General features: G+C 64.5%; 54 protein-coding genes and 1 tRNA gene (2 of these 55 cut by a window edge). 21 read left to right on the top strand and 34 right to left on the bottom strand.

Going from position 1 to position 56522, the window contains the following annotated elements; all coding sequences use genetic code 11:
• The 8 genes from ftsH to tolQ form a co-directional block, all read right to left on the bottom strand.
• Positions 1-521: the 5' end (the start) of an ATP-dependent zinc metalloprotease FtsH gene (ftsH, locus tag ACP15W_RS14720; protein ID WP_424933665.1), read on the bottom strand. Its footprint begins 1402 nt before the window's first position; 521 of the gene's 1923 nt are visible here — the first part of the coding sequence; it begins with the start codon at positions 519-521; its stop codon lies beyond the left edge, outside the window.
• Positions 522-601: 80 nt separating this feature from the next.
• Positions 602-1840, bottom strand: coding sequence for a tRNA lysidine(34) synthetase TilS (gene tilS, locus ACP15W_RS14725; protein ID WP_424933666.1), 1239 nt, complete (start codon positions 1838-1840; stop codon positions 602-604).
• A 41-nt stretch (positions 1841-1881) separates the two neighbouring features.
• Complete coding sequence (locus ACP15W_RS14730; RefSeq protein ID WP_424933667.1) at positions 1882-2727, bottom strand: tetratricopeptide repeat protein; 846 nt, start codon at positions 2725-2727, stop codon at positions 1882-1884.
• A 130-nt stretch (positions 2728-2857) separates the two neighbouring features.
• Entirely contained in the window at positions 2858-3382 is a 525-nt protein-coding gene (gene pal, locus ACP15W_RS14735; RefSeq protein ID WP_424933668.1) for a peptidoglycan-associated lipoprotein Pal, read from the bottom strand.
• A 50-nt stretch (positions 3383-3432) separates the two neighbouring features.
• Positions 3433-4761, bottom strand: coding sequence for a Tol-Pal system beta propeller repeat protein TolB (gene tolB, locus ACP15W_RS14740; RefSeq protein WP_424933669.1), 1329 nt, complete (start codon positions 4759-4761; stop codon positions 3433-3435).
• Positions 4755-5942 (bottom strand): hypothetical protein, encoded by a 1188-nt coding sequence (locus ACP15W_RS14745; protein WP_424933670.1) that lies wholly within the window; start codon positions 5940-5942, stop codon positions 4755-4757. The genes tolB and ACP15W_RS14745 overlap by 7 nt, the downstream gene beginning before the upstream one ends.
• The gene (gene tolR, locus ACP15W_RS14750) at positions 5943-6422 is read right to left on the bottom strand and encodes a protein TolR (RefSeq protein WP_424933671.1); all 480 of its coding nucleotides are present in this window, start codon (positions 6420-6422) and stop codon (positions 5943-5945) included.
• 1 nt (position 6423) lies between these two features.
• Positions 6424-7101, bottom strand: coding sequence for a protein TolQ (gene tolQ, locus ACP15W_RS14755; RefSeq protein WP_424933672.1), 678 nt, complete (start codon positions 7099-7101; stop codon positions 6424-6426).
• A gap of 320 nt (positions 7102-7421) precedes the next feature.
• Here tolQ and cynS point away from each other — a divergent pair, with 320 nt between their 5' ends.
• A complete protein-coding gene (gene cynS / locus ACP15W_RS14760) occupies positions 7422-7874 on the top strand; it encodes a cyanase (protein ID WP_424933673.1) in 453 nt (150 codons plus the stop codon).
• A gap of 13 nt (positions 7875-7887) precedes the next feature.
• Positions 7888-8448, top strand: coding sequence for a GrpB family protein (locus ACP15W_RS14765; protein ID WP_424933674.1), 561 nt, complete (start codon positions 7888-7890; stop codon positions 8446-8448).
• A gap of 67 nt (positions 8449-8515) precedes the next feature.
• Here the strand turns inward: ACP15W_RS14765 and ACP15W_RS14770 are convergent, their stop codons facing one another.
• A complete protein-coding gene (locus tag ACP15W_RS14770; RefSeq protein ID WP_424933675.1) occupies positions 8516-9091 on the bottom strand; it encodes a cytochrome b in 576 nt (191 codons plus the stop codon).
• A 73-nt stretch (positions 9092-9164) separates the two neighbouring features.
• On the opposite strand from ACP15W_RS14770, the gene ACP15W_RS14775 reads away from it, so the two are divergent.
• Positions 9165-9674, top strand: coding sequence for a MarR family winged helix-turn-helix transcriptional regulator (locus ACP15W_RS14775; RefSeq protein WP_424933676.1), 510 nt, complete (start codon positions 9165-9167; stop codon positions 9672-9674).
• A 31-nt stretch (positions 9675-9705) separates the two neighbouring features.
• Here ACP15W_RS14775 and ilvD read toward each other — a convergent pair whose 3' ends face one another.
• Complete coding sequence (gene ilvD / locus ACP15W_RS14780; protein ID WP_424933677.1) at positions 9706-11565, bottom strand: dihydroxy-acid dehydratase; 1860 nt, start codon at positions 11563-11565, stop codon at positions 9706-9708.
• A gap of 291 nt (positions 11566-11856) precedes the next feature.
• Between ilvD and ACP15W_RS14785 the strand changes: the two genes are divergently transcribed.
• On the top strand, positions 11857-14082 hold the full coding sequence (locus ACP15W_RS14785) for a hypothetical protein (RefSeq protein ID WP_424933678.1): 2226 nt from the start codon (positions 11857-11859) through the stop codon (positions 14080-14082).
• Between the two features lie 132 nt (positions 14083-14214).
• On the opposite strand, the gene ACP15W_RS14790 is transcribed toward ACP15W_RS14785, so the two are convergent.
• Positions 14215-15033: a methyltransferase domain-containing protein gene (locus ACP15W_RS14790; RefSeq protein WP_424933679.1), complete on the bottom strand. Its 819-nt coding sequence runs from the start codon at positions 15031-15033 to the stop codon at positions 14215-14217.
• A gap of 120 nt (positions 15034-15153) precedes the next feature.
• Here ACP15W_RS14790 and ACP15W_RS14795 point away from each other — a divergent pair, with 120 nt between their 5' ends.
• Positions 15154-15843, top strand: a complete 690-nt coding sequence (locus ACP15W_RS14795) for a winged helix-turn-helix transcriptional regulator (RefSeq protein ID WP_424933680.1) — start codon at positions 15154-15156, stop codon at positions 15841-15843.
• A 2-nt stretch (positions 15844-15845) separates the two neighbouring features.
• Here the strand turns inward: ACP15W_RS14795 and ACP15W_RS14800 are convergent, their stop codons facing one another.
• The 8 genes from ACP15W_RS14800 to ACP15W_RS14835 form a co-directional block, all read right to left on the bottom strand.
• Complete coding sequence (locus tag ACP15W_RS14800; protein ID WP_424933681.1) at positions 15846-16970, bottom strand: 2'-deoxycytidine 5'-triphosphate deaminase; 1125 nt, start codon at positions 16968-16970, stop codon at positions 15846-15848.
• Positions 16943-17019: transfer RNA gene (locus ACP15W_RS14805), tRNA-Pro, on the bottom strand. The genes ACP15W_RS14800 and ACP15W_RS14805 overlap by 28 nt, the downstream gene beginning before the upstream one ends.
• A gap of 130 nt (positions 17020-17149) precedes the next feature.
• Complete coding sequence (locus ACP15W_RS14810) at positions 17150-17887, bottom strand: MerR family transcriptional regulator (RefSeq protein ID WP_424933682.1); 738 nt, start codon at positions 17885-17887, stop codon at positions 17150-17152.
• Between the two features lie 133 nt (positions 17888-18020).
• Complete coding sequence (gene ihfA / locus ACP15W_RS14815) at positions 18021-18323, bottom strand: integration host factor subunit alpha (RefSeq protein WP_424933683.1); 303 nt, start codon at positions 18321-18323, stop codon at positions 18021-18023.
• 93 nt (positions 18324-18416) lie between these two features.
• Positions 18417-19394: a beta-ketoacyl-ACP synthase III gene (locus ACP15W_RS14820; RefSeq protein WP_424933684.1), complete on the bottom strand. Its 978-nt coding sequence runs from the start codon at positions 19392-19394 to the stop codon at positions 18417-18419.
• Positions 19391-20524 (bottom strand): phosphate acyltransferase PlsX, encoded by a 1134-nt coding sequence (gene plsX, locus ACP15W_RS14825; protein ID WP_424933685.1) that lies wholly within the window; start codon positions 20522-20524, stop codon positions 19391-19393. The genes ACP15W_RS14820 and plsX overlap by 4 nt, the downstream gene beginning before the upstream one ends.
• A gap of 27 nt (positions 20525-20551) precedes the next feature.
• Positions 20552-20758 (bottom strand): 50S ribosomal protein L32, encoded by a 207-nt coding sequence (rpmF, locus tag ACP15W_RS14830; protein ID WP_424933686.1) that lies wholly within the window; start codon positions 20756-20758, stop codon positions 20552-20554.
• A gap of 260 nt (positions 20759-21018) precedes the next feature.
• Positions 21019-21591 carry a YceD family protein gene (locus tag ACP15W_RS14835; protein ID WP_424933687.1) on the bottom strand — a complete coding sequence of 191 codons (573 nt, stop codon included), beginning with the start codon at positions 21589-21591 and terminating at the stop codon, positions 21019-21021.
• Between the two features lie 165 nt (positions 21592-21756).
• Here ACP15W_RS14835 and ACP15W_RS14840 point away from each other — a divergent pair, with 165 nt between their 5' ends.
• Both ACP15W_RS14840 and ybgC read left to right on the top strand, forming a co-directional pair.
• Positions 21757-22212: an outer membrane protein assembly factor BamE gene (locus tag ACP15W_RS14840; protein ID WP_424933688.1), complete on the top strand. Its 456-nt coding sequence runs from the start codon at positions 21757-21759 to the stop codon at positions 22210-22212.
• 22 nt (positions 22213-22234) lie between these two features.
• The gene (gene ybgC, locus ACP15W_RS14845; protein WP_424933689.1) at positions 22235-22645 is read left to right on the top strand and encodes a tol-pal system-associated acyl-CoA thioesterase; all 411 of its coding nucleotides are present in this window, start codon (positions 22235-22237) and stop codon (positions 22643-22645) included.
• Positions 22646-22671: 26 nt separating this feature from the next.
• Here ybgC and ACP15W_RS14850 read toward each other — a convergent pair whose 3' ends face one another.
• Positions 22672-23721, bottom strand: a complete 1050-nt coding sequence (locus ACP15W_RS14850) for a zinc-dependent alcohol dehydrogenase family protein (protein ID WP_424933690.1) — start codon at positions 23719-23721, stop codon at positions 22672-22674.
• A gap of 143 nt (positions 23722-23864) precedes the next feature.
• On the opposite strand from ACP15W_RS14850, the gene ACP15W_RS14855 reads away from it, so the two are divergent.
• Positions 23865-24341 (top strand): Lrp/AsnC family transcriptional regulator, encoded by a 477-nt coding sequence (locus tag ACP15W_RS14855; protein WP_424933691.1) that lies wholly within the window; start codon positions 23865-23867, stop codon positions 24339-24341.
• Positions 24342-24361: 20 nt separating this feature from the next.
• Here the strand turns inward: ACP15W_RS14855 and scpB are convergent, their stop codons facing one another.
• The 5 genes from scpB to argS form a co-directional block, all read right to left on the bottom strand.
• Positions 24362-24946: an SMC-Scp complex subunit ScpB gene (gene scpB, locus ACP15W_RS14860; RefSeq protein WP_424933755.1), complete on the bottom strand. Its 585-nt coding sequence runs from the start codon at positions 24944-24946 to the stop codon at positions 24362-24364.
• A gap of 68 nt (positions 24947-25014) precedes the next feature.
• The gene (locus ACP15W_RS14865; RefSeq protein WP_424933692.1) at positions 25015-25809 is read right to left on the bottom strand and encodes a segregation and condensation protein A; all 795 of its coding nucleotides are present in this window, start codon (positions 25807-25809) and stop codon (positions 25015-25017) included.
• Positions 25802-26812 (bottom strand): beta-N-acetylhexosaminidase, encoded by a 1011-nt coding sequence (nagZ, locus tag ACP15W_RS14870; protein ID WP_424933693.1) that lies wholly within the window; start codon positions 26810-26812, stop codon positions 25802-25804. Before nagZ ends, ACP15W_RS14865 begins: the two co-directional genes overlap by 8 nt.
• A complete protein-coding gene (locus ACP15W_RS14875) occupies positions 26813-27763 on the bottom strand; it encodes an SPOR domain-containing protein (protein WP_424933694.1) in 951 nt (316 codons plus the stop codon).
• Positions 27764-27838: 75 nt separating this feature from the next.
• On the bottom strand, positions 27839-29584 hold the full coding sequence (gene argS / locus ACP15W_RS14880; RefSeq protein ID WP_424933695.1) for an arginine--tRNA ligase: 1746 nt from the start codon (positions 29582-29584) through the stop codon (positions 27839-27841).
• Positions 29585-29933: 349 nt separating this feature from the next.
• Between argS and ACP15W_RS14885 the strand changes: the two genes are divergently transcribed.
• The 3 genes from ACP15W_RS14885 (at position 29934) to ACP15W_RS14895 (ending at position 32114) form a co-directional block, all read left to right on the top strand.
• Positions 29934-30443: a ribosome modulation factor gene (locus tag ACP15W_RS14885; RefSeq protein ID WP_424933696.1), complete on the top strand. Its 510-nt coding sequence runs from the start codon at positions 29934-29936 to the stop codon at positions 30441-30443.
• Positions 30444-30562: 119 nt separating this feature from the next.
• Complete coding sequence (locus tag ACP15W_RS14890; protein WP_424933697.1) at positions 30563-30910, top strand: hypothetical protein; 348 nt, start codon at positions 30563-30565, stop codon at positions 30908-30910.
• Positions 30903-32114 (top strand): HlyD family secretion protein, encoded by a 1212-nt coding sequence (locus tag ACP15W_RS14895; protein ID WP_424933698.1) that lies wholly within the window; start codon positions 30903-30905, stop codon positions 32112-32114. Before ACP15W_RS14890 ends, ACP15W_RS14895 begins: the two co-directional genes overlap by 8 nt.
• A 30-nt stretch (positions 32115-32144) precedes the next feature.
• On the opposite strand, the gene gltX is transcribed toward ACP15W_RS14895, so the two are convergent.
• On the bottom strand, positions 32145-33464 hold the full coding sequence (gene gltX, locus ACP15W_RS14900) for a glutamate--tRNA ligase (RefSeq protein ID WP_424933699.1): 1320 nt from the start codon (positions 33462-33464) through the stop codon (positions 32145-32147).
• A gap of 121 nt (positions 33465-33585) precedes the next feature.
• Between gltX and ACP15W_RS14905 the strand changes: the two genes are divergently transcribed.
• Entirely contained in the window at positions 33586-33996 is a 411-nt protein-coding gene (locus ACP15W_RS14905; RefSeq protein WP_424933700.1) for a metallopeptidase family protein, read from the top strand.
• Positions 33993-34418, top strand: coding sequence for a hypothetical protein (locus ACP15W_RS14910; RefSeq protein ID WP_424933701.1), 426 nt, complete (start codon positions 33993-33995; stop codon positions 34416-34418). The genes ACP15W_RS14905 and ACP15W_RS14910 overlap by 4 nt, the downstream gene beginning before the upstream one ends.
• Positions 34419-34679: 261 nt before the next feature.
• Here ACP15W_RS14910 and xseA read toward each other — a convergent pair whose 3' ends face one another.
• Entirely contained in the window at positions 34680-36179 is a 1500-nt protein-coding gene (gene xseA / locus ACP15W_RS14915; RefSeq protein ID WP_424933702.1) for an exodeoxyribonuclease VII large subunit, read from the bottom strand.
• Between the two features lie 234 nt (positions 36180-36413).
• Between xseA and ACP15W_RS14920 the strand changes: the two genes are divergently transcribed.
• Positions 36414-36845 carry an FKBP-type peptidyl-prolyl cis-trans isomerase gene (locus ACP15W_RS14920; protein ID WP_424933703.1) on the top strand — a complete coding sequence of 144 codons (432 nt, stop codon included), beginning with the start codon at positions 36414-36416 and terminating at the stop codon, positions 36843-36845.
• Positions 36846-36956: 111 nt separating this feature from the next.
• The gene (gene purD / locus ACP15W_RS14925) at positions 36957-38204 is read left to right on the top strand and encodes a phosphoribosylamine--glycine ligase (protein ID WP_424933704.1); all 1248 of its coding nucleotides are present in this window, start codon (positions 36957-36959) and stop codon (positions 38202-38204) included.
• A gap of 18 nt (positions 38205-38222) precedes the next feature.
• On the opposite strand, the gene ACP15W_RS14930 is transcribed toward purD, so the two are convergent.
• A complete protein-coding gene (locus tag ACP15W_RS14930) occupies positions 38223-38999 on the bottom strand; it encodes an SDR family NAD(P)-dependent oxidoreductase (RefSeq protein WP_424933705.1) in 777 nt (258 codons plus the stop codon).
• Between the two features lie 64 nt (positions 39000-39063).
• Entirely contained in the window at positions 39064-40893 is a 1830-nt protein-coding gene (locus tag ACP15W_RS14935) for a caspase family protein (RefSeq protein WP_424933706.1), read from the bottom strand.
• Positions 40894-41166: 273 nt separating this feature from the next.
• On the opposite strand from ACP15W_RS14935, the gene ACP15W_RS14940 reads away from it, so the two are divergent.
• Positions 41167-42279: an OmpA family protein gene (locus tag ACP15W_RS14940; RefSeq protein ID WP_424933707.1), complete on the top strand. Its 1113-nt coding sequence runs from the start codon at positions 41167-41169 to the stop codon at positions 42277-42279.
• A 96-nt stretch (positions 42280-42375) separates the two neighbouring features.
• On the opposite strand, the gene ACP15W_RS14945 is transcribed toward ACP15W_RS14940, so the two are convergent.
• A complete protein-coding gene (locus ACP15W_RS14945; protein ID WP_424933708.1) occupies positions 42376-44712 on the bottom strand; it encodes a methyl-accepting chemotaxis protein in 2337 nt (778 codons plus the stop codon).
• Positions 44713-44961: 249 nt separating this feature from the next.
• Complete coding sequence (locus ACP15W_RS14950) at positions 44962-45285, bottom strand: 2Fe-2S iron-sulfur cluster-binding protein (RefSeq protein ID WP_424933709.1); 324 nt, start codon at positions 45283-45285, stop codon at positions 44962-44964.
• A gap of 509 nt (positions 45286-45794) precedes the next feature.
• On the opposite strand from ACP15W_RS14950, the gene rlmJ reads away from it, so the two are divergent.
• Positions 45795-46568 (top strand): 23S rRNA (adenine(2030)-N(6))-methyltransferase RlmJ, encoded by a 774-nt coding sequence (rlmJ, locus tag ACP15W_RS14955; protein ID WP_424933710.1) that lies wholly within the window; start codon positions 45795-45797, stop codon positions 46566-46568.
• A 79-nt stretch (positions 46569-46647) separates the two neighbouring features.
• Here rlmJ and ACP15W_RS14960 read toward each other — a convergent pair whose 3' ends face one another.
• Positions 46648-47214 carry a type 1 glutamine amidotransferase domain-containing protein gene (locus ACP15W_RS14960; RefSeq protein WP_424933711.1) on the bottom strand — a complete coding sequence of 189 codons (567 nt, stop codon included), beginning with the start codon at positions 47212-47214 and terminating at the stop codon, positions 46648-46650.
• A gap of 260 nt (positions 47215-47474) precedes the next feature.
• Here ACP15W_RS14960 and ACP15W_RS14965 point away from each other — a divergent pair, with 260 nt between their 5' ends.
• Genes ACP15W_RS14965 through ggt form a run of 4 tightly spaced genes read left to right on the top strand, consistent with a single transcriptional unit; the run spans position 47475 to position 55876 of the window.
• Positions 47475-50831 (top strand): DUF2126 domain-containing protein, encoded by a 3357-nt coding sequence (locus ACP15W_RS14965; RefSeq protein WP_424933712.1) that lies wholly within the window; start codon positions 47475-47477, stop codon positions 50829-50831.
• A gap of 3 nt (positions 50832-50834) precedes the next feature.
• Positions 50835-53243 carry a circularly permuted type 2 ATP-grasp protein gene (locus ACP15W_RS14970; RefSeq protein WP_424933713.1) on the top strand — a complete coding sequence of 803 codons (2409 nt, stop codon included), beginning with the start codon at positions 50835-50837 and terminating at the stop codon, positions 53241-53243.
• Between the two features lie 6 nt (positions 53244-53249).
• Positions 53250-54140 (top strand): transglutaminase family protein, encoded by an 891-nt coding sequence (locus ACP15W_RS14975; protein WP_424933714.1) that lies wholly within the window; start codon positions 53250-53252, stop codon positions 54138-54140.
• A complete protein-coding gene (gene ggt, locus ACP15W_RS14980) occupies positions 54137-55876 on the top strand; it encodes a gamma-glutamyltransferase (RefSeq protein WP_424933715.1) in 1740 nt (579 codons plus the stop codon). The genes ACP15W_RS14975 and ggt overlap by 4 nt, the downstream gene beginning before the upstream one ends.
• Before the next feature lie 9 nt (positions 55877-55885).
• Here ggt and ACP15W_RS14985 read toward each other — a convergent pair whose 3' ends face one another.
• Entirely contained in the window at positions 55886-56293 is a 408-nt protein-coding gene (locus ACP15W_RS14985) for a ketosteroid isomerase-related protein (RefSeq protein ID WP_424933716.1), read from the bottom strand.
• Between the two features lie 155 nt (positions 56294-56448).
• On the bottom strand, positions 56449-56522 hold the end of the coding sequence (gene rplQ / locus ACP15W_RS14990) for a 50S ribosomal protein L17 (RefSeq protein ID WP_424933717.1). Its footprint extends 349 nt past the window's final position; the window shows 74 of its 423 coding nt (coding positions 350-423); the start codon falls outside the window, past its right edge — the gene reads right to left on this strand; its stop codon occupies positions 56449-56451.

Here is a 56522-nt window from a genome sequence, read left to right on the forward strand (position 1 = left end):
CGCAGAAATTCGACGATCTCTTCGAGTTCTTCCTTCGCCTCGTCGATACCGGCCACATCGTTGAACGTGACCTTACCCGACTTCTCAGTCAGCAACTTGGCCTTGGACTTCCCGAAGCCCATGGCTCCACCGCGTCCACCGCCCTGCATCCGGTTCATGAAGAAGATCCAGACGCCGATGAGCAGCAGGAAGGGCAACCAGAGCCCTAGCGCCGACATGAACCCGGACTGCTCCTGCGGTGCAGCCTGGATCTCCACGCCGTTTTCCCGAAGCTCCGGAATGATGTCGCTGTCACGCGGTTGGACAGTCTGAAGATCCACGCCGTCGGAGCCGGTGATGTAGATCCGCTCCCCGTCGAGCCTGACGGAGGATACCTGCCCGTCGTCAACCCGGTTCAGAAAGTCGGAATAACTGATCTCCCGGCCCATGCTCGTCCGGCTGCCATTGGAGAAAACGTTGAACAACGCAACCATAAGCAGAAAGAGAATGATCCAGAAGGCGATGTTCTTCGTGTTGCCCAAGTCGAGCTCTCCCAATGATACCGGCACCGTTCAGGCAGGCGCCGACTGTTCCTCCTAACATAAACTCTTGAGGTCTGGTTTCAATCCAATTGAGACAGTCCGGATAACTCTGCCGGCAGCCCCCTCAGACGGAAGGAAAAACCGTTCCCCTGCCCCGCCAGCGGTGCCGCGATCAGTTCGGAATGCCGCCAGAGAGCGGGCGTGGTGATCAGCGCTTCTCTGGCCGCCCCGATACGGCGCCAATCCTCAATCCTAGACAGCCCCTCCTCACCAAGAGCTCCTATCACCAGTTCCTGCGCGCGCTCGGCGTCCCCTTCCAGGCACCAGCGGCGGTCCCAGATCCGCTGGGCAGCGCTTACGGGCGCGCTCGGACGGATCGGCTCCCGGCGGATCAGTGTCTGCCCGCCACGCTGGCGCAGGACACAACCATGAAGCGTCTTTCCCCCACCGACGGCTCCAGCCACGATCGCCTGCTCCAGTTGCGACAACGCCTCGAAACGGGGCCGGTAGTCGTGACCGCCGACCCAGCAAAGGATTGCGGCAAGCAGCCGCGTCCGGATCTCCTCCGGCGCTTGGCTGAAGGACCTGCATTCCAGGGAAACATCGCCGCACGGACCCAGGCGAGCGCAGGTCGCCGCAAGTTCTTGCGTCGATCGTTCCAGCGCCCGGCGCGCCCTCTGCATTCTGCGCGCCGTATCCGCAAGACGGCGGTGCGTCAGACCGATGCGCGCAAGATCGGCAGCAGCCGACCTGATCCGCACCCGGTCGAATCGCATGTCGCTGTTGCTGGGATCTTCAGCCCAGCACATTCCTTGCCCGGAAAGCCACGCGCGCAGGTCGTCCCGGCGCAAATCGAGCATGGGACGCAGCCACGTGATACCCAACACGGTTGAAACCGGCGACATTCCGGAAAGGCCATCCACACCCGAGCCGCGCGCAAGCCGCATGAGGAATGTCTCGGCCTGATCATCGAGCGTATGGCCCAGGGCAACCGCCGAAACGTTCTGCGTCCACGCCCAGTCCGCGATCAGGCGTCGTCGCGCGGACCGCGCGTTGGACTGGAGGTTGCCGGACCGGTCAGGACGCTGCCAGCGCAGTGTCTCGTGAGAAAGCCCCCGCATCCGGCAAAGCTCTGCAACCGTCTCCGCCTCCGCCGCGCTTCCATGGCGCAACCCGTGGTCCACCGTCACGACCCGGATCTTGCGCCCTTCCGCCTGTGCCCACCGCTCCGCGAGAAGCAGCAGCGCAAGACTGTCACTGCCCCCGGACACTGCAATACCGAGCGGTCCACTTCCGGCCTCGGCAAGTGTGGGTGACATTCGCGAGAGAAAATCCATCGGCCTTGGGCGCGTGGTTGAGGTCACGGGCAGTTCAGCGCCTGCCTCTCGGCGGGCACCCGTGCGGCTTCGGGCGTTCCCGGATAGCGCTCCACGACCTCATCCAGGGTGAGGCAGGCCTGCGACGTGTTGCCGATCCTCGCGAGACTCGTTCCGAGACCGAACAGTGCGGTCGGAGCCGTGCCATCATCCTGTGGCGCGCCACTGAATGCATCAAGATAGCTTCGCGCCGCCTCCTTCCACGCCCCTTGAGTGCCCAGCGCGTCCCCGCGCATCAGGCTCGCGCGGCTCGAGAGCGGCCCGCCGGGATAGGTCGCTAGGAACGTGTCGAGCAGCGTGACCGCCTCACCGGTTCGCCCTTCCTCGAGGGCCGCGGCGGCGACGTCGAAATCGGACTGTTCGGCAACGGCCAGCTGAGCTTCCTCGCCAGCCCCGTCGCGTGCCCGAGGGCGCGAACTGAGACCGCCGCCGAGTTGCTCGCCCTGGCGGAGATCGGTGGGATCTCCCCCCTCCAGTTCAATGAGGCGAAATTCGATATCGTCGACCCGGTTACTCGCATCCGCGACAATCCGTTCTATGTCGTTGCCGAGCACGTCGACCCGGCCGGTCAGCTCCCGCAGTCGCGTCTCCAACTGGTCCAGCCGTTCGAAAGCCGTTCCGGGAGTTTGTGGCAGTCCCTGCGCGCCGGCCTGGCGGACAAGCTCCTCACGCAGCTGCTGCACCTGGCCATTGAGCACGTCGAGATCCGCGCGCACATCCGCCACGCTCTGATCCTGTGCCAGAGCGGGCAACGAAACTCCGGCGGCAAGGGTCAGCGCAAGCGCCAGACGTCCCGCGCCGGGAAACAAAAGCTGAAACCGTTCAACCATGCACGATCCCTGGGGCGAAAAACGGCTCGAACCCCATGGGCTCGAACGGGGATTTCGCTCCATCCACTTGAAAGACCAAAATCCGTGTCCGGCCGGCGAATCCGCCCGGTACGGAGCAACTTTTAGCCGATCAGGCCCCCGCACCGCCAGTCACAACCGTGACAGCCCGGCGGTTCTGTGCCCAGCAGCTGTCCTGCGCGCAGGTCGCGACCGGCCGTTCACGGCCATAGGTGATGATCGAGATCCGCGAATCCGCTATTCCCTGGGTGACCATGTAGTTCCGCACCGCACTCGCGCGGCTCGCGCCCAGCGCCATGTTGTATTCGCCCGTGCCCCGCTCATCCGCGTGGCCTTCGATGAGGATGGGCGCCCCCGGGTTCTGCCTCAACCAGGAGATCTGCTGGTTGAGGATGCCGATCGCCTCGGCGCTGAGCGTGCTCTGATCCACAGAGAACAGCACCCGGTCGCTGATCTGCGTGCCGGGCAGCGTGCCGCCAGAGATGGAACCGGACCCGAAGGCTCCGTTTGCACCGTTTGCGCCCAGTGTGGCATCGGTGCCGCTGAAACCCGGTCCGGTCATGACCGGATCGCTCTGGCGCGCGCAGGCCGCCGCGAGAAGCATGGTGGCGACGAGAGAAACCGTCCCTGTTTTCATTCCGTATCCTGCCCTTGTTTGTGAGGTTCGCCCCGTTCCGCCCCCGCGTGTCATGACAGCAGCCCCGACCAGGATGGATCCGAGGCAAAGCCCGCGGTCGGAACAGGCTTGAGGTTTCGCCCGGTAATGTCGACCGAATAAAGCCGGGGTCCGCCGGTCTCTCCCGGGCTTTCCCGGAAGAACATGATGACGCGGCCATTCGGAGCCCAGGTCGGACCTTCGTCGATATAGCTGGCCGTCAGCAGCCGCTCGTTGGAACCATCGGGGCTCATGACCCCGATATGGAACCGCCCCCCCACCAGCTTGGTAAATGCGATCCGGTCTCCGCGCGGCGACCAGACCGGAGTGGCGTAGCGACCATCGCCGAAGCTGATGCGCCGGGCCGACCCGCCCGAGGATGCCATCACGTAGAGTTGCTGCGTTCCGCCGCGGTCACTCTCGAAGACGATCTCGCCGCCATTGGGTGAAAAACAGGGCGCCGTGTCGATCGACGAGGTATTCGTCAGCTGCGTGCGCCGCCCGGAACCGATATCCGCAAGATAGATGTTCGCCCCGGCTCCCGTGGAGAGCGACATCACCGCCCGGCTTTCATCAGGGGAAAACCGTGGCGCGAAGGTCATGCCGCTGACATCGCTCAACACCTGCTGCCGGCCGCCTTGCGCACCGATCAGAAAGATCTTCGGACTCCCCTGCTCGTAACTCGTGTACAAGATCTGCCGCGCGGACTTCGAAAGTCGCGGCGTGAGCACCAGCGCGTTTCCGTCTGTCAGCGTGGCCGCGTTGGCACCATCGTAGTCCATGATGGCAAGCTGCTTGCGCCGCGCACTTTTGGGGCCGCTCGCCGCGATATAGGCCACGCGACTGTCGAAATAACCGCTCTCGCCCGTGAGCCGGGTATAGACCGTATCAGCCGCCTTGTGCGCCAGCCGCCGCCAGGCCGAAACCGTGCCCTGGAACCTCAACCCATCCCCGAGGGGTGCCTGGGCAAAAACATCCCACAGCCGGAAACTGACCGTGATCCGATCGCCGGACTGTTCCACCGCGCCGGTGACAAGCGCCTGTGCGTTGATGACCGTCCAGTCGGAGAACCGAACCGGAGCCTCGAAACTCGTCACCCGCCCGATATGAGCGGAAGACGGGATCTCGCGAAAGAGCCCGGTCCCCACCAGATCATCGATCATGACCTGGGTGATCCGCCCCGCCATGTCCGACGAGCCGGGCGTGGCGGCAACGAAAGTCGGTGCCGCGAAGGGCATGGGCTCGATCACGCCCTCCGTGATCTCGAGCCTGAGTGGCGCCTGGGCTGCGGCGGCATAGGGCCGGACCAAAGCCGCGGCCGGAAGCCCGAACACCAGGGCGCGCCGGAGAGAGTTTACCATGAGACCATCCCTTCCGGGTTGAAGACGATTTCGAGGCTGCGCCATTGAGCATATTTCTCAGTCGGCAGCCCAGTATAGGGCGCGCAGCGGATCAATGCACGGCGGCCCGCGTCAAAAGCGCGCTGATATCGATCGTCGGGCACCGGGTTCGGCTCGACAAGGCGAATCGTGTCCGCGAGCACTTCGCCCGACACCGTCAGTTGCGCCGCAAGCGTCACCTTCAGCTCTCCCGCCTCCCGCAACCCGGCAGGAAGGTTCCAGCATTGCTGAACTGCAAGCCGCAGGCCGTCCCGTTCGCTCCCCGTGAGCGGTGGCCCGACAGCGCCCTGACCGGCCGTCGCAGGCGTCGGCTCGGTCTGTGTCGGAGCGGTGGGCGCGGTGGCGTTGTTTGCGCTCGCTACCAGCGCCTCGAGCTGGCTCTGCAGGTTTTCCGTCGGCGCAGGTTCCGGGTCCGGCTGCGGTTCGGGTTCAGGTTCCACAGGCTCAGGAGGCGTGATCTCGGCCACCGTATCGGCAGGCGCGGGTGGTGCCTCCGGCGGGGTCAACCCCTCCGGCCGTGACCGCGGGCGCGCTGCATTGACGAGCGCTTCCGGAGCGGCGGGCACCGCTTCGGTCACCGGCTCGGGCGCGGCCTCCGAGGGCGCCTCGGCCTCTCGGAGCGGAACCGGATCTTCGGCCACGGGTTCGGGAACCGCTTCCGGCTCAATCTCCTGGGCTTCGATTGCATCGGGCGGCGCCGGGGGCTGCGGAAGGGCTGCAATCCGCGGAACGGGGCGCGGGCTGGGGTCTTCCACCCGACCGGGGTCTGTCGGCGCCACCAGTTCCGGAACGAATGTGGGGAAACTGTCGCTGGGTCCGGCGAGCGGCGCGGAGGGCGCATAGTCGGGCTGGAGCACGGCGGTTTCGGGGATCTGTTCGACAGGGGGCTCGGGCCGCGCAGGCGGCTCCACAACCGGCAGTTCCGGTTCCTCGGCCACCTCGGGCGGCAACACGACCTCGTTCGAGACACCGCCCGCACCCTGCGAGGCGCGCGCGGCCTCGAACTCCGCCTCGCTGATGAAGGAGACGGATGTCACCGAGATGGGCTCACGGTCGCGCGGGCTCAGCCAGGGCAAACCGAAGATGGCCGCCGCAACGAGCGCGCCGTGGGCCGTGCCGGAGATCAGCGTGCCTGCTTTCATTCAGTTCCCGGACGTGCCGTCCGTCCCGTCAAGGCGCGGGCCTCCCTGATCCGTTACCAGACCGATATCGTTGAAACCCGCGGCATTCAGCGCGCCCATGACCTGCATGACATCCTCGTAGGGGATGGTCCCGTCCGCGCGCAGGTAGATTTCCTGGCTCTCCCGCTCCGCCGCAACCGACGTGAGCAGCGTGACAAGTTCGCCGCGTTCGACAGCCGTGTCCTGCACGAGGACCGACCCGTCCGATCCCATCGACAGGGTAAGCGGCTCCTCCTCCTGCGCCGGCAACGCAGATGCCGCCGTCTCGGGCAATTCGATCGGCACACCCACGGTCAGGAGGGGGGCCGCGACCATGAAGATGATGAGCAACACCAGCATGACATCCACAAACGGCGTCACGTTGATCTCGGACATCGGCCGGCGCCTTGTCCGGCCAGAGGCCCTGCGGCTTCTACCGGTGCCCTGGACACTCACCGCCATTTCAGCGACCCGCCTGGTCGAGCTGCCGGCTCAGGATCATCGAGAACTCGTCCGCGAACCCCTCGTAATTTCCGACCAGCGTATCGGTCTCCTGGCTCAGCTTGTTGTAGAAGATGACAGCCGGGATCGCGGCGAGCAGCCCCAACCCGGTGGCAAGCAGCGCCTCGGCAATACCGGGAGCGACCACGGCAAGGTTGGTGGACTGCTGAAGCGCGATTTCCTCAAAGGCGTTCTTGATGCCCCAGACCGTGCCGAAGAGCCCGACGAATGGCGCGACGGATCCGACCGTGGCCAGAAAACTCAGCCCTCTGCCAAGCTCATCGGCTTCACGTCCGATCGCCACGTTCATCGCGCGCTCGATGCGTGCCTGGGTGCCGGCAATGAGGCCACCATCCCTCCGGTGGGATCGTTGCCATTCGGTCATTCCGGCGGCAAAAACGCGCGCAGCGGCTTCGGGCGGTTCCGGTCCGATCCGCTGATAGACCGTGTCGAGCGGCTCGCCCGACCAGAAAGTTTCCTCGAAAGCGTCCGTGTCGGCCCGCGCCCGGCGCAGGTCGATGAGCTTCTGGACGATGATTGACCACGACCAGAACGAGGCGACGATCAGCAGGATCATCACGATCTTGACCGTGAATGTGGCGCGCAGAAACAACGCCCACAGCGAGAAGTCCATTTCCATGAAGCAGCCTGTCGATACTTGCCCGATTTAAACCACCGGTTGATCCGGCGTTACGGGACATACTAGCGCGAACTTCGCGCCTTGTGCAGAAAAACCGCATCCCTGTCTACCCGGGCGCCCCGTCCGGCGGGCCGATGGCACCCTCATGCGCGAAGAATTGAACGGCGCGACTCCTGCCATCAGGTCTAGCAGAGCAAAATTGCAGCAGGCAGTCCAACAGGCTTGATTTTCAGACAGTCAAAAAGGTTAACTTGCCCTCAGATTGGACAGCCAAAAATGAGCTGACCGTATGGCTCGCAACAGATAGGGAAAGACCGCTGATGGCCGATGCGATGACCCGAGAAGACGTGACCGCAATGATCCTCTCCGCCAAGAAGCAGGCCGGACTGACCTGGGAGGGAATCGCGGAAAAGATCGGGATGTCTCCGGTCTGGACCCATTCCGCGGCCATGGGGATGAACGCGATGCCCGCCGAGAAGGCCGATCTGCTCGTCTCCGCACTCGGTCTGCCCCAGGAAGCAACCTCGGTGCTGACCGAAAGCCCGACCAAGATCTGGTCGCAAACCGTGCCGACCGATCCCTGCATCTATCGCTTCTATGAAATCGTTGGCGTCTACGGCCCGACCCTGAAGGCCCTCATTCACGAGAAATTCGGTGATGGAATCATGTCGGCCATCGATTTCGACATGTCCGTTACCCGCGTCGAGAACCCGAAAGGCGACCGGGTGAAGGTGGAAATGTCCGGAAAATACCTCGCCTACAACTCCTGGTAAGGCGCGCGATGCGGTGACGGGATTCGTCGAAAGGGCGCGCGCGGAGAGGGTCGAAGTTGTCGAATACGACCCCGACTGGCCCGTCCGCTTCGAGGAGGAGGCCGCACGGCTCCACAAGCTCCTGCCAGAAGAGCATCTCGGGCGAATCGAGCATATCGGATCCACTGCCGTGCCGGGCCTCGTCGCGAAACCCATCGTCGATCTCGCAGTCGAGGTCCCGGATCTCGAGCATGTCCGCGACGAAATCGCGCCAGAGCTGGCATGCCACGGCTACGAGTTCTTCTGGCGCCCGAGAAAGGACGGCCTGCCGGGCATCGAATATGCCTGGTTCATCCGCCGCGATGCCGAAGGGCGCCGCACCCACCACGTTCACATGCTGACACCCGGCTCCCCCTACTGGGACCGCGTCACCTTCCGGGACTGGCTACGCACCCATCCCGGCGCAGCTCGCGAATATGGCGAGATCAAGCGACAGGCCGCAGCCCTGCATGGGCAGGACCGGGCTGCATACGCCCGCGCCAAGGGCAGGTTCATCCGCAAGATCCTTGATCAGGCCGCAATGTCCGCCCCCTGAAAGGGTGGAGTGCAGAGCCTTTTCGGTGGTGCCCCTCCGGGATCACAGCTCGATCGAGCAGTACACCTCAGGCGGCTCGCCCCCGCGTCATGCGCAGCAGCGTCGCATCATGGTCGAAGAAGTGGTGTTTGAGCGCAGCACCGACATGAACCAGCAGGATTGCCGTGATCGTCAGCCCGAGCGCACCATGAAGCCATCCGGCTGCGGCGCTGAGCCATTCCACCTTGCCAAGCTCCGGCACAAGTTGGACCCCGAAGAACGCGAGCGAATGGCCTCCCGCGAGTGAGGTGGTCAGTCCGCTGGCCGGCATCAGCACGATTGCAGCCAACAGCGCCCAATGTGCCACCTTGGAGGCCAGATCCTGCCATTTGGGCATTCCCGGAACGGAAGAGGGGAACCCCTGCACAAGGCGCCAGCAAACCCGCCAAATCCCGAAGACCAGCACCAGCACGCCGAAGAACTTGTGATAGGGCATCAGCGCGAAGCCGGCCTCACGAGGCAGACCGCCGTATGCCATCGTCAGCCCCAGCCCAAGCGCGGTGATGAACACCCCGGCCACGATCCAGTGATTGATCCGTGAAACAAGACCATAGGCTTTCTCGCCATCGCCCAACCGGGCCGCGGCTCCATACTCTTCAGACATGACACCCTTCCATTTCGGAAACACCAAATTATCTTTCCAGGAAGATAAACGCATTTGAGAGGATTGGGAGGGCATGAGCGCCAATTTGACCCCGACCGCACGACTAATTGAACAGCTCGAGAGCAATTGGCCGGAGGCCGCGACACCGACGATGCGGATTTCGGTCATGACACAGCGGCTTGCGCGATTTCTGCAAGCGCAGGCTCGAAAGGTGCTGCCGCAGTTCGATCTGTCATTTACGGAGTTCGAGTTCCTCGCCGCTCTCAGGGGGGCTCCGGAGCGGATTCTGACGCCGTCGCAGCTCTATGATGCAGCGCTGCTGTCCTCCGGCGGCACGACAAAAGTGCTGAAACACCTCGAAGCGCGCGGATTGATCGACCGACCGTCCAGCACGGGCGACGCGCGGTCGCGGCCCGTGCGGTTGACCCCGACAGGGTGCGAGACCATCGAACGGGCGATGGCGGCACTGCAATCGGCAGATGCCGAACTCTTGGGCGTGAGAGGGCGAGAAACGGAGGCCGACAGGTCCGCCTCCGCCATCGCGGACATTCTGGAAAGGGCAGAAAGGATGATGATCCCCTGAGTTCTGCCCCGGGGATCAGGTCGCCCTTGCGCTATTGGGTCAGCTTTTCGATCCGGCTGAGGTCCCGAACAGCCCCTGTTGCGGCGCTAGTGGCAAATGCCGCATAGGCCTTCAGAGCCGTCGAGACCCGGCGTTCGCGGCCTACCGGCTTCCAGGCATCCGCACCCTTCGCTTCCATTGCAGCCCGGCGGTCTGCCAGAACGGCATCGTCAACCGCCAACCGGATGGTCCGGTTCGGGATATCGATCTCGATCCGGTCCCCGGTTTCGACCAGCGCGATCGTGCCACCCTCGCCCGCTTCCGGCGAGACATGCCCGATCGAAAGCCCGGAGGTGCCGCCCGAGAACCGACCGTCCGTGATCAGCGCGCAGGATTTTCCCAGCCCCTTCGACTTGAGGTAGCTCGTAGGGTAGAGCATCTCTTGCATGCCGGGTCCGCCGCGCGGCCCCTCGTAGCGGATCACCACGACATCGCCCTCAACGACCTTGCCGGTCAGGATCGCGCTTACCGCGTCGTCCTGGCTCTCATAGACCTTCGCCGGGCCCGCAAACTTGAGGATGCTCTCGTCCACGCCGGCCGTCTTCACGATACAGCCGTCCAGCGCCAGATTTCCCGACAGCACCGCCAGCCCGCCATCCTGGCTGAAGGCATGTTCACGGTTGCGGATCACGCCACCGTCGCGGTCGAGATCGACCTCGTCCCAACGCCGATCCTGGCTGAAGGCCACCTGGGTCGGCACGCCCCCCGGGGCGGCACGGTAGAAGTTGTGAACGCTCTCGCTCGTCGTGCGTGCCACGTCCCAGCGCTCCAACGCATCTGCCATGGTCGGGCTGTGGATCGTCGGAAGATCGGTATGGATCAACCCCGCGCGATCCAACTCACCCAGGATCGCCATGATCCCGCCAGCGCGATGGACATCTTCCATATGCACGTCCGATTTCGCCGGCGCGACCTTGCAGAGGCAGGGCACCTGGCGCGACAGCCGGTCGATATCGTCCATGGTGAAGGGCACGCCCCCTTCCTGCGCGGCAGCCAGGAGGTGCAACACGGTGTTGGTTGAGCCCCCCATGGCGATGTCGAGACTCATGGCGTTCTCGAAGGCGTTGAACGACGCGACATTGCGCGGCAGCACACTCGCATCATTCTGATCGTAATAGCGCCGTGCGATATCGACCACGAGATGACCGGCCTCCACGAACAACCGCTTGCGGTCGGCATGGGTCGCCAGCGTCGAGCCATTGCCCGGCAGCGACAGGCCGAGTGCCTCGGTCAGGCAGTTCATCGAATTGGCCGTGAACATGCCCGAGCAGGAGCCGCAGGTCGGACAGGCCGAGCGCTCGATGGTCTGAACATCGGCGTCGGAGACCTTGTCATCGGCAGCCGCAACCATGGCATCCACCAGATCGAGCGCCACTTCCTTGCCCTCGAGAACGACCTTTCCGGCTTCCATCGGCCCGCCGGAAACGAAGACCGACGGAATGTTGAGCCGCATCGAGGCCATCAGCATGCCGGGCGTGATCTTGTCACAGTTCGAAATGCAGACCATGGCATCGGCGCAATGCGCGTTGACCATGTATTCGACGCTGTCCGCGATCAGCTCGCGCGAGGGCAGCGAATAGAGCATGCCCGCATGCCCCATGGCGATACCGTCATCCACGGCGATGGTGTTGAATTCCTTCGCCACGCCGCCGGCCGCTTCGATTTCGCGCGCGACAAGCTGGCCGAGATCCTTCAGATGCACGTGACCCGGCACGAACTGCGTGAAGGAGTTCACCACCGCGATGATCGGCTTGCCAAAATCATCGTCCTTCATACCGGTGGCGCGCCATAGTCCGCGCGCGCCTGCCATGTTGCGGCCATGGGTCGAGGTGCGTGAGCGATAGTGCGGCATTGTCTTTCCCGTTGCGTCTGGCTCGGTTTGAGCATTGCTCATCTAGTTGAGCGAACGCGACCTATACGCCCTCGGGCGTCAAGAGTCCAATCTGGCGCAAGTTGTCAGGCAGGGCGAGGAGCGCACCGGCTCACACAGTTCCGAGCAAGTCCGGAATGGCCCACCTGGCGGTCTCGCGCCAACTATTAGAACAGTTTTTGACTGGTATTTGTACTATGAGATCGACTAGCGATAGCAGCGCAAGATTGAACAGTTTTCAGCACCAGATTGTGGCCAGATGGAGTGGGGCAAATGGCAAAATCCGATAGCAAGAGCACGATCGAAGGAACCCGTCGAGGTGACTACCTGGAAGGAACGGACGCGAATGACCGGATCTACGGCTATGGGGGGTGGGACAACCTTTATGGCGAAGAGGGAAACGATACTCTCTATGGCGGCGGAAAAGGGGACTACCTTTACGGCGGCCGCGGCAAGGACAAGCTCATTGGCGGGTCTGGAGACGACTATCTAGCTGGAGATGGAGGGAACGATACGCTGAACGGCGGCTCCGGATTTGACACCGCCAGCTATGCTGACACTTTAGCCGACGTCACCGTCGACCTTGGAAATGGCACCGCATCGTTCCCCAATGAAAGCTGGAATGCAGAGACCCTGAAATCCATAGAAGCGATCGATTTCGGGGCCGGCAACGATACGTTTATCGGCACTACCGGCCGCAACAGAGCGTACGGAGGCAGCGGCGACGATTTCTTCGTGGGCTATGGCGGAGGAGATTATTTTAGCGGCGGGAACGGTTTCGACACGCTCTCCTACGAATGGGTGACAGGCAATCTCAGGATTAACTGGGACGGTACTGTGATTTTTCGCAATAGTACTGCACCCAACGATAGCTTCTATGGCATAGAGCGCGTGCTGTCCGGCACCGGCGATGACCAGTTGAATGGTTCAGACGATGGCAATTACCTTTCCGGTGGCAATGGGGACGATACGCTTCTGGGTCGCGGCGGAGATGACACCCTGCAGGGCGGCAGCGGAGAGGATCTGTTGGATGGCGGCAGCGGCCATGACATGGCAGATTTCTCCGACGATACCGATGGTCTCGACATTGATCTGGGTGAGGGATACGCCGATTTCGCCGATAGCAGTTCCGAACTTCTGATTTCCCTCGAGTCCGCAGCCGGAGGCAAAGGAAAAGATACGATTTCCGGATCTGGCACGGGCAATTACCTATATGGCGACCGCGGAGGAGACGAACTCTATGGCCGTGGTGGCGATGATACGCTTGATGGCGGTGGGGGCACCGACACGCTTGATGGCGGAAGCGGGACCGATACAGTCATCTATGAAGGTCTTTCCGAGGGGGTCGTCATAGACCTTGAAGCAGGAAGTGCGGCTTTCCCCAACCGGAACTGGGGCACCGAAACCCTGACATCAATCGAGAACGCGATCTCAGGATCGGGCGACGACACGCTTAGCGGAACCGATGAAGCAAACCGCCTTGATGGTGGGGCCGGGAACGACGTCCTCAACGGACGCGGGGGAGATGATAACCTCATCATTTCGTCCGGAAGTGATACCGTTGATGGCGGTGAAGGCTACGACAGGCTGATCTTTGATAGTGCTTGGGACCAGTCCCTCGAGATGAGAAACTATTCGAGCGAATATGACGAACTATGGGCAAGTAGAACTGACTACAAGATAGACCTTGATGCGCTCACGGTAAAAACAGACGGAGTTTCAGGCGCGCTGAACGTCATGTCCATTGAAGCCTATGTGTCGGGATCTGGCGACGATACCATTTATGGCTCCGATGATGCTGACGAGATTTATGCGGGGTTCGGTGCCAACAGTGTTCGTGGTCGGAAGGGCGACGACCTCATTCATGGTGGGTCGCAAAGCGCAGCTGCAGGCGACTATCCGTATTCGACCTCTTCAAACAACCTTCCAGAGAGTGAAATTCTCATCGGCGGTCAGGGAAACGATACGATCTTTGGTGGTGGGAACGAAGTGCGTAGCGAATACTACGCCACCCAGATCGACTTCAGATATTATTACGCTGAAGACCTTTTGATCGGAGGTTCCGGAGACGACGAACTCCACGCCGGTTGGGCGAGAAACCGTATGACGGGGGGCTCTGACGCCGACAACTTTGTTTTCACCGACGATGTGCGCTCGTCCGGAGTATCGTCTTCCATCGTTCAACCATATGCCATGGAGGGCACAATTACCGACTTCGACACTTCTGAAGGCGACCACATAACGATCAAGCGGATCGTGCCCGAAGATGAAAACTGGCAATCCGCAACGAAGCCGGACGTTCGTTGGTTGGGTGAAAGCGGCGTGACATACGCGGGCGATCTTGCCTACGAAGTTTCGGGCAATGACACGATTCTGCGCTACGCGGTTGTCAGCGAACGATCCCCCAATCAATATTGGGGATATGAAGCGCAGGCGCTTACGATCACCCTTGAAGGCTATTCCGGACCACTGGCCGAATCCGACATCTTGTTCGCTTGATCTGAAGCTTGCTATCGCCACGGTGCGTATTCCATGCGCCGTGGCGCGCGGATTCTGAATCAGAGCTTCCGGGCGTGCTTTGGAGGCTTGGGGTCCCAGCCAAGCTTTGCCGTGACACCCGCCGGAGCCCCTTCATCTCCTCTTCATGACCACCGCCACATGCGCCGGCGCGGCAAAACCGACATCGCCAGCGGCGCCTGCGAAGCACGCAAGTTCCCGATGGGCCGCGGCCTGCAGCTCTGCATACCCCGCCTCGTCGATCAGATCTGCAAGCGTCCAGCCCTTAACATCCGTGCGCACCCAGTCTTCGATAGAGGGGAAGCGCGCCGTGCCCGGAACCGTCTCGATCTGAACGCCGTCGAGCGCCGCGGCCTCGAAGAGGCCGGCAAGTTCGGTCACATCTCCCAGGACAAACGGCGTACGCAAGGCGTCCGCCACGGTCGCGCCGAACAATCGCTCGATCAACGCGATCATCGCGGCATAACCCGGCGAGGTCTCGGCCCGATCCCAGACCGCGACAGCCATTCGTCCACCCGGTGCCAGCACGCGCCACATCTCGCGCAAGGCAGCCACACGATCATCGAAGAACATCAACCCGAACTGGCAGCCGACGGCCCTGAAACTGTAATCCTCGAGGGGAAGCGCCTCCGCCCTTCCCTCCTGCCAATGGATTTCGTGTGATTTCTTTCGCGCAACGGCAAGCATTCCCGAGTTGCAGTCAACTCCGGTCGCCCGCGCACCCTTTGCCGCAGCCGCGCGTGCCAGGACACCGGTGCCGCAGGCCACATCCAGAAAGCGCTCACCCAGCCGCGCGCCAGCCGCTTCAGCCACCGGCCCTGCGAATTGCCCGAAGAGGGCGGGCACGAAAAAGGCCTCGTAGACCTCCGCCGCCGATCCTGTCAGCTGGCCGCGCTCCGCCGCGTCCCTGTCCGTCTCCAAATCCGTAAGCATCGCCATCCTCCCCTCGGCTGATGCCACGATCCTGCGCGCTCACCGCTCACATCGCTACTCTACAAAGTGTAGTTCGCCGGACCCGGCCGACATGCTAGAATTCGGAGAGGGAGAAAGTTGATGCGGAAATACGGTCAGTTCTGTCCCGTGGCAAAGGCAGCCGAGCTCTTCTGCGAGCGCTGGACACCGTTGATCATACGCGACCTGGCTGCTGGCGCGACACGGTTTTCCGAGTTACAGCGCGGCGTGCCCCTCATGTCTCCAACCCTGCTCTCCCGGCGACTGAGGTCACTCGAAGCAGAGGGAATCGTCGAACGCCGCAAGAGTCCGGGCAATCGCACGGCCACATACCACCTCACGCCGGCGGGCATGGAATTCGCGCCCCTTGTCGAGGCGCTCGGGATCTGGGGCCGACGCTGGTCACGCCGGGACCTGGAGGAGGGCGAGATCGACCTTGGCCTCCTGCTCTGGAGCATCGAGCGTTTCGCGCGGGCGGATGCCTTCGGCCAGTCGCGCAGCGTCGTGGAGCTTTCGCTCTTCGACCAGCCCCGGAACAAGCAGCTTTGGTGGTTCCTCAACGAGGGCCGGTCGTGCACCCTCTGCACGGAGGATCCTGGCTTCGAGGTGACGCTCTACCTCTCCTGCACCTTGCCCGACATCATCCATGTCGTCCGGGGTGACATGACACTGCATCGCGCGATTTCCGAGGATCGCCTGGAAGCTATCGGTTGCCGCGCCGCGCAGGATGCACTTGAAACCTGGCTTAATCTCGGACCGCTCGCGCGCGTGGAACCCGCACTGCCGGCCTGAGATCAGGGTTCCCGGAAGTGCTTCGAGAGCTTGAGACCCTGCCCCTGGTAGTTGGAGCCCATGTCGGCCCCATAGAGGATGTCCGGACGTTCGGCCATGCGCTCGTAGACCAGCCGCCCGACGACCTGTCCATGCTCGAGGGCAAAGGGCGCCTCGTGGCAGCGCACCTCCAGCACACCGCGCGAGCCTCCGCCTCCGGCAGCCGCATGGCCGAAACCTGGGTCGAAGAAGCCCGCATAATGCACCCGAAATTCACCCACCATGGCCAGGTAGGGCGCCATCTCCGCAGCATAATTGGGCGGGACATGCACCGCCTCGCGACTCACAAGAATGTAGAAGGCTCCGGGGTCGAGTATGATCCGGCCATCGCTGGAAGAAACCGGCTCCCAGAATTCCACCGGATCGTAATGCCCGATCCGGTCGAGATCGATCAGCCCGGTGTGCGGCTTGGCACGATACCCGACCACACCGCCCCTCTGAGGTGTAAGATCGACGGAGAACGCCAGTCCGCCCGCGATATGCGCCTCGCCATCGACCAGCCTCTCGGCCGCGTCGAGCGCACGAAGATCGACATCGGTCAAACCGGCCGACCCCGAACTGAACCGGATCTGATTGAGCCGCATTCCCGGCCGGACAAGCACGGAAAACGACCGCGGCGAGATCTCCGCATAGAGCGGCCCGCAATACCCCGCCTCCACACGGTCGAATTCACGCCCCCGATCCGTTATCAGCCGCGTGAAGAGGTCCAGCCGCCCCGTGGAACTCTTGGCATTGGCCGTGGCCGACAGCCCCTCGGGCAGTGCCAGGCCCTCGGCCAGCGGCACGAGATAGACGCACCCCTTCTCGAGCACCGCACCGCCGGAGAGATCGATCTCATGCATGGAGAAATCGGCAAGGCGATCGAGAACCGTATCGCCGCCAGGAAGGAAGGAGGCCCTCACCCGGTAAGCCCGTGATCCCAGCCTCAGGTCGAGACTGGCGGGTTGAACCTGTCCGGGAACGAGCGGCAACTCCGCCGAAATGGCACCGGCCGCAAAGAGAGCCGTTATGCCCTGAGAGGGCACGACGCCCTCTCCCGATACCGGGGATGCCTTGAATTTGGTCGGGCTAGCGAGATTCGAACTCACGACCTTTCGACCCCCAGTCGAACGCGCTACCAGACTGCGCTATAGCCCGACACGGAGCGCTTTATAGCTACCGTCTCGGCGAGAGCAAGCGGAAAGCGGCGGGAAATGTGCCCCTTTTTCCGCAACCTGCCCATTACGAAAATTCAGGGCCGAAGCCGGACTGCCAGACATTGCCCGCATCATTCCGCCAGCCCTTCGGCCATACGCTCGCGCAGGGCCTGGAGCTCGCCGAACAAGGCCCGCAATTCCGCCTTGCGATCGACCGGCCCGTCCTTTGCGTCGACCCCTTCCGGATCGGGCGCGACGGCCGGTTCCTCCGCAGCTTCCGTTTCCTCCGAAGTGGCTTCCTCTACGCCCGCCTCTTCGACGGTGTCCGGGGCAGCCTCGGCCTCCGGAGCCGGATCCGCTTCGCTCGTGGTCACTTCTTCCGACACGATCATATCGGCCTGATCGGCCTCCCCAAATCCAAACGCCAGTTCGGGCTCCCGCGCAACCGCGCCCCGGTCATCCGGCCAGCCCCCGCTTTCCTGGGGGCAATCCGCTTCGACAGGCTGTAGCGCGCTTTCCCTCGCCTCGTCTTCGCAAGCCGCAACCGGCGATGCAACCGTTTCCTGATCCACTCCATTGAACCGGCCGGACCCCCCCGGTGTACCGAGGCCGACCACATGACGCACGCCCTTCTCGCGCAAGATCTTTTGCACGCCCTTGATGGTCATTCCGTCATCGTAGAGAAGCCCGCGAATGCCGCGCAGAAGACAGATATCCTCCGGCCTGTAGTAGCGTCGCCCCCCACCCCGCTTCACCGGCTTGACCTGCGAGAACCGGGATTCCCAGAACCTCAGGACATGGGGCGGCACATCAAGGGCACCGGCGACTTCGCTGATCGTTCGGAAAGCTTCAGGGGATTTGGTCGCCACGAAACTGGGTCTCCCGCTGTGGTCAGGGTCCTTCAGCGGGGACGAGGCGCCGGAGGAACTCCTGACGAGATTATTCCTGAGCGAGGCGGGTACCCGGGGGAAAAATTGGCCCGGGCGCCCCATGAATGCTGCCTCAGCGCTTGTTGCCGGCGTCCACCCGGTCCTTCATGATATGCGATGGCCGGAAAGTGAGCACCCGGCGGGGCTCGATCGGAACCTCCTCGCCAGTCTTGGGATTTCGGCCGATCCTCGCGGATTTGGACCGGACACTGAATGTGCCGAACGAGGAGATTTTCACCGTCTCGCCGCGCACCAGCGCATCGGACATGTGCTGCAGCACGGATTCCACGAGCTCGGCCGACTCATTCCGAGAAAGCCCGACTTCGGTAAAAACCGCCTCACTCAGCTCCATGCGCGTGAGTGTCTTTTCGCTCATCGGCTCTTCCCTGTCGTTTGTTGATTAACGCAAGGTAAGAGATAAAAGGAAAAGCGTCAATAACAACGACTTGGCCGTTTCACCGAAGACGCGCTACCAACGAATGACCGCTGCTCCCCACGCAAGGCCACCGCCGATGGCCTCGATCAGGAGCACATCGCCGGGGCTGAACCTGCCTTCTGAGGCGGCACAGGAAAGCGCGAGTGGAATCGAGGCCGCCGAGGTATTGCCGTGGTCCTGCACCGTCACGACGACCTTTTCCATCGGAATGCCGAACTTGGCCGCGGTTTGGGTCATGATCCGCAGGTTGGCCTGATGCGGCACCATCCAGTCCACATCGCCCTTGTCCAGTCCCGCGGCGTCAAGCGCAGCCTCGCCCGCCTGGGCGAGCTTGACGACCGCATGCTTGAAGACCTCGCGCCCGGCCATGTGAACGACACCGGCCGTGCCCGTCGAGGACGGCCCGCCATCGACATAGAGGATGTCCGTGTAACGCCCGTCAGAGTTGAGATTCGCCGCAAGGATACCGCGGTCTTCCGATCCGCCGGTGCCTTCCTGCGCACGCAGGACAAGAGCACCCGCCCCGTCACCGAAGAGCACGCAGGTGCCACGGTCGGTGAAATCGAGAATGCGGGAGAAGGTCTCCGCACCGATCACCATCACGGTCCGGACCTGTCCGGATCGAATCAGCGCATCGGCCTGCGCCACGGCAAAGACGAACCCCGCACAGACCGCCTGGATATCAAAGGCAAATCCGCCCTTCATGCCGATGGCCGTCTGCACCCGCACGGCAGTGGACGGAAAGGTCTGGTCCGGTGTCGCGGTAGCGAGAATCACCGCATCGATTTCCGAGCCGTCCATTCCTCCATTGGCGAGCGCGGCCTTGGCCGCGGCAATCGCGAGGTCGGAGGTCTTCTCGCCCTCGGCGGCGTAGTGCCGCCGCTTGATCCCGGTCCGGGAACTGATCCATTCGTCGGAGGTATCGAGTGTTGCTTCGAACTCCGCGTTCTCAACCACCCGTTCCGGTAGATAGTGCCCGCAGCAGACCGGGACGGCGCGGTAGATAGTCATGAAAGTCCCCCCTCGGGTATTGCCTTGCCTGAGGGATCCGCTCCCGAATGCTGCGCGCCCGCAGCAACCCGCGCCACGAGGCGGCGGTTGAACCCGCTCTCGGACAGCGTGAATGCAAGCTTGATGGCCGCCGAAACGCCGGTTGCGTCCGCGCTGCCATGGGATTTGATTACCGTGCCGTTCAACCCGAGGAACACGCCGCCATTGACGCGTCGCGGGTCGATCCGCTTCTGGAACCGCCGGAGCGAGGTCAGGGCGAAAAGCCCCCCCACGCGCGACAGCAGGGAATAGTTGAATGCATCGCGCAGGAGATCACCGATCATGCGCGCCGTGCCCTCGGCTGCCTTGAGCGCGACATTGCCCGCGAATCCGTCTGTCACGATGACATCGACCCGGTCGGAAGGCATGTCGTTGCCCTCCACATAGCCGATATACTCGAATTCCCCGGTGGTGCTGGCTGCGGCCATCAGTTCGGCGGCCTCATGCAGTTCCGAGCGCCCCTTGTGCTCCTCGGTTCCGACATTGAGCAGGCCAATACGTGGTGTGTGGATTCCCAACGCATTGCGCGCGTAGGACGTGCCCATAAGCGCGAATTTCAGGAGATCCTTCGCGTCGGCACGGATGTCCGCGCCCGCGTCCAGAACCACGTTGTAGCCGGATGGATTGCGCGACGGCCAAAGCACCGCGATCGCGGGGCGATCCACACCCGGCGCCTTGCGCAGCGCGAGCATCGACAGCGCCATCAGCGCGCCGGTGTTGCCGCAGGAAATCACCGCAGGCGATTCGCCATCGCGAACGGATTGCAGTGCGTTCCACATGCTCGACCCCTTCGCAGCCCTCAGGGCACGCGAAGGTTTCGCATCCATGCCGATCACACTGGACGCATGCCGAATCTCGGTCCGCGCAGCCAGCGGTGACTGGCGGCGGATCGCGGCCTCCAGGGCATCGCCGTCCCCGTGGACGATGTAACGAAGCCTGGGGTTCTTCTCGAGCGACTTCCCCATTCCGCGGACAACATCTGCCACCCCCCGGTCGCCGCCCATGGCGTCGATCGAGATGACGATATCCCCGGACTCGCCGGATGCTGCTTCACCGGCGTGGGAGGTCTCAGAAGTGTCCGTGGTGGTCATTCCGGACCCGCCTCACGCAGGCTCAGTTCAAGCGGCTTCGTCGTCGAGGTCGATGTCCTCAACCGTGCTGACGACCTCGCGGCCGTCATAATGCCCGCAGGCGCCGCAAACGTGGTGCGGACGGCGCAGTTCGCCGCAGTTGGGGCATTCATTCGGATTGCCCGCGACCAGCGCGTCATGCGCACGACGCATGCCCCGCTTGGAGCGCGTGATCTTGCTCTTGGGTACAGCCATCTTTCAAACCTCTGTGTCACGCGGGCTCGGCCCGGACCACAAATCCCGTAGTTGCATCTTTCCGGCACCGGATACAGAAACCTGCGCGACATGTCACGCGGAAGCTTCCGGACCGGGAAGGGAAACGAAGCGCGGAAAATAGCGATTGCCCGTCCGGGCGCAAGGGAAAATCGTGCATATGGCGAAATTGCTCAGCCCTCCCTGATAAATTCCACACGCGCCGGCCGGCACGTCTGGTGAGGTCGCGCGTCAGGCGCTGCTCAGCTCTTGCCGGCCAGCTTGTCCTTGAGGGCCGCGAGCGCCGCGAATGGCTTGGTATCCTCATCCTCGAGCGGCGTCACCCCCTCACCCGCGTAGGTCTTCTGGCCAAGCTCGGCGCCTTCCTTGCGCGGGTAGGCCGGAAGCGCCAGCGCCAGCGCCTCGATCGCCACCAGTCCGAGGTCGATTTCCCGCCCCAGCGGCTCGATCTCGTCGTCATCCTCCGGCGAAAGCAGGATATCGCTGGCCTCGGCCCCCTGGACCGGCCGGAATTCCCGCCGCACGGGCTGGTCGATCCGTGTCGTCACCGGCTCGAGCGTGACCACGCAGGTCTGCACGACCGTGGCGCCGAACTGCCCGGAAAGTTCCCAGCCGGCCCGATCCAGCGGGGTCAGCGTCCCGGTGAATCGCAGCTTCCGCAGCGCCTGCGCCCCCATGAGCCGTGCTATGGCCTCCGCCTCGGGTGGCTCGGGGGATATGTCGAAACGGAAATCCTCCGCATCACGCAGCTGCGCCAAGTCGAGAACTCGCGCAAATTCCGCGTTGAGCGGCGAGGTTCTGGCGAGATCGGGCATTTTCGCCTCCCGGCTTGATCCGGATTGGGTCACGACCCCGGATCGGCTTCATCATTGCGAGCGAAAGCGGGGAAAGGGTCCACCCGGGTTTTCGCTCTGGTTCCTTGAATTTAGACCATCTGCGCGGTAGGGGAGCAAGGTCTTTACTGCCAGAATAGGATTCCGATGGCTCTGTCTTCGCTGCATCGCGCCATTCTCGGTCTAACGATTGCAGGGGCCCTCAGCCTCGGCTGTGCGCCGACCATCCGGGTCCACGGCTATGTGCCGCCCGAATCCGATATCGCGACGGTTCAACCCGGCGTCGACAATTTCGAGAGCGTCTCGGAAAAGCTCGGGCAGCCGTCCTCGAACGGCCTCCTGCAGGACCGGGCCTGGTATTACGTCCAGAGCACGGTGCGCAACTACACCTACAATCGCCCGACCGTGGTGGATCGCACGGTACTGGCTGTGGAGTTCAACGAGAACGGCGTCGTGAGCGGACTGGCCAAATACGGCCTCGAGGATGGACGAATCATCAACCTCACTGCCCGCACCACCGAAACCGGCGGCCGGACGCTCGGCGTTCTCGAGCAGCTCTTCGGCAACCTGCTGAACATCGACGCAGAACAGTTCAACCAGTAGAACCAGCAGCGAGGCGCGTCTCATGGCCCACGAATTTCGCCTTCGTGTCTACTACGAGGACACCGACGCCGGCGGCGTCGTCTATCACGCGAACTACCTCTGCTTCGCGGAACGGGCGCGCAGCGAGGCCCTGATCGACCTCGGCCTGTCGCAGACCTATCTGCGCGAATCCCAGGGTTTCCTGTTCATGGTCCGCGCCGCGGCGCTCGATTACCGCGCCCCGGCGTTTCTCGAGGACGAACTCGTGGTCCGCACCCGCGTCGACCTGCTGGGCGGCGCGCGCATCCTCATGCGTCAGGACATCTGCCGCGGCGATCAGATCCTTGTTGTCTGCGACATCACGCTCGTCTGCGTCGGTACGGAAGGCCGGGCCGCCCGCGTGCCGGACGACATCCGGGAGAAGCTGGCAACCCTCAAGGAAACGGCCGCCTGAGAGCGCATGCCCTCCGCAATTGCGGATCAGTCCTGGCCGAACCGGGTGATGACAGTCGCCCCGATCGACTGGAATCTGTCCATCTGCATCAACGCCTCAGGCGCATCAGCAAGACCGATCTTCTCGCCGACAAGCCTTGACGGATCGAGCCGGCCCGACTGAACCATGTCAAGCATGGCATCGTAGCGATGTGCCTGCATCCCATGACTGCCAAGAATTTCCAGTTCATGCGCGATGATCTTCGCCATCGGCACCTGGGGCGCGCTATGATCGGCCAGCATCAGACCCACCTGAACATGCTTGCCCCGTCTGCGGAGGCTCTGGATCGAGTTGAAGCATGTCGTCGGATGCCCCAACGCGTCGAGCGAAACATGCACACCGCCCTTCGAGGCTTCCACTACCGCACCCGGAACATCCGCTTCGCCGTCCGCATTCACGACAGCCACCGCACCCAATGCACGGGCCAAGGCAAGCTTCTCTTCCGCAATATCGACCGCAATGACATTCGCGCCCGCAGCCGAGGCAATCATCACTGCCGAAAGCCCCACACCGCCGCAGCCATGCACAGCAACCCACTGCCCCGCCGAAACCCGACCCTGATCAATGACCGCGCGAAACGATGTCGCAAACCGGCACCCGAGACTGGCGGCAGTGGCGAACTCCATGGTCTCAGGCAGTGCGACAAGGTTCACATCGGCATGATGGATGGCGACATATTCCGCAAATGACCCCCAATGGGTAAAGCCGGGCTGAAACTGGCTGCGGCAGACCTGCTGCTGCCCGGCATGGCATTCCGGGCACGCCCCGCAGCCACCAACGAACGGCACCGTTATGCGGTCCCCGACTTTCCAGCGCGTCACATCCTTCCCGGTGGCCTCGACGACGCCCGCAAGCTCATGCCCTGGCACATGCGGCAGCTTGATATCCGGATCATGCCCCATCCAGCCATGCCAGTCGCTGCGGCAGACACCTGTCGCCTCGACCTTTACCACCACGCCGTCCGCAGGCGGCGCCGGCTCCTCGACCCTCACGAGTTCTGGCGTACCCCCGAAGCTCTCGAACAGAACCGCCTGCATCCTTCCTCTCCCTGTTTCAAATGAACCTGATCGGCAAGAGTCTACCCAGTTCCTCTGGCAGAGCTTTGCCAAAATTGCTTCCATGGCAGGATTTCTGAGAGCATTCTCCCAACATGACGAATGAAAAGAGCGGATTCTGCCCCATGGAACACCTCGACCGCGTGAATGCCGAAATCCTGACGCTGCTCCAATCCGACGGCAGGCTGTCAAACGCAAAGCTTGCCGAGAAGCTGTCCCTCAGTGAAACGCCCTGCTGGCGCCGTCTGAAGCGACTCGAGGAAGAGGGTTTCATCGAGGGGTACCAGGCCAACCTCAACCGTCGGAAACTTGGCCTCGGGGTGCTTGCCTTCGTGCAGTTGAGCTGCTCGGAACACGATCCGGAATCGACACGTGCATTTCAGCGCGCGGTGCAGGACTGCCCAAACATCCTGTCCTGCCACAACACGACCGGCAGCGACGACTTTCTCATCGTCGCGGTTGCTCGCGATCTCGATGATTACAGCACATTCGTCGAGAACGTTCTTCGGCGGCTTCCGGGCGTGACAGGCATCAGATCAAACCTCTCGCTCCGTGAACTGAAATCCTCGACCTGCCTACCGGTCGCGGCCGCCCTGCGATAGCCGAGCTTCAAGCCCGGCGATCAGACGAGGCTGTCGGGCGCGCCGTCGCCGTCCTCGCCGTCCTCCTCCTCGGTCCGGCCCGATCCGAGCCCGTCGAGGCCGGGGCGGTTATCCAGCATTCCCGCTGCCTTCAGCTCCGAAATTCCCGGCAGATCCTTGGGCGATGACAATCCGAAGTGATCGAGAAACGCCTCGGTCACCACCAGTGTCACGGGGCGACCGGGTGACATGCGTCGCTTGCCAAGCCGCACCCAACCCAGTTCCATCAGCAGATCGACCGTGCCGCTCGAAACCGAAACGCCCCGGATCTCCTCGATCTCGGCCCGCGTCACCGGCTGGTGATAGGCAATGATCGCCAGCGTCTCGATCGCGGCCCGGCTGAGCTTCTTCGTCTCGACCACCTGGTGGCTCATGAGAAAGCCCAGATCCGTCGCGGTGCGGAAGGCCCAGCCGTCGCCCACCCGCACCAGTTGCACCCCGCGGCTGGCATAGAGCTCGCGAAGACCCGCCAATGCCTCCTGAACGTCGCAACCCTCCGGAAGGCGCTCGGCGATCTGGCGGCTCGAAAGCGGAGTGGCGGAGGCAAACAGTACCGCCTCGACCATGCGCTGCTGCTCGAGCGGAACCGGGATGGAGAAAACGGTATCGGCGTCGAAATCGTAGGTATTGTCGTTCACTGCTCGTCTTCCTTTACTATTCTTCTGAGCAGGATCGGCTGGAAGGTGCCGTCCTGCCTCACATCCAGCCGGCCCGCTTTCACGAGTTCCAGCGCCGCCGCGAAACTCGCGGCCATGGCGGAGCGGCGCTTCTTCGGCTCCCTCCGCCAGTCTTCCGGCAACCATGCCGAAAGCTCGAGCCAGTCCATGCTGACATTGCCCAGAAGCCCGCGCATCCGCTCGAGCGCCTGTTCCATGGTGTAAACCGGCTCACGCTCGAGGTGCAGAGGCCGGAAATCCGACTTGGTCTTGATCCGGCTGTAGGCCTTGAGCAAATCCATCAGGCTGGCCTGGTGCTCGACCTTCGCTTCGCGCGCCACCGCCTGCGGTTCACCGCGCGCGAACATGTCGCGGCCCAGCTGGTCGCGCGCCATCAGCTGCGCCGCCGCCCGCCGCATCGCCTCCAGCCGCTGGAGCTGGAACGCCAGATGCTCGGCCAGATCCTCGCCGCTCGGGCCTTCGTCCTTGGGGTCGGGCGGGAGCAGCAACCGCGATTTCAGGAACGCCAGCCAGGCCGCCATCACAAGGTAATCCGCCGCCAGCTCGATCCGGAGCCGCTTGGCCTCCTCGACGAAGGCGAGATACTGCTCCGCCAGCTTCAGGACCGAAATCTTGCGCAGATCGACCTTCTGCCCGCGCGCCAGGGTCAGCAGCAGGTCAAGCGGCCCTTCGTAGCCATCGACTTCGACAACGAGCGCCTCGGCGGCAATACGTTCCGCCGTTGCTGCCTCATCGAAGAAATCGTCAGGCATTGGCGACCCCTCCGACCAGCGCCTCGAACTCCGCCCAGAGCGCACCCACATCGCGCTCATCGGGCGCCTGCCGCGCTGCCAGCGCCGCCATGGCCCGCTCCAGTGGCAGGCCGGAGAGCTGTGGTGCAGCTTCCATCACCGCCGCCATTTCCTCCGCATTGCCATTACAATGGAGGATCATATCACAACCCGCGCCCAGAGCCGCCTCGACACGCGCCCCGAAGGGCCCGGTCAGCGCATGCATCGAGAGATCATCCGTCATGATGAGCCCCCCGAAGCCGATCTCCTTGCGCATCAGCCGATACATCACCGGCGAAAGCGTGGCCGGACGCTCGGCATCGAAAGCCTCGAAAATCACATGCCCCGTCATCGCCATCGGCAGATCGTTCAGCCCGCGAAACGCAGCAAAATCCTGCGCCAGCGCATCGCGGCTGGCCCTTACCACCGGCACCGAGGCATGACTGTCGAGCGGGGCACGCCCCTGGCCCGGCATATGCTTTATGATCGGCAGCACACCACCCGCCATCAGCCCTTCGGCAACACCGCGACCGATCGCGCAAACCTCTTCCGGATCAGTGCCATAGCAGCGGTTTCTGATAATCTGGTGCGTTTCCGGTCCGGCCAGGTCGAGCACCGGCGCGCAATTCACGTCGATCCCCACATCGCGCAGCTCGCCGGCTATGATCCGGTAGCGCAACGCCATCGCCTGAACCCGCGTGGCAAGATCGGGCAGGCGCGCGCAATCGTCGAGCGCCGGTAGCCATTCGCGCCAATGGGGCCCGCGCATCCGCGCCACGCGCCCGCCCTCCTGATCGATCAGGATGGGCGCGTCCCGTCCCACCGCCTCCCGCAGATCGCGCGTCAGCGCCCGAACCTGCGCCGGCGTGTCGATATTGCGGGCAAAGAGGATGAAGCCCCACGGGTCCGTGGAGCGGTAGAAAGCGCGCTCGGCCTCGCTGAGGGATGTCCCCCGGCAGCCGAGAATGACCGCCCTTGCGCTCATTTAGCGGATCGTGACCGGGATGCAGTCGATACTGCGCGCGCGCAGAGACTCGCACAGATCCCGTGTCTGGTCGGTGTTCTGGAACCCCGCGACCCGCAGGCGGTAGAACACCCGCGCGTTGTTGGTCGCCCGCTCCACGTAGAGGCTCTTCGAGCTGAGCAGATCGCTGTTCGCCGCCACCAGCCGCCGCCAGGCCTCTCGCGTATTGGCCTCGCTGTCGAAAGCCCCGAGCTGCACCAGTCGCGTGCCCGAAGACACACTCGAGATTTCCTGGATCTGCGGCGCGGGTGCAGCCTGGGATGCAGACGAGCGAACCGGCGGAGCAATGCCCGCCGCAGCCGTCGCGGCAGGTGCAGGGGCAGAGGCGCGCGCACTCACCCGAACGAGGTTCGAGGGCCGGCTGAAGGGGCGCGGCCCCGATGGCACGTCGGTCGCGATCTCCTCAACCGGCGCTTCAAGCTCGACCTCGCCGCCCATGTCCGGCGCGGGTTCCACAAGTGCCACATCCTCGTCCGCATCGGCGGCTCCGAGGGTCGGTTCGAGAGCAGCCTGCTCCACCAGTTCGGCAACGGCCTTGGATTGGGACGCCTGCGCCAGATCGCGCTGGGGCTTGTCCTCTTCGGTCAGCGAGGCCGCCGCCGGGATCACCACCGCCTCGCGCGGCGCCGGTGCCGGCGTGCCTTCCAGAACCTTGTTGATCTCCCGGCCCTGGTGCGCGGCCTTGAAACCGCCCGGATCTTCGGGCGCCACGCGGGACGGCCCCTGCATGGCGCGGATGATCGGAACCTCGGTCGCATCGCGCGTGCCGAGCCGGTAGGCCCAGACACCCATGCTTCCCACGAGACCCAGAAACACCACGGCACTTACGGCACCGCGAAACCCGGACGGGAGTATTCGATTCGCATCTACGCCGTCACGGCGCGCATAGTCGTCGCTGTACAACTCGTTCATGGGGCTCTTGCCTGTTATTGGCACACTATAACTTGTGTGCTGTTCTGCTCCAACCCCAAAATGGCTACGAATGTCTTAACGCATTTCTTCCATCGGGGTCACGCCAAGGATACCAAGCCCGGCCGATATGACAACCGCTGTTGCACGTACGAGCGCAAGTCGCGCTCGGGTAACCTCCGGCGCATCCTCTCGCACGAACCGCAGTTCCGCATCGAGCTTGCCCTGATGCTGCAGCCCGTGGAATTCCGACGCCAGATCATAAAGATAGAAGGCGATCCTGTGCGGTTCGTGATGGGTCGCCGCGATTTCGACCTGACGGGGCCATTCGGCAATCTTCTGGGCCAGCTTCAGCTCTCCCGCGGTGCCGAGCGGTGTGAGGTCCACCCCCGCAAGGGCTTCATCTTCCAGCGAAATTCCCACTTCAGCCGCCCGTGCCGCGACCGAGAACGCCCGCGCATGCGCATATTGCACATAGAAAACCGGATTGTCCTTCGACTGTTCGAGAACCTTATCGAAATCAAATTCGAGCGGCGCGTCATTCTTGCGCGTGAGCATCACGAACCGCGTCACGTCGGGGCCCACCTGCTCCACCACATCACGCAGCGTCACGAAGGTTCCGGCCCGCTTCGACATCTTGAAAGGCTCGCCGCCCTTGTAGAGCTTCACCAGCTGGCAGAGCTTGATGTCGAGCGGCACCTTGCCTTCGCTCAGAGCCGCCACTGCCGATTTCATCCGCTTGACATATCCGCCGTGATCCGCGCCGAAAACGTCGATCAACTGGGCGAACCCGCGGGTCACCTTGTCGTAGTGATAAGCGATGTCGGGCGCGAAATAGGTCCAGGCCCCGTCGGATTTCTTCAGCGGCCGATCCACGTCGTCGCCATATTCCGTCGAGCGGAACAGCGTCTGGGGCCGCGGCTCCCAATCCTCGGGCTTCTTGCCCTTTGGCGGCTCCAGCACGCCGGTGTAGATCAGCCCGCGCGCCTCGAGCGCCGCAAGAGCCTCCTCGATCCGCCCGGTGCCGTAGAGCGCCTTCTCGGAGAAGAACACATCCATCTTCACGCCGAGAAGCGCGAGATCGTCGCGGATCATGTCCATCATCATGCCCGTGGCGAGGGTGCGCACATCCTCGAGCCAGACCTCCTCGGGCTTGTCGATCAGGCTCGGCCCATATTTCTCCTTGAGCGCCTCGCCCACCGGGATCAGGTAGTCGCCGGGATAGAGCCCCTCCGCAATCGCGGGCTCCAGCCCGTTGGCCTCCCGGTAGCGCTCGTATGCGGAACGCGCGAGCACATCGACCTGCGCCCCGCCATCGTTGATGTAGTATTCGCGGGTCACGTCATAGCCCGCGAAATCCAGGAGGCTCGCCAGCGCATCGCCAAACACCGCCCCGCGGGTATGGCCCACATGCATCGGCCCCGTGGGGTTGGCGGAAACGAACTCGACGTTGATCTTCTCCGACCCGCCAAGAGCGGAGCGTCCGAAATCCCGCCCGGCATTCAGCACCGCCGGAAGCACCGCAAACCACCGCGCCGAATCGAGCCGCAAATTGAGAAATCCGGGGCCGGCCACTTCTGCCAGCGCAATGCCCGGTGCGCTGCGCAGGCGCTCCGCGAGCGCCTCGGCTATGTCGCGCGGCTTCATCTTCGCGGGCTTGGCCAGCACCATCGCCGCGTTGGTGGCCATGTCCCCATGGGCCGGATCGCGCGGCGGCTCCACCGTCACCGCCTTCAGTTCGAGCCCTGCGGGCAGCGTTCCCGCGTCCACGAGTTCCCCGATCCCGTTCAGGACGAGCGCCTTCACCTCTGCGAACAGATCCATCGCCACTTTCTCCGTCTGGGCCCGGCAGGCGGCTTCCTTCGCGAAGCTCTCGCCCGGCGGGCCGAATCCTCTCTGCGGCGCGCCGGGAAAATCCGTCCCGTCCGCGACCCGCTGCAGGGCGTGCTGTTAGAGCAAAACCGGCACGGATGGAATCACCTTCTGAATGCAGCCCCGCAACCGATCGCCGAACCGTCCTGCCGCTCCGAAAAGGACAACCACCTGCACACGACGGAGGCAGGGCGCGCATCAGTCATGCGCAATTCTCCGTGCAAGGCCTTTACCTTTCCCCCAAATCGGCGCTTCAATCATCTCTGTCGGAGCCAGATGTCACGGGGGTGATCGCCACGCCATGAAAACCGTTTTCGTTGAAAACCCGCTGCTGAACTCACCCCACCTCATCGGTCTCATCCTGCGCGGCGCCGCCAAGGGCAAGGGCTCGCTCGAGGCCTGCCTGTCCCGCCTCGGCGAGGTCTTCACCCAGTCCAGGGAAGACACTCCACTCGACATGGACGAGGCACGCACCCGGTTCGAGCGCCTGATCCGACATCTGGAAAAGGCGAAGCTGATCGAGGGCGATGCGTCGCACTTCACGATCACCGAACGCGGTCGCAATGCACTCACCGAGTCGCCCAACGGGTTCGCCACCGCCGATCTCATGGCCTATCCCGAATACGCGATCTTCGTGCGCAACGAGGCCCGCAGCCACGCAACCTCGGACCCCCATGCCTCGGCCTTCGACCTCGGATCGGATGCCTTCCGCAAAGGCATGAGCCGCAGCGACAACCCCTACAATCCCGACAGCGCCGACCACCTCGCCTGGCAGAACGGCTGGTCCAGCGCGCTCTCGCTCAACCACTGACGCGCATCTTGGTGCGATTGCTCGCATCACGGACTAGTCATAACGGATGGCCGCGCTTAAGGTTTCGGTAACATTCAGTTTACCGATTCTTCAGGCCGCAGCCACCAGACGGAACCAACATGAGCACCACCGAGACGCAAACTGCGGCGCCGGACCCGGCGCCCCTGTCCTGGGTCGATCCCGGCACCACCGACACCTTCGCTATCTACGGGCTGATCGCGCTCCTTCTCGTTGTCTTTCTCGTGATCTACCTCTACGCGGTGTTCGACCGCTACGCCGAGCGCAAGGGCGAGCTGAGCCCGCTGCGAACGACCGTGCCAACCATGCTCACCGTGGGTCTCGCCTATGACCTGCTGCCGCCGCTCGAAGGCGTCAGCATCTTCCTGCCCCTGTCGCTGATCGCCGCGGCGGCGGCGCGCGACCTCGTGCTCTGGATGGCCGAATCGCGGAGGACCTCCGGTGATTGAGCTTCTCCTCACCAGCTTCCCGCTCATCGTCCGCATCCTCTGGCTGCGATTCCGCAAGAAGGCGATCACAGTCTACAATGTCCACCGGGCGGTCTTCGTCTGGTTCCTGCTGTTTCTCGCCCTGATCTTCACCATCGAATACTACCACCCCGACACCCATTCCGGGATCGTGCCCTTTCGCATCGTGCCCATCGTGGCCGAGCGCAGCGGCACCGTCACCAGCCTGCACGTGACCGCGGGCCAGCGGGTCGAGCCCGGCGACCTGCTCTTCACCGTGGACAATTCCAGCGAAGCGGCCGCCGTTGCCGTGGCCCAGAGCCGGGTCGACGAGGCCCGCGAACAGGTCCAGGTGGCGATGCTCCAGGTCGAGGCGGCGGAATACGCCGTGGCACTGGCCGAAGCCCAGCTCGACGACGCCAATATCGACCTCGACGACGAGGAGCAGCTCCGCGCCGAAAACTCACCCGCCTTCGCCCAGGACCGCTACCAACGCACGCTCGACATCCAGCGCGAGCGCACCGCCCAACTCGGACAGGCCCGGACAGCCCTCGCCACCGCCGAGCTCGAAGCCCAGCAGGTCGCTCCCACGGCACTCCTGACCGCCGAGGCGACCCTGCGTGAGAAGCAGGTCGAACTGGAAAAGACCCGCATTCTCGCACCGGTCTCGGGCCGCGTGGAGCAGGTCACGCTCAATGTGGGCGACCGCGCCGCCCAGATCGCGCTTCGCCCCGCCATGGTCATCGTGCCCGACCGCGAGGAGGACGACCCGGCCGAGATCGTCGCGGGCTTCACCCAGGTCAACCGCTCGGTCCTGCATGTGGGGATGCCCGCCGAGGTCGCCTGCCAGAGCAACATCAACAACGGAATGCACAATTCCGTCCTGCCCGCGCGCGTGGTCCGTATCCAGGATTCGATCGCCACCGGCCAGATCGTCCCCACCGGCACGCTGATCCAGCCCTCCGAGCGCATGGGTAAGGGTGATGTCGTGGTCCACCTGCGGCTCGAACACCCCGAGCAGCAGGACCTCCTCGTGAACGGCAGCCGCTGCCTCGTGCAGGCCTACACGACCAAAATTCGGGGTGGCCTCGCCGACACCGCACTGGGCGAGGTGATCGAGGCCTGGGCGCTCGAAAAGGCCATCATCATGCGTATGAAGGTCTGGGTCATGCTCGCAACCGGCGCAGGCCTCGGCGGGGAGGGCTGACCCCTCCCGCCCGGCGGGGCCGACCTCGCGTCAGCCCTGCCCCTGCTGCCGCAGAAGTGGCATCAGATCTCCCATGTCCGGGCCATGTGCGCGGCCTGTCAGGGCCTTTCTCAGCGGCATGAAGAGCGCGCGCCCCTTCCGGCCCGTCTCCGCCTTCACCGCATCGGTCCAGGCCTTCCAGGTGCCGGGCCCCCAGGGCCGCTCGGGCAGCATCTCAAGCGCCCGGGCCACGAAATCCGCATCCTCGTCCGCGATCTCGGGGGCTACCTCGCCCGTGCAGATCCGCCACCACTCCGCGATCTCGGCCCGCGTCGCGACATTGCCCGAAATCGCCGCCCAGAACTCGACCGCCTGATCGTCGGGCACGCCGATGGCCGCGAGATCACCCGCCACCGCCTCCAGTGGCACCCCGTGGAGGAACCTCGCACTCAGGGGCCCGAGATCATCGGGATTGAACTTCGTGGGCGCCGCCCCGAAACTGCCGATCTCGAAGCCCTCGGCCAGCGCCCCGAGATCCTGGCGCAGTTCCACCGGATCGCTGGACCCGAGCCGCGCAAGCAGCGACAGGAGCGCCATGGGCTCCACACCCTGCGCGCGCAGATCCCGAAGGGCGAGCGTGCCGAGCCGCTTCGAGAGCGCCTCTCCCCCGGCACCCGTCAGCAGCGAATGATGCGCGAATCGCGGCGGCTCTCCGCCCAGCGCCTGGATGATCTGGATCTGTGTCGCGGTGTTCGTGACATGATCGGAGCCGCGCACGATATCCGTGACCTCCATCTCCATGTCGTCGACGACGCTCGCCAGCGTGTAGAGCACCTGCCCGTCGCCACGGATCAGCACCGGGTCCGAAACGCTCGCGGCATCGATGGACACCTCGCCCAGAATGCCATCCGCCCAGACGATCCGCTCCCGATCGAGCTTGAAGCGCCAATGCGGGGTGCGCTCGGTCCGAAGCCGCTTCCTGTCAGCTTCGGGCAGGTTCAGCGCCGCGCGGTCGTAAACCGGCGGTTTTCCGGCCGCGAGCTGCGTGCGCCGCTTGAGTTCAAGCTCTGCCGGCGTCTCGAAACACTCGTAGAGCCGCCCGCTCTTGCGCAGCGCGTCCGCGGCAGCGGCATAGCGGTCGAGCCGCTCGGACTGGTGGAACACCGCATCCCAGCCGAGCCCGAGCCACTCGAGATCCTCGGCAATGGCGTCGGCATATTCCTTTTTCGACCGTTCCGGATCGGTATCGTCGAGCCGAAGCAGGAATCGCCCGCCCGCCTTGCGCGCGATGAGCCAGTTCATCAGCGCCGTGCGCAGGTTCCCCACATGCAGATAGCCCGTCGGCGAGGGCGCAAATCGCGTCGTAACCATGGAAATCTCCTTCGAGATGTGTCCTTAATGCCTCCCAGCCGCCGCCAAAAGCCCCTCATTCGTGGACCGGGGCGTTTCCAACCGGAGATCCCGTCGGACCGATGCCTGGAGGACCTGCGAATTGATCCCCGAACGCCTCACCCGTCCCGCCCCCTCGCTCGAGGATTTCGAGGCCATGGCCGAATGGGCCTACCTCAACCTGCCGCCTGCGGTCCGCAAGGCCTGCGAGGGGCTGGCGATCCGCGTGGAGGATTTCGCCGACGAGGGCATGCTGGTCGAACTCGGCATCGAGGATCCGTTCGAGCTTACCGGCCTCTTCGAAGGCGAACCCGCCACGGAAAAATCGGTGATGTCCCAGCCGTTGCAGCCGAATATCGTCTGGCTCTTCCGCCGCCCGATCCTCGAGGAATGGGCCATGCGCGGCGATGTGGGCCTCGACCGGCTCGTCTCCCATGTCCTCGTCCATGAAATCGCCCATCAGCTCGGCTGGTCGGACGACGACATCATGGCCGTGGATGACTGGACGCAATGATCCGCGCCCTCCTTTCGGTCTTGCTCCTCGCCGCGCTCGCCCCGGTCGAAACACGCGCGCTTGATGCGACGCGGGCAGGCGTTCTTTCCGGGGAGGAATTCGAGGAATTTGCTGAAGGTCAGACCCTGCGCTTCGAGCAGAACGGCCGCTTCTTCGGCGCCGAACAGTTCTTCTCCGGCCGCCGCTCGCTCTGGCAGTATTCCGACGGCACCTGCGAATACGGACAGTGGTACGAGGCCAACGGCCTGATCTGCTTCACCTACGAATCCTCGCCCGATCCGCAATGCTGGCGTGTGCTCCAGTATGGCAACGGCCTCGCCGTCCAGCTCTTCATGAACGGCACGCCCACCGGCAGCGTCGCCACCCTCACCAGCCGCGACAGCGATCCGCTACCCTGCCCCGGTCCGCGCGTGGGAAGCTGAGAACGCCGGAGCCTGCGCGGCGCACGCCCATGCGGCGTGGCTCAGGAATACGGCTCGACCCTCTCCCAGAACCCGTGCTTGCGACCATGCGCCAGCCGGGCCTCACCCTACTGCATTGCCTCATAGTCGCCCATTTCGAGCGCCCTGGCGCGCGCCTTGTCCCAGTCCATGAAGCTTTTGGCCCGCTCCAGAGCCGAGCTCCGTCAGGTTTCCCAACGTAAGCGATGTCTTTCTGGCCAAGTCTTTTCCCCTCAGCCCGGTCTAGAAGAGCGTCCCCTGCTCCGGTTCCTTCTTCTTCCGTGTGGCCCGTTTGCGCGGTGCCGGGTCGCCACCATCGGGCACGGCCCTGATCCGGCCATCGGCGAACTCGATCTCGAGCGCCGCCGCCCCTTCCGCCGGCCCCGCGCCCGTCAGCACGGCCCCGTCTCCGTCACGCACGATGGCAAAGCCCCGTGCCAGCACCGATTGCGGCCCGAGCGTCGCCAGGGTCCGTGCCAGCACGTCGTAGCGCCCGCGTTGTGCCTTCACATACTGCTCGCCCGCGCGGCCCAGCCGTTCTGCGCGCGTGCCCAGCCTTTCGCTCAGCCGCTCCAGCAGGCTGGCCATCACCTGCGGTCGCAAGCCCGCCTCGGCCCGCATAAGCCTCTGCCGCTGCCGCTCGACACCCTGCGCCAGAAGCTGCGGCCCGAACCGTCCCGCCGGGCCCCGGCTCAGCTGCAGATCCCGGTCCCGCACCAGCGCCACAAGCGCCCGCGGCAGTCGCAACGAAAGCCCGTCGAGCCTCTGGGCGCGCTCGGCCACCAGCGCCTCGGGCCGGGGCAGTGCGCGCGCCACATCCCTCAGCCTCTGGCCACGCAGCATGAGCCCGCGCGCCATCGCACCCCGCCTGCGCTCCTCAAGGCTCGAGAGCGTCGTGAGCAGTTCGAGCCGCACCGGAACCGCCATCTCCGCCGCAGCCGTCGGGGTCGGTGCCCGCTGATCGGCCACCAGGTCGATCAGCGTCGTGTCGGTCTCGTGCCCGACGGCGGAGATCACCGGAATGTCGCTCGCCGCCACCGCGCGCACCACGGCCTCGTCGTTGAACCCCCAGAGATCCTCGACACTTCCGCCGCCGCGCGCCACGATCAGCACATCGGGCCGTGGCATCGCGCCCCCCTTGGGCAATGCGTTGAAGCCCTGGATCGCCGCCGCGACGGATGCCGCGCATTTCTCCCCCTGCACCGGCACCGGCCAGAGCAGCACCCGGCGCGGAAACCGGTCTGCCAACCGATGCAGGATGTCCCGGATCACCGCCCCAGAGGGCGAGGTCACCACTCCGATCACCTCCGGCAGGAACGGCAGCGGCCGCTTGCGGTCGGGCCTGAAGAGCCCCTCGGCCTCCAGCGCCTTCTTGCGCTTCTCGAGCATCGCCATCAGCGCGCCGACACCCGCAGGCGCGAGATGCTCGATCACGATCTGGTAGCGCGAATTGCCCGGGAAGGTGGTGAGCCGCCCGGTGGCGATCACCTCCATCCCCTCCTCGGGCTGCACCTCCAGCCCCCGAACCACACCCTTCCAGATCACCCCGTTCAGAACAGCGCGATCGTCCTTCAGGTCGAGATAGACATGCCCCGAGCGCGGCCGCGACACGCGCCCCAGCTCGCCCCGCACCCGGACATGGCCGAATTCGCCCTCGATCACCCGCTTTACCGCGCCCGACAGCTCGGAGACGCTGAATTCCGGTGTATTTCCGCCCTCGGCAGCTTCCTCGAAAAGCTCCATGATCCTCTCGCTTGCGCCCGTCAGGCGCACACCATAGAAGCCGCCACGCCCGAGGCCAAGCGGCCTCGCCGCCCGCCGCCACCGGAGACCTGTTTGCGAAGCGCGCGGAAGCTTGCTAGCCTCCCCCAATGTCTGGCCGCACCTCCAGGGTATCGCACGCCGCACCGCATCCCGGTTGCCGGAGATCTGCCCGAGCGCGGCCAAAATTCCCCTCCCAAACGACAGGATGACATCATGACCCAATCCGCGAAAGCCGGAGACAAGCTCAGCATCCACTACACCGGCCGGCTCGAGAACGGCACGATCTTCGACAAGTCTGAGGGCCGTGGCCCGCTCGAGTTCACCGTCGGAAGCGGCGAGATCATCCCCGGCCTCGACGAGGGCGTCGTCGGCATGGAGATCGGCGAGACCCGCGAGGTCACCATTCCGCCCGAAGCGGCATACGGGGCCCACGATGGCACCCAGGTCCAGAGCGTCCCGCGCGAGGCCATTCCCGATGACATTCCCACGACCGTCGGCACGCAGCTCAACGTGCAGACGCGGGACGGCCAGCAGCTGACCGTCACCGTGTCGGGCGAATCCGAGAACCACATCGAACTCGACGCGAATCATCCCCTCGCGGGCAAGACGCTGACCTTCGACGTCACGCTCCTCGAAATCGCCTGACGCGCATAGGGGCGGACCGTGCGGGCGGTCCGCCGCATTTTGACATTCAATCCCGTCCCGCATTGATCTAGAACGCCTCGCGACCAAGGAACCACAGCGAGGGCCAGGCCCATGAACATCCTGATCATCGGCGGCGGCGGCCGCGAGCATGCCATGGCCTGGGCCTTCGCACAGAATCCCAAGGCCGACCGGATCTTCTGCGCGCCGGGCAATGCCGGCATTGCCGAGGATGCCGAGATCACCGCGCTCGACGTGCTCGACAGCGCCAAGGTGCTGGCCTTCTGTGCCGAACACGAGATCGAGTTCGTGGCCGTAGGCCCCGAGGCCCCGCTGGCCGAGGGCCTCGCGGACGACCTGCGCGAAGGCGGAATGCTCACCCTGGGGCCGGGGCGCGAAGCCGCCCGGCTCGAAGCCTCGAAAGCCTTCACCAAGGACATCTGCGCCGCCTGCGGGGCCCCCACCGCCGCGAGCCAGACCTTCACTGACCCCGACGCCGCCCGAGCCTATGTGAAGGCTGAAGGCGCGCCCATCGTGATCAAGGCCGACGGGCTCGCCGCAGGCAAGGGCGTCACCGTGGCCGAAACCGAGGCGCAGGCGCTCGAAGCGCTCGAGGCCATCTTCGCGGAAGGCATCGGCGCCCGCGTGGTGATCGAGGAAATGATGACCGGCGAGGAAGCGAGCCTCTTCATCCTCGCCAACGGCACGGACTTCATCAACATCGGCACCGCGCAGGACCACAAGCGCGCCTTCGACGGCGACAAGGGCCCCAACACCGGCGGCATGGGCGCCTATTCCCCCGCTCCGATCATGACCGACGAAGTGACCGAGCGCGCCATCGCGGAGATCATTCGCCCGACGCTCGCGGAAATGGCCAAGCGCGGCACCCCGTTCCAGGGCATCCTCTATGCCGGACTGATGATCGAGGCGGGCGCGCCCCGGCTGGTGGAATACAATGTCCGCCTGGGCGACCCGGAAGCCCAGGTGCTTGCCATGCGCCTCGGCGCGCAGCTTCTCGATGCCTGCCTCGCCTGCGCGTCCGGCGAACTCGCCGGCTACAAGGTGAGCTTCGCCGACGATCACGCGATGACGGTGGTGATGGCGGCCAAGGGCTATCCGGGCAGCTACGCCAAGGGCGAGGCGATCTCCCTGCCCGAAACCGACGATCCCCGGATCAAGATCTTCCACGCCGGCACCAAGGCGGGCGAAAGCGGCCTCACTTCCAATGGCGGGCGCGTGCTCAACATCACCGCGCGTGCAGCCAACCTCCAGGAAGCCCGCGATCTCGCCTACACCACCATCGAGCAGATCGACTGGCCCGGCGGCTTCTATCGCCGCGATATCGGCTGGCGCGCCCTCTGATCGGCGCGCCAACGCCGCTCACCTGACATGGCTGGCGCCGTTCACATCGAGCGTCGCCCCACTCAGGGAGCGCTGGGCCGGATCGAGCGCAAGGCAGACGATATCGGCAATCTCCTGCGGCTCGACCATGGCACCGATGGGAATCTCTCCCAGAACGGCGGCTTCCCCCTTCTCCCGGATGAACGCCTCCGCCATCTCGGTTCGCACGAAGCCGGGCGCAACGGCGACGGCCACGATACCGTCGGCACCGTATGCACGCGCGATGGACTTGGTCAGGTTCACCAGCCCGGCCTTGGAAGCCCCATAGGGCATGTGATCCGGAGTATAGCCCCTCTGCGCCGCACGGGACGCAATGTTGACGATCTGCCCTCCGCCCCGTGCACGGAAATGCGGGATCGCCATACGGCAGAGGTCCGCAGGCGCGCGCAGGTTCACCCGAAGATCGACCTCCCAGGCCGCCGCCCACGCCGCCAAATCGTCCGAGAGCCGCGCGGTTGCGCGGATGCCCGCATTGTTCACCAGCCCATGGATATGGCCGAGGGCGGCCTCTGCCTGCAACCAGAGCTGCGTCGCACCCTCCGGCACCGCCAGATCCGCTTGCAACAGCGTGCCGCGCCCGCCGATCCGTTGGAGCAGGCGTTCGGCCTCCGCCCTGTTGCGCCTGAAGTGAATGATCGGGTGCCCGCCCAGATCCGCGATCCGGGCCGTGATCGCACGACCGATCCCACCCGTGGCACCGGTGACAAGAATGTTCCGGTCCTTGAGCAGCGCCCCAATCCCCCGATGTCTTACCAACTTTCAGGACACATCCGCACCCTGACGCACGTCGAGCTATGGGCCGGTCCTCCGGGTGCCCGCGCTACTCGCAGCCCCCGTCGGCCCAATCGGCCAGCACCTGCTTGAAGCCGTCCATCGGATGCTGCTTGTCTAGCGCGAAGCGGCCGATATCGGTGAGGTAGGTATTGGCCTGCTCGCAGAGCCGCTCGCGATTCCACTGATGGCAATCGCTGCATGTCTTCTCTTTCCAGACCACCTCCGGAAGCCCCTCGATGGGCGGGTATTGCGGCGAACCCTCGATGATCTGCGCGATCGAGCGCCCATCGACCTGCGGCTCTCCGCGGGAAAGTGGCTGATCGAACAGAACCTTTCCGCCTTGCCCGCCCTGCACAGGCGCGGGCGTCGCGGGTTGCGGTGTTGCCGCCGCAACCTCGGCCTCCGGTTCGGCCGGTGCCGAAGGCTGGCCCGCATCCTCGAGCGCGCGGATCTCGGCCAGCGCGATCTCGACGAAGACCCCGTTGGGAAATTCCGCCAGATAGGCCTCGTAATCCTCGATCGAGCCCGAGGCCTGCGCCCGGCGGAAATAGTCGCTCTCGCTGACCTGCGGGCTCCCGTCCACCGCCGCGTCGCTACCATCAACCTGGGCGACGACCTCGTCATCAAGCCAGGCTTCCAGCCAGCCGCGGGCATCGTCGCCAACCGACGAATCCGGGTAGCTGCGCAGGAACATGATCACCTGCACCGGATCGCCGCTGCTGCGCACGTTGCTCCAGAGCTGCTGGGCCGCAATCTCGCGGTAGGCAAGGTCCGCGAACACCGCGTCCGGGAAGGTTCCGAGATAACTCTTGTAGCTCTCGATCGACCCCGAGGCCTGCGCGCGGCGGAAGAAATCCGTTTCCGTGGGCGAGGCATCCATTCCTTCGGTCGGGTCGTTGCCGGGTTCGGGTGGCGTGAGCTCTGCACCCAGCGATTTCATCAGCGCCATGCGCGCCTCGTCGCTCACTTCCGTATTCGGGTGATTGCGCAGGAAGCCGATGATCTGAACCGGCCCCGCTGTCGAGGCCATCGTTTCCCAGAGTTGCCGCGCCAGCGTCTCGTTCGCCTGGCTGACGACCTCCGGCTCGGGTTCAGCCGGCGGCTCGCCGGGCAGGAAGAAGAAATCACCCTCGAGCCTCGAATCGCGCCAGGGGATCTGGCTCCCGCCCGAGGCCTGAAGGACCGAGTTGCGCACGTCGAGGAACATGCCCTCGATCGAGCGCCCCTCCCAGGACATGGCTTCGGCGAGCGATTCCGCGAAGGCGCCGGTCTTGGCAAAACTGCCGCCGTAGATCCCTTCGTAGGCGACCGTGTCCGGCGAGGCCGAGAAGGCGACGAAGGTGCCCCGGCGCGCTTCGATCTCCGCGAGACCCTGCGGATCGAGCGGCCCGAGGTCCGGAAACGGCGTCTCGTGGCTGGCATCGAGCAGGATGATGTTGGTCTCGTTCCGGGACGAGAGCAGCACCCGCAAGACCCGGTCCACCTGCACCGAGTAGATGTCGATCTCGTCCTCGGCGCGAATGTCGGCATCGACCGGAACGAGGTAGTTCTCGCCGTTCAGCTGCAACCCGTGCCCGGCGTAGTAGAAGAGCCCCGTCGCCGACCCGCCCGCATCGCGCAGCCGCTGGCCGAGATCGGAGATGGCCCGCTCCATGGCGTATTGATCCGCATCCGTGAGCAGCGTCACGTCGAACCCCGTCTGCTCCAGCACCGCCGACATGAGCTGCGCATCCGGCACCGGCGCGTCCAGCGACCGCGCGGAGGCATAGTCGCCGTTCCCGATGACCAGGGCCACCCGTTCCTGCGCCACGGCACCCGTCGCCATCGCACACAGCAGTATCGCCGCCGCGCTTAGCAGGCTCTTCAAGTCTCTCATGCGGCTAGCCACGAAAGCTGCATACTCAGTCCTCATATTCGCAAGCGGCCCCTTGCCCGGAGTGAACCTCAATCTGCCACCCACGGGTGCAACGCGCCAGTCGGAACGAAGCAGCCTTGAATATTAATCATAATCCCCGTTGAGCCACCCCCGCTCAGGTCCCAACAATGTCGCCGGAAGCTCCGATTCGCGCAAGTCTGGCGTACGACTGCAATTTTTCATATGATAGTCTCAGGGGCAGTATCGACTTTGACCCAAGGCAGGGAGGGTGCCGTGTTCACTCATGTTTACCATTCGTCCGAGAGACGAATACTGGGGTGTCTGCTGACGCTCGCGATTCTCCTGGCGGCGACCGTCATGGCCGCGGCGCAGTCCTCACCCTTCGCGCCGGGCTGGGATCTCGACCCGGACCGCTCCAACATCCGCTTCCAGTCGATCAAGAACACCAAGGACGGCATGAAGGTCGAATCGAGCACCTTCGCCACCTTCACCGGCGAAATCGACCCCAGCGGCAGCGCCGAGGTGAAGGTGCTCCTCGATTCCGTCGATACCCTGGTGGACCTGCGCAACGTGCGCATGCGCTTCCTCTTCTTCGAGACGTTCCTCTACCCCGAAGCCACGATCAGCCTCGAACTGACGGAGGACATGATCGCCGACCTGCCCGCTAGCCGCCGGACAACCATCAATCTCCCCTACATTTTCGACCTCCACGGCGTGCAGATCCCGATGCAGTCGCTCGTCACCGTCACCATGCTCAACGACGACCAGGTCTCCGTGGCTTCCGCCGTGCCGATCTCGATCGAAGCGACGGATTTCGGCCTCGCCGAGAACATCACCAAGCTCGAGGAAGCCGTGGGCGGCATCACCATCATTCCGTCCGCCACCGTGACCTTCGACTTCCTCTTCGCCCGCCGCGGTAGCGACGCCGCACCGAGCGGCAGCGAACCGATCCAGGAAGCTGATCCGATCCCCGAGCCGCAGTCCGTTGCGCTGGAACCCGAGGGCGACTTCTCGCTCGATGCCTGCGTCGGCCGCTTCGAGATCCTCTCGCGCACCGGGAACATCTATTTCGCCTTCTCCAGCGCCGATCTGCAGCCCTCGAGCTACCCGCTGCTCGACAGTGTGGTCGATATCGTCAGCCGCTGCCCCGATCTTCAGGTGCTCGTCGCGGGCCACACTGATTCGGATGGAGATGCGACCTACAACCAGATCCTCTCCGAACGGCGCGCGCAGTCGGTGGTGAACTACCTCGTGGACGAAGGCATCTCGAGACGCCAGCTCATCGCCACGGGCTACGGCGAGGAACGCCCCGTGGTCGCCAATGACACGGCCGCCAACAAGGGCCGCAACCGCCGGATCGAGTTCGCCCCCGTCACGGGCGGCTGATCCCCCCGAGGAGCATGGCCCGGACAGACAAACACCCCGGACATCCCGTCCGGGGTGTTTTCCTTCCTGAAGCCGCCGGCCCCGGCGGCTGCGCGATCAGGCCGCGTGCGCCCGCGAAGCGCCAGACCCGTCGCCGACCTTGAGATTGGAAATCGCCCCGGCCAGCTCCTGCGCCTCGCCGGCGAGATTGTTGCCGAGCGCTGCAAGCTGCTCGAAAGCGGCGGCATTCGCCTGCGTGGAGGTGTCGAGCACCGCCACCGCATGGTTGATCTCCCCGATCCCGATGGTCTGTTCGTTGATCGCCTGGCCGATCTCGCTCATCTGGCCCGAGATCGACAGGACACTCTCGATGATCTTTTCCTGAGAGGCCTTCGCCTCGGTCACATGCCCGACCCCGCGCTCGATGACCGCCCTGTTCTCGGAGGCCACCTGCGAGATTTCCACCACCGCCTCGGAAGACCGCTGCGCCAGCGCCCGCACTTCCGATGCCACCACCGAGAAGCCGCGTCCGGCATCGCCGGCCCGCGCGGCCTCGACCCCGGCATTGAGCGCCAGAAGGTTGATCTGGAAGGAGATGTCCTCGATGATCTTGAGCGCGCTCGTGATGCGGTTCGAGGCCTGCGAGATGTCGGTCATCGCATCGACCGCATTCTCCGCGACCTGCCCGCTTTCCAGTGCCGTCTGGCGCGCGGCCTCGGCCCCGGACGTGGCCTGCTGCACATTCGTGGACACACCTCGAATGCTCTCGGTCAGCTGATGCAGCGAGGCCGCCGCTTCCGCGAGGCTCGCGGCATTGTTCTCGGTCTGGCGGGCCAGAAGATCCGAGGCATTGCGCACCTCGCCCGAAAGATCCGAGACATTCGCGCCTGCGGCACTGATCCGCAGAACGATATCCTCCAGCGTGCCCAGCGATCCGTTGAGGTTCGTCTGCAGTGCTGCGAATTCGCCGTCGTAATCGCCTGCCATCCGCGCCGTCAGAAGCCCTTCGGCCAGATCCCGGATCGTCTCGTTGGTCGCCTTGAGCGCCTTGCCGATCTCGTCCATCAGCCTGTTGATCTCCGTGGCAACCTTCACCAGCCCATCATCCGAGCTGTTCTCGCTCACATGGCCGGTGAAATCGCCCCCGACCGCGCGCGAGATGACCTCGCTCACCGAGACCTGGAACCGCTCGAACTCTGCGAGCTTCTCGCGCTCGCGCTCGGCCTGCTCTGCTTTGGCCGCCATCTGCGCCTCGCGGGCACGGGCCGCCTCCGCGTCCCTTTCGGCCTGCGCGGCGCGCATTTCCTCGGCCTTCGCGTCGGCTTTGGCCTTCTCTGCCTGAAGCCGCTCCGCTTCAAGGCCTCGCGCCTTGAAGACCTCAAGCGCCTGAGCCATGCGCCCAAGCTCGTCCTCCCGCTCGGTCCCGGCCACCTCGACCTTCAGATTTCCGTTCGCCAGTTCGGACATGGTGCCCACCGAGGCAGCAATGTTCCTCACGATGCTGCCCGAGATTTTCTGCGAGGCCAGCACCCCGGCAATCACCCCGATCACACCCAGGATCATCGTCGCGATCAGCGACCAGAAGGCCAGTGCTTCCGCACGCGCGCCCACCACGTCGCGTTCCGCCCCAAGCTCCGCATTCAGGTGTTCCAGCCCCGCGACCGCTGCCGGCCCGATCTTGTCCATCGCCGCGTATTCGGCGTTGCGGAACAGGATCACCTTCTTCAACTCGTCGGCAACCTCGATATAGCGGCTGATGATGTCGTCGGCTTCGAGAATGAGGTTGTGGCGATCCGACCCTTCAACGACCGACAGCAACCGGTCCAGCCTGTCGAGACTCGCGGTCAGGTGCCGCATGGCACGCTCATGGGTTGCCAGCGTGTTGTCGACGAGAAACCGCTCCATGTAGAACCGGCCAAGCAGCAGGTCCTGCTGCACGGCTGCTCCGGCATAGCCCGCCCTCGAATTTCCCATGGCCCGCGCAGAGGACATCACCTCGGTCACGTTCATGCGCGCGGTCGGACCGAGCTTGGAAATTTCCGCAACCAGTTTCTCGCGCCGCTCCTGCAATCCCGCGGCCCGACCCATTCGCTGGCGATAGTCGTCCATCTGTTCATGGAGCGTGGCATAGGCCGCCGCGCCGGCACTGTCCGCCCCGAGCAGTTCGTCGATCCGCTCGCCTTCGCCCATCACGAGATCCACGGCCCCGACCAGGGTCTCGAGCCCCTCCGGGTCGGGATTGTAGCGATATTTCATGGCGGCGAGCCGCGCCTCGAAAACCTCTTCCAGCAGCTCGGTCGTCACTGCCGTGGAGTGCGCCGTATGGCGGTAGTCCGAAAAGGCCGCAGCCACCAGCCAGTTTCCGACCAGCCCGATAGTCGCGAGGGAAACCAGTAGCCCGAGGACACAGAGCATTCCCGCCCGGATCTGTGTCTGAATCGACCAGTTTTTCATCGCACTCACCTACGGGCCTTTTCTCAAATCGCCGCGACCGTGAAGTATCGGGATAAAGATTTGATGAAGCAGGGGTCTGCGTTTTATCCGCAACTTTTCGCTTCATTGAGAAATCGTGATGAGTTCACAAAACGAAAGACGCCCCGAAAAGGATCGGAGCGTCGAATTCTTGGTCATCTATCCGGATTGCGCGTCACGCGTCTCTGGTGCCATCGCGGGAGTGCGCGGCGGTTCGAGGCCTCGCCCCGTTCAGATCTGCTTTTCCGGCATCTGAACGACCAGACCGTCCAGGTCTTCCGTCACCTTGATCTGGCAGGTCAGCCGGCTCCGCTTGGGATCGGGCTGCCAGGCGAAATCGAGCATGTCCTCTTCCATCGGATCGGGTGCGGGCAGACGGTCGACCCATTTCTCGTCCACATAGACATGGCAGGTCGAGCAGGCGCAGGCGCCGCCGCAATCGGCCTCGATCCCGGGAATGTTGTTGTCCCGCGCCCCTTCCATGACGGTCATGCCCTCGTCGACATCGACCTCGTGCTTTGTCCCACTGTGCTCGATATAGGTAATCTTGGCCATTTGCTGTTTCCCTGGAGCATGGATGCATTTCGTGTTCGGGTCCGGTTTAATCATCCGCGAAAGGCTCCGCCAGACCTCGGACCGGCTCTCGGGCGAAGATGTGTCAGCCATACAATCAGCCATATGGTTTCCATATCGAATCCATACCGATTCCATACAGGGTTTCGCGCAGGTTTTCGGCTTTCCGCACGGCAGCTTCTGCAACGGTCCTCAACCGAATTTTCAGGCCCGCACACCGCCCTGAAGCAGCCCCCCACTCCCCTTCGAGAAAGCCCGAGGCGGTCGGGAAATCGCACGTTCACGACGATTCGATCCACCCGCGACATGACGGCTCATCCACCACATCGCCACGACGTACTGCCAGACGGGCCATCACGCAAAAATCTGGTTTAAATATTTATTTCAAGCACTTGCCGCAAACATTTCATCTAACATGCGAAGCCGCGCAATCGCCCGAATGCACCATCCTGCGGATTTCCATTGGCCGGTCGATCGCCTAAGAAAGCTCCATGCTTTCCTACCAGCACGCCTATCATGCCGGCGGCCCGGCGGACGTTCACAAGCACATGGTGCTCGCCGAACTTCTCACGCTTCTTACCCGCAAGAAGCGCGGCATTTCCTATGCCGAAACCCATGCCGGACGGGGCCTTTACGACCTCGCAAGCCCCGAAGCCGCAAAAACCGGCGAAGCCGCCCACGGCATCGCCCGCCTTCGCCCCGCGCCCTCCACGCCCTATGCGCGCGCCATTTCGACGGTCTGGTCAGCCCATGGACCAACCGCCTATCCGGGCTCGCCTCTCGTTGCCGCGAGCCTGTTGCGCCCGCAAGACAGCATGACGCTGATGGAGCTTCATCCAGCCGAAAACACGGCCCTCAGGCTCGCGATGCGCGAGAGCACTGCCGCGATACACCGCCGCGACGGCTATGAGGGCGTGCTGGCCCTCGCGCCCCTGAAGCCGCGCAAGGGGCTGGTCCTTGTCGATCCCTCCTACGAGGTCAAAACCGAATACGAGGATGCGGCCCGTTTCGTTCGTCAACTGATCGCCAAGTGGCCGGAAGCCGCAGTCCTCGTGTGGTACCCGCTTCTGCCCGCCGGGCGTCACGCGGACCTGCTGGAGGGTCTCGCCCCCTTGGCGCCCATCCGGGACGAGGTTCGCTTTACCCCCGAACCCGAGCGCGGAATGACCGGATCGGGACTGGCCCTGGCGAACGCCCCGTATGGCGCGGAGGCCATCTTCAGCGAAACCCACGACGCCGCCGCGGGCGTGTTCGTTCCCGCCTGACCCTCCAAACGCGAAAAGCCGGGCCCCGATGGGACCCGGCCTCTCGACACGGTTCAAGTCAAGCTAAAGCCTGAAAGCCTCAGGCCGGCTCGATGACCCGCTCGTGACGGCCTTCCTCGACTTCCTCGACGATCTTGTCGACGAAGGCGGGAATGTCGCCCGGGTTACGCGAGGTAATGATCGCCTGATCGACCACCACTTCCTTGTCACTCCAGTTTGCGCCGGCATTGATCATGTCGGTGCGGATCGAAGGATAGGACGTCACATCGCGCCCACGCACGGCGTCGGCTTCCACCAGGAGCCACGGACCATGGCAGATCGCGGCTAGGGTCTTGCCGGACTTCGCGAACTCTCGCACGAAATCGACGGCTTCCTTCTCGACGCGCAGAAGGTCCGGATTGATCTGGCCGCCCGGCAGGACCAGCGCGTTGTAATCCTCGACCTTCACGTCGCTAAGCTTGCGATCAACCTGCACGCTGTCGCCCCAGTCCGTCTTGTCCCAGCTGCGGATCTCGCCGTCCTTGAGCGAAACGACTTCGACCGTCGCGCCCTTTTCCCGGAGTTTTTCCAGCGGCTCGCGCAGCTCGGAGCGCTCGTAACCGTCGGTGGCGAGGATGGCGATCTTGGATTCGTTGATCTTCGGCATGTGTTATCCTTTCAGTTCTCTTGTCGTCGCTCTCTTGTCGTCGCTTGCGACATTCGAAACGGCTGGATTGCCGGTCCCGAAGGAGACGCATGATGGCCCCGGGATCATCACCCGATGCCGTCGCGTCCATGCCCCCTCACCTAATCCTCACCTCTGCTCAAGAAAGGGGCATAGGCCATTTTCGGATAACAAATTCGTGGATCGTCCCGTGAACTTGTGAAAGGTTAACGCCCTGGATCAAGCCAGAATGCGGGAGCGGCATGTCGATTAAAGCGAGTATCTACCACCTTACCCACTACAAGTATGATCGCCCGGTTTCCCTGGGACCGCAGGTCATCCGGCTGCGGCCGGCGCCGCATTCCCGGACCCGCGTGCTGTCTCACTCGCTGAAGGTCAGTCCGACCGATCACTTCGTGAATCACCAGCAGGACCCCTACGGCAACTGGTTGGCACGGTTCGTCTTTCCGGAACCGGTGCGCGAATTCAAGATCGAGGTCGACCTCGTCGCGGACATGACGATCTACAACCCCTTCGACTTCTTCGTGGAGGAAGAGGCGGAGGAATGGCCCTTCGACTACCCTGAGGATCTGCGCGAGGATCTCTCGATCTACCGCAAGCCCGATCCGATGGGCCCGAAGCTTGCCGACTTCATGGCGACGATCCCGCGCGAGAAGACTCGCACGGTCGATTTCGTCGTCAACCTGAACGCGCGGTTGAGCAACGAGATCGGCTACGTCATCCGCATGGAGCCGGGCGTGCAGACGCCGGAGCAGACCTTCGAGCGCGGGACGGCCTCCTGCCGCGACAGCTCGTGGCTCCTGGTGCAGATCCTGCGGAACCTGGGCTTTGCGGCGCGTTTCGTCTCCGGGTATCTCATCCAGCTTAAGCCCGACCTCGTCTCGCTCGACGGGCCGGCCGGAACCGATCACGACTTCACCGACCTGCACGCCTGGTGCGAAGTCTACCTCCCCGGCGCGGGCTGGATCGGCCTCGACCCGACCAGCGGGCTTCTCACCGGCGAGAGCCACATCCCGCTCGCCGCCACACCGCACTATCGCAACGCGGCACCGATCTCGGGCCTCGCGAGCTACGCCGAGGTCGATTTCGGCTTCGACATGAAGGTGAACCGGGTCGCCGAGCACCCGCGCATCACCAAGCCCTTCTCCGATGACAGCTGGGCCGCGCTCAACGATCTCGGCCGCAAGGTCGACCAGTCGCTGGCGGCCGGCGATGTGCGGCTGACCATGGGCGGTGAGCCCACCTTCGTCTCCATCGACGATTTCGAAAGCTCGGAGTGGAACACCGCGGCCGTGGGCCCGATGAAGCGCGGCCTCGCGGACAAGCTCATCCGCCGGCTCCGCGACCGTTTCGCCCCCGGCGGCTTCCTGCATTACGGCCAGGGCAAGTGGTATCCGGGTGAAAGCCTGCCGCGCTGGACCTTCTCGCTCTACTGGCGGCGCGACGGCAAACCGATCTGGCAGGACCAGAACCTGATCGCGGAGGAGGAAGCCGATACGGGCGCAGGCCCGGCGGAAGCCGAGAAACTCACCCAGGGCATTGCGGAAGAGCTGGGGATCAAGCCGGATTACGTCGTTCCGGCCTTCGAGGATCCGGCGGAATGGGTCATCAAGGAGGGCAACCTGCCCGAGAACGTGACGCCCGAGAACTCCAAGCTCAAGGACCCCGAAGAGCGCCACCGCATCGCCAAGGTCTTCGCGCGCGGCCTCACGACGCCTTCGGGCTACGTCCTGCCGGTGCAGCGCTGGCAGTCGAAGGCAAGCGGCCACCGCTGGCGCTCGGAGAAATGGAAGCTTCGCCGCGACTATCTCTTCCTCATCCCCGGCGACAGCCCGGTCGGCTTCCGTCTGCCGCTCGACACGCTGCCCTATGTCTCTCCGTCGGCCTACCCCTACACCAATGTCGCCGATCCGACGACCATCGAAGGCAGCCTGCCCGATTTCCGCAGACGCGCGCGCCCCACGCGGGCCCCGATCCCGGAACATGCCAGCCGTGCGCAGCCGATGGCGCACTACAATGTCGATCCGATGGCCCGGCAGGACCGGATGGAGCAGGACTTCGAGGACAACAGCGAGGATTCTGTCCGCACGGCACTCTCGGTGGAGCCGCGCGACGGGCGGCTCTGCGTCTTCATGCCGCCGGTGGAGAGGGTCGAGGACTACCTCGAACTGGTCGCGGCCGCCGAAAGTGCCGCGGCCGACATGAACCTGCCGATCCATATCGAGGGCTATGCACCCCCCCATGACCCGCGGCTCAACGTGATCCGCGTCGCCCCCGATCCGGGCGTCATAGAGGTGAACATCCACCCGGCCCATTCTTGGGACGATTGCGTGGCCATCACCGAAGGCGTCTACGAGGAGGCCCGGCTCTGCCGCCTCGGTACCGACAAGTTCATGATCGACGGCAAGCATACCGGCACGGGCGGCGGCAACCACGTGGTAGTCGGCGGGGCCACCACGCTCGACAGCCCGTTCCTGCGCCGGCCCGATCTCCTGCGCAGCCTCGTTCTGCACTGGCAGCGCCACCCGTCGATTTCCTACCTCTTCTCCGGGCTCTTCATCGGCCCCACCTCGCAGGCCCCGCGCCTCGACGAGGCCCGGCACGATTCGCTCTACGAGATGGAAATCGCGCTGGCGCAGATCCCGGCGCCGGGCGAAGGCGAGGCGCCGCTGCCCTGGCTGGTGGACCGGCTCCTGCGCAACATGCTCACGGATGTGACCGGCAACACCCACCGAGCCGAGATCTGCATCGACAAGCTCTATTCGCCCGACGGCCCCACCGGGCGTTTGGGTCTCGTGGAGTTCCGCGGCTTCGAAATGCCCCCCAACCCGCGCATGAGCCTCGCCCAGCAGCTTCTGATCCGGGCGCTGATCGCGCGCATGTGGCACAGCCCCGTCTCGGGCAAGCTCACCCGCTGGGGCACCGTCCTGCATGATCGCTTCATGCTGCCGCATTTCGTCTGGGAAGACTTCATGGAGGTGCTGGGCGACCTGCAAGGCCACGGGTTTGACATGCGTCCCGAATGGTTCGAGGCGCTGGCCGAGTTCCGCTTCCCGTTCTGCGGCGAGGTCGAGACCGACGGCGTCCACCTCGAGGTGCGCCAGGCGCTCGAACCCTGGCATGTGCTGGGCGAGACCGGCGCCATCGGCGGAACCGTGCGCTACACCGACAGTTCCACCGAACGGCTTCAGGTCAAGCTCACCACCACCGATCCGGATCGCTACGTGGTCACCTGCAACAAGCGCCGGATGCCGATGCAGAAGACCGCAACCAGCGGCGAGGCCGTGGCAGGCGTGCGCTACAAGGCCTGGCAGCCGGCGGAGGCGCTTCACCCGGTCGTGCCGGTCCACACGCCGCTCGTGTTCGACATCTTCGACACCTGGACCAACCGGGCGCTGGCGGGCTGCACCTACCATGTGGCCCATCCCGGCGGACGGAACTACGATACCTTCCCGGTCAACGGAAACGAGGCGGAGGCACGCAGGCTCGCGCGGTTCGAGGCCCACGGTCATACACCGGGGCTTTACACACCCGTCACGGAAGTGCCCAATGCCGAGTTCCCGATGACCCTCGACCTGAGGAGGCCACCCGGTCTATAGGCCATGGATGCCACACTCCCACTTGGCCACGACGTGCCTTCCCAACACCTGATCGCGGAGTACAGCCGCCTGCCGGGTGTGCCCGACGAACTGCTCGATGCCGAAGGCCGTGTGCGGCCGGTCTGGCGGCGGTTCGTCGAGCATTTCGCCAGCCTCACGGAAGAGGACCGCGCGCAGCGCATTGCGCGCGGCGAGCAGTATCTTCGCGATGCCGGTGTCTTCTATCGACAGTACGACCTCTACGGTTCGACCGAACGCGCCTGGCCCCTTGCCCATGTTCCGCTCCTGATCGAGGAATCGGAATGGGAGCGGATCGCGGCGGGCCTGCGCCAGCGCGCGGACCTTCTCGAACTGCTGGCGGCGGATCTCTACGGAACCAACCAGCTCGTCGCGGGGGGGCACCTGCCCGCGAGCCTCATCGCGAGATGCAGCGAATGGCACCGTCCGCTGGTCCATGTCACGCCGCGAAGCGGGCACTACCTGCATTTCGTCGCCTTCGAGATCGGGCGCGGCCCGGACGGACAGTGGTGGGTGCTGGGCGATCGAACGCAGGCGCCATCGGGAGCGGGCTTCGCCCTGGAAAACCGCGTTGCCACGGCGCGGGCCTATGGCGACTTCTTCGCCGACGCCCATGTGCACCGGCTTGCAGGCTTCTTCCGCACCTTCCGCGATACGCTGTACAGCCTCTCGCCACCGTCTGAGAACCGCCTCGCCATCCTCACGCCGGGCCCGCTGAACGAAACCTATTTCGAACACGCCTACATCGCGCGCTATCTCGGCTTCGCCCTTCTGGAGGGTGAGGATCTCGTGGTCGAGGACGGGAAGGTTATGGTGCGGACCGTGGCCGGCTTCGAACCGGTCAGCGTGCTGTGGCGGCGGCTCGACAGCGCCTTTGCCGATCCGCTCGAACTCAACCCCGAATCGCGGCTCGGAACACCCGGCCTTGTCAGCGCCGTGCGCCAGGGCAGCGTCACGCTCGTCAACGCGCTCGGCACCGGGGTACTCGAAACCCGCGCGCTCATGGCCTTTCTGCCCCGCATCTCGCACGAACTGCTCGGCGAGCCACTCTCCATGCCCAACATCGCCACCTGGTGGTGCGGCCAGCCTACGGAGCGCGCGCATGTCAGGGCGAACCTCGACACGATGATGATCGGGCCGGCGCTCTCCACCCGCCTGCCCTTCGAGACCGAGGAAACGACCGTTCTCGGCACGAGTATCCGCGGGGAAGCCCTGGAGTCCGTGTCCGACTGGCTCGAGAACGACGGCGCGCAACTGGTGGGCCAGGAGGCTGTGACCCTCTCGACGACGCCCGCCTACGAGGACGGGCGGCTGGTGCCGCGCCCCATGAGCCTGCGTGTCTACCTCGCGCGCACCGCCACCGGCTGGGACGTCATGCCGGGCGGGTTCGCCCGCATCGGGCGCAGCGGCGATGCCTCCGCGATTGCCATGCAGCGGGGCGGCACCGCGGCCGATGTCTGGATCGTCAGTGATCGCCCGGTGGACACCTCCTCCATCCAGGGTCCTGCGGGTGACGCGCCCTATTGCCGGGCCAAGCCCACGGTTCTGCCCAGCCGGGCCGCGGACAACCTGTTCTGGCTCGGGCGCTATACCGAACGCGCCGACGGGATCCTGCGCATGATGCGCGCCTATCACATGCGGCTCACCGAAAGCACCGATCCGGACGCGCCCTATCTCGAACACCTCGCGACCCACATGCGCGCGATCGGCACCGATCCTGACGAGCCCATTCCCGAGAGCCTGCTGATGGCCATCGGCGGCGCGACATCAAGCGCCGGCAAGGTCAGGGACCAGTTCTCCACCGATGGCTGGGCCGCGCTCAGCGACCTCTCGAAGACGGCGCAGCGCTTCGGCCGGACGCTGACCTCGGGTGACGACACCGCGCGCGCCATGTCGGTTCTCCTGCGCAAGATCACCGGCTTCGCGGGCCTGGTGCATGAAAACATGTATCGCTTCACCGGCTGGCGCTTCCTCTCCATCGGCCGCTCGCTCGAACGCACCATTGCGATGGCGAACCTGCTCGAGGCGCTGGCACATGCCGATGCGCCGGAGGGCGCGCTGGACCTCGCCGTCGAGATCGGGGACAGCGTGATGTCGCACCGCCGTCGCTACTCGGTCTTTACCAGCCATGAGACGGTAGTTGACCTTCTGGCCCTCGATGCCATGAATCCGCGCTCGATCCTCAACCAGCTCAGCGAGCTGAAAACCCATGTCTCCTACCTGCCGAACGCGGAGAGCGACGGCCAGCTGTCGCAGCTCTCGCGTGCCGTGCTGCAGGTCCATACCAGCCTCGCGATCCAGACACCCAATACACTCGACACAAAGACCCTGAGGGCGCTGCGCCTCGAGGTCGAAAGCCTTTCCGACCTGATCGGACAAACGTATATTCACTAGGCGCTCATGATCTACGACATCCGCCTGAAGATCAGCTACAAGTATGACCGCCCCGCCATCGCCGGGCGGCATATCCTGCGCCTGATGCCGGCGGACCTGCCGGGCGTCCAACGCAGATTGCGCGGCGACCTGAAGATCGAGCCGGACCCGGCAGAGCGTCGCGACATGCTGGATTTCTTCCAGAATGCCGGCGTCGAGATCGCCTTCCGCGAAGCGCACAAGAAAATCGTCTTCGCGGTCGATGCGCGCGTCGAGCGACTGTCCGATGCCCCGAGCTTTGACATCTCGCCGAGCCTCGCGCAACTGCCCCGCGAGATCTCAGAGTATCGCGGCCTCGACCCGCAGGCCCCGCATCATTTTCTCGGCCCCAGTTCCTTCGCCTCGCCCACCGCGCCCATGACCGCCTACGCCCAGGCCATCCTGCCCGATGCGGTCACCGCCTTCCGGGCGGTCTGCATGATCGGCGAGGCCCTGCATCGGGACATGAAATACGATCCCGAGGCCACCGACGTGAACACCCCCCATGAGGAGGCCTTCGCGCGTCGGCACGGCGTCTGCCAGGACTTCGCCCACATCATGATCGCCTGCCTGCGCGGGATCGGCATTCCGGCCGGCTATGTCTCGGGCTTTCTCCGCACCAACCCGCCGCCGGGCAAACCCCGGATGGAAGGCGCGGATGCCATGCACGCCTGGGTGCGCGCCTGGTGCGGATTCCAGACCGGCTGGATCGAGTATGATCCCACCAACGCCATCCTGGTCGGCACCGACCACATCCTGATCGCCCGCGGCCGCGATTACGGTGACGTGTCCCCGGTAAAGGGCGTGCTGAAAATCGCCGGCGAACAGAAGAGCGATCAGGCCGTCGACGTCATTCCCGTTCCGGAGGTGGTCTCATGAAAGCCCTTTTGCCTTGCGGCGCCCTGCTCGCCAGCCTGCTGCTCTCCCCCGGCCCGGCGCTGGCGCAGGACACTTCGCCACAGCCTGAAGAGACAACCGCGATCGCCGACGCGCAACCCTCCGTGCAGGCCCGGAACTTCATGGTCGCGGCAGCCCATCCGCTTGCCGCCGAAGCCGGGCGGGACATCCTCGCCAAGGGCGGCTCCGCGGCCGATGCCGCAGTGGCCGTCCAACTCGTTCTCAACATCGTCGAGCCGCAAAGCTCCGGCATCGGCGGCGGGGCCTTCGCGCTCTACTGGAATGCCGCCCTCTCCGACCTCACAAGCTGGGACGGCCGCGAGACGGCCCCGGCGGCGGCCGGACCGGACTACTGGCTCGATGAAAACGGCGAGCCGCTCGGCTTCTTCGATGCGGTGCCCGGCGGTCGCTCGGTCGGTGTCCCCGGAACGCTCAAGCTCATGGAGGAACTGCACGCCCGCTACGGCCGCCTCCCCTGGACGCAGGTCGTCGCCCCCGCGATCCGCATCGCCGAAGAGGGCTTCCCGGTCTCGCAACGGATGTCCGCCTCCATTGCCGGGGCAGAGAAACTTGCCGAGTTCCCCGGTGCGCGAGCGTATTTCTTTACTGAGGATGGCACCCCGCTCCCCGAAGGCGCGACATTGCGCAGCCCGGAGTTTGCCCGCACGCTCCGCCAGATCGCCAGCGAAGGCAGCGCGCCCTTCTACGAGGGTGCCATCGCACGGGACATCGTCGCCGCCACCCGCACCGAGACCAACACCGGCGTGCTGGCCCTCGATGATCTCGCGGCCTACGAGGTGAAGGAGCGCGATCCGGTCTGCATGGACTACCGCGTCTGGGAAGTCTGCGGCATGGGTCCGCCCTCCTCCGGCGCCCTCACCGTGGGCCAGATCCTCGGCATCCTTGCCAACTGGGATCTCAGCGGCCTCGGCCTCGGCACGGAGGCGCAGCACCTTTTCCTCGAGGCCAGCAAACTCGCCTTCGCCGATCGCGGCCTCTACATGGCGGACACGGATTTCGTGGACATGCCCGAGGGGCTTCTCGACCCGGACTACCTGACCACCCGCGCTGCACTGATCAGCGAAGGCGAGGCAATGGAATCCGCCGATCCGGGAGAGCCCCCCTGGGACGATGCCGCCCTGCGCGCGCCCGGTCTCGAAGCCCCCGAATACGGCACCTCGCATTTCGCCATCGTCGACAGCTACGGCGACATGATCTCGATCACCACCACCATCGAATCCGGGTTCGGCTCCCATGTGATGACCAACGGGTTCCTGCTCAACAACGAGCTGACCGACTTCTCCTTCACCCCCGAGGAGGACGGCAATCCGGTGGCCAACCGCGTCGAAGGCGGCAAGCGCCCGCGTTCCTCCATGTCACCGACAATCGTGCTGGAGGATGGCGAACCGGTGCTCCTCATCGGCTCTCCCGGCGGCTCGCGCATCATTCCATATGTGGCACAAAGCCTCATGGGCATCCTTGATTTCGGCCTCGATCCGCAGGTCGCCTTTGATCGCCCGCATCTCACCAACCGGAATGGCGCAACGGATATCGAGGCCGGGCCTCAGGCCGAGGAGCTGGCGCAAAGCCTGCAAGCGCTGGGGCATGAGACCAATATTCGCGACCTCAACTCCGGCCTCCATGCCATCGCGATCACACCCGATGGCCTCATCGGCGCAGCGGACCGGCGCCGCGAAGGCATCGCGCTGGGGGAATGATCTCTCCGGCTACTTGCCCAGAACCTGCCGCTCCCACTCCGGCAGGTTGTAATAGGTGGTGACACGGGTGATCTTGTCGCCTTCAATCGCGAGAAATGCACCAGCGGGCAGAACATAGGTCTGCCCGTTCGCCTCCGGCAGGCCCGGATCGGTCGCAAGATATTCCCCGTTCACCACGAACTCCGCCGCCGCACGCGTGCCCGAGCCATCAAACAGGAAGACCATATCGGTCAGCGTCTCGCGGTAACATTCGGCCATATGCGCGCAGAATTCCGCAAACGCCGCCTTCCCGAGCCGCGTCTCCCCCTGGTTCACATCATGGCGAACGTCCTCGGACAGGCAGGCGAGCATGCCCTCGACATCCCCCGCGTTGAACGCATCGTAGTAGCGGCGGACAAGGGCTTCTGTGGCAGACATTGGAAACTCCATGATGAGATTTCGAGACCTATGCCAGCAGCCTTGGGCCGAGACCAGCAGACTTCAGTCGGTGTCCCGCGCCCGAAAAGGAAGAAGGCCCCGAAGCGATGCGCACCGGAGCCCTCTCCCGAAATTCTGATGTGAAGAAAGCCGGATCAGGCTTCTTCGAGTGCCTCTTCGGCAGCAACGCGGGCCTTGTCGCCAGCGCCCTTCGCATCGGGGTCACGAT

It is taken from the genome of Amaricoccus macauensis (assembly GCF_049800915.1).
Classification (GTDB): domain Bacteria; phylum Pseudomonadota; class Alphaproteobacteria; order Rhodobacterales; family Rhodobacteraceae; genus Amaricoccus; species Amaricoccus macauensis_A.

Excerpts from the sequence above, each read along its gene's own strand:
- tilS (WP_424933666.1), bottom strand. The coding sequence starts at position 1,840 with ATGTCACCCACACTTGCCGAGGCCGGAAGTGGACCGCTCGGTATTGCA.
- ACP15W_RS14730 (WP_424933667.1), bottom strand. The coding sequence starts at position 2,727 with ATGGTTGAACGGTTTCAGCTTTTGTTTCCCGGCGCGGGACGTCTGGCG.
- pal (WP_424933668.1), bottom strand. The coding sequence starts at position 3,382 with ATGAAAACAGGGACGGTTTCTCTCGTCGCCACCATGCTTCTCGCGGCG.
- tolB (WP_424933669.1), bottom strand. The coding sequence starts at position 4,761 with ATGGTAAACTCTCTCCGGCGCGCCCTGGTGTTCGGGCTTCCGGCCGCG.
- ACP15W_RS14745 (WP_424933670.1), bottom strand. The coding sequence starts at position 5,942 with ATGAAAGCAGGCACGCTGATCTCCGGCACGGCCCACGGCGCGCTCGTT.
- tolR (WP_424933671.1), bottom strand. The coding sequence starts at position 6,422 with ATGGCGGTGAGTGTCCAGGGCACCGGTAGAAGCCGCAGGGCCTCTGGC.
- tolQ (WP_424933672.1), bottom strand. The coding sequence starts at position 7,101 with ATGGAAATGGACTTCTCGCTGTGGGCGTTGTTTCTGCGCGCCACATTC.
- cynS (WP_424933673.1), top strand. The coding sequence starts at position 7,422 with ATGGCCGATGCGATGACCCGAGAAGACGTGACCGCAATGATCCTCTCC.
- ACP15W_RS14770 (WP_424933675.1), bottom strand. The coding sequence starts at position 9,091 with ATGTCTGAAGAGTATGGAGCCGCGGCCCGGTTGGGCGATGGCGAGAAA.
- ACP15W_RS14775 (WP_424933676.1), top strand. The coding sequence starts at position 9,165 with ATGAGCGCCAATTTGACCCCGACCGCACGACTAATTGAACAGCTCGAG.
- ilvD (WP_424933677.1), bottom strand. The coding sequence starts at position 11,565 with ATGCCGCACTATCGCTCACGCACCTCGACCCATGGCCGCAACATGGCA.
- ACP15W_RS14785 (WP_424933678.1), top strand. The coding sequence starts at position 11,857 with ATGGCAAAATCCGATAGCAAGAGCACGATCGAAGGAACCCGTCGAGGT.
- ACP15W_RS14790 (WP_424933679.1), bottom strand. The coding sequence starts at position 15,033 with ATGCTTACGGATTTGGAGACGGACAGGGACGCGGCGGAGCGCGGCCAG.
- ACP15W_RS14795 (WP_424933680.1), top strand. The coding sequence starts at position 15,154 with ATGCGGAAATACGGTCAGTTCTGTCCCGTGGCAAAGGCAGCCGAGCTC.
- ihfA (WP_424933683.1), bottom strand. The coding sequence starts at position 18,323 with ATGAGCGAAAAGACACTCACGCGCATGGAGCTGAGTGAGGCGGTTTTT.
- ACP15W_RS14820 (WP_424933684.1), bottom strand. The coding sequence starts at position 19,394 with ATGACTATCTACCGCGCCGTCCCGGTCTGCTGCGGGCACTATCTACCG.
- plsX (WP_424933685.1), bottom strand. The coding sequence starts at position 20,524 with ATGACCACCACGGACACTTCTGAGACCTCCCACGCCGGTGAAGCAGCA.
- rpmF (WP_424933686.1), bottom strand. The coding sequence starts at position 20,758 with ATGGCTGTACCCAAGAGCAAGATCACGCGCTCCAAGCGGGGCATGCGT.
- ACP15W_RS14835 (WP_424933687.1), bottom strand. The coding sequence starts at position 21,591 with ATGCCCGATCTCGCCAGAACCTCGCCGCTCAACGCGGAATTTGCGCGA.
- ACP15W_RS14840 (WP_424933688.1), top strand. The coding sequence starts at position 21,757 with ATGGCTCTGTCTTCGCTGCATCGCGCCATTCTCGGTCTAACGATTGCA.
- ybgC (WP_424933689.1), top strand. The coding sequence starts at position 22,235 with ATGGCCCACGAATTTCGCCTTCGTGTCTACTACGAGGACACCGACGCC.
- ACP15W_RS14850 (WP_424933690.1), bottom strand. The coding sequence starts at position 23,721 with ATGCAGGCGGTTCTGTTCGAGAGCTTCGGGGGTACGCCAGAACTCGTG.
- ACP15W_RS14855 (WP_424933691.1), top strand. The coding sequence starts at position 23,865 with ATGGAACACCTCGACCGCGTGAATGCCGAAATCCTGACGCTGCTCCAA.
- scpB (WP_424933755.1), bottom strand. The coding sequence starts at position 24,946 with ATGGTCGAGGCGGTACTGTTTGCCTCCGCCACTCCGCTTTCGAGCCGC.
- ACP15W_RS14865 (WP_424933692.1), bottom strand. The coding sequence starts at position 25,809 with ATGCCTGACGATTTCTTCGATGAGGCAGCAACGGCGGAACGTATTGCC.
- nagZ (WP_424933693.1), bottom strand. The coding sequence starts at position 26,812 with ATGAGCGCAAGGGCGGTCATTCTCGGCTGCCGGGGGACATCCCTCAGC.
- ACP15W_RS14875 (WP_424933694.1), bottom strand. The coding sequence starts at position 27,763 with ATGAACGAGTTGTACAGCGACGACTATGCGCGCCGTGACGGCGTAGAT.
- argS (WP_424933695.1), bottom strand. The coding sequence starts at position 29,584 with ATGGATCTGTTCGCAGAGGTGAAGGCGCTCGTCCTGAACGGGATCGGG.
- ACP15W_RS14885 (WP_424933696.1), top strand. The coding sequence starts at position 29,934 with ATGAAAACCGTTTTCGTTGAAAACCCGCTGCTGAACTCACCCCACCTC.
- ACP15W_RS14890 (WP_424933697.1), top strand. The coding sequence starts at position 30,563 with ATGAGCACCACCGAGACGCAAACTGCGGCGCCGGACCCGGCGCCCCTG.
- gltX (WP_424933699.1), bottom strand. The coding sequence starts at position 33,464 with ATGGTTACGACGCGATTTGCGCCCTCGCCGACGGGCTATCTGCATGTG.
- ACP15W_RS14910 (WP_424933701.1), top strand. The coding sequence starts at position 33,993 with ATGATCCGCGCCCTCCTTTCGGTCTTGCTCCTCGCCGCGCTCGCCCCG.
- xseA (WP_424933702.1), bottom strand. The coding sequence starts at position 36,179 with ATGGAGCTTTTCGAGGAAGCTGCCGAGGGCGGAAATACACCGGAATTC.
- ACP15W_RS14920 (WP_424933703.1), top strand. The coding sequence starts at position 36,414 with ATGACCCAATCCGCGAAAGCCGGAGACAAGCTCAGCATCCACTACACC.
- purD (WP_424933704.1), top strand. The coding sequence starts at position 36,957 with ATGAACATCCTGATCATCGGCGGCGGCGGCCGCGAGCATGCCATGGCC.
- ACP15W_RS14935 (WP_424933706.1), bottom strand. The coding sequence starts at position 40,893 with ATGAGAGACTTGAAGAGCCTGCTAAGCGCGGCGGCGATACTGCTGTGT.
- ACP15W_RS14945 (WP_424933708.1), bottom strand. The coding sequence starts at position 44,712 with ATGAAAAACTGGTCGATTCAGACACAGATCCGGGCGGGAATGCTCTGT.
- ACP15W_RS14950 (WP_424933709.1), bottom strand. The coding sequence starts at position 45,285 with ATGGCCAAGATTACCTATATCGAGCACAGTGGGACAAAGCACGAGGTC.
- rlmJ (WP_424933710.1), top strand. The coding sequence starts at position 45,795 with ATGCTTTCCTACCAGCACGCCTATCATGCCGGCGGCCCGGCGGACGTT.
- ACP15W_RS14960 (WP_424933711.1), bottom strand. The coding sequence starts at position 47,214 with ATGCCGAAGATCAACGAATCCAAGATCGCCATCCTCGCCACCGACGGT.
- ACP15W_RS14965 (WP_424933712.1), top strand. The coding sequence starts at position 47,475 with ATGTCGATTAAAGCGAGTATCTACCACCTTACCCACTACAAGTATGAT.
- ACP15W_RS14970 (WP_424933713.1), top strand. The coding sequence starts at position 50,835 with ATGGATGCCACACTCCCACTTGGCCACGACGTGCCTTCCCAACACCTG.
- ACP15W_RS14975 (WP_424933714.1), top strand. The coding sequence starts at position 53,250 with ATGATCTACGACATCCGCCTGAAGATCAGCTACAAGTATGACCGCCCC.
- ggt (WP_424933715.1), top strand. The coding sequence starts at position 54,137 with ATGAAAGCCCTTTTGCCTTGCGGCGCCCTGCTCGCCAGCCTGCTGCTC.
- ACP15W_RS14985 (WP_424933716.1), bottom strand. The coding sequence starts at position 56,293 with ATGTCTGCCACAGAAGCCCTTGTCCGCCGCTACTACGATGCGTTCAAC.